The sequence below is a fragment of the Streptomyces sp. NPDC003943 genome (assembly GCF_053605265.1).
In genome coordinates this window covers 1-42,631 of record NZ_JBSGIW010000076.1, presented here as the reverse complement: position 1 = coordinate 42,631, position 42,631 = coordinate 1, and the positions used below count along the sequence as shown (strand labels likewise).

Below are 42,631 nucleotides of genomic sequence, written 5' to 3'. Positions count from 1 at the left end.
GCTCCGGCCACCGAGGCTCCGGCCGAGGCGCCGGCTGCCGAGGGCGGCCGGACCCGCCGTCGGCGCGGCCGCTCCGGCGAGGCCCGTACGGCCGAGACGCCGGTCGAGACGTCGGTAGAGACCAAGGTGGAGGCCGTCGAGGCCCCGGTCACCGAGGCCCCCGCGGCCGAGGCTCCGGCCACCGAGGGCCGTATCCGCCGCACCCGCGGCCGGTCCGCCGCCGCCAGGACCACCGAGGCCGAAGCCCCGGTCGTCGAGACGCCGGCCGCCGAGACCCCGGTCATCGAGACCTCGGTCGTCGAGGCCCCTGCTGTCGAGGCTCCGGCCGCCGAGGGCCGCACCCGCGGCCGGTCCGCCGCCAGGACCACCGAGGCCGAAGCCCCGGCCGTCGAGGCCCCCGCGGCCGAGGCGCCGGTCGTCGCGGCTCCGGTCGTCGAGGCCGAGGAGGCCCCGCGCCGTCGTCGTGGCCGTGGTGCGCCGGTGGCCGCGAAGGTCGCCGCTCCCGTGGCCGCTCCGGCCGAGGCGCCGGCGCCGCGTCGGCGCCGGGTGCGGCCGCGTGCGGCCGAGGAGACGGTGACGTTCCAGACGGTGGAGACGGCCGCGGCCGCGCTGGCCGCCGCCACGGTGCCGGCCCAGGCGACCGAGGAGCCGAAGCCGGTGCGTGCGGCTGCCGCCGCCGTGCCCGCGCAGGCCACCGCCCCGACCTCCGCTGCCGCTCCGGCCGCCGCTCCCGCCACCGCCCCGGCCGCCGCTTCGACGGCCGGCCCGCGGGCCCGGCGCCGGGCGACGCGTCCGGCCACGAACAGCGTCGCGATCGTCGTCGAGGAGCCGAAGGTCACGGTCGAGGAGCCGGTCGCCGCTCCCGTCGAGGAGCCGAAGCCGGTCCGCCGGCGGGCGACCCGCCGGGTGTCGAGCCCGGTGACGTCGACCTCCGCCGAGGCCGGCGTGGTGATCATCGCTGCCGCTCCGGTCGCCGAGCAGGTCGCCGAGCCCGTGGCGGAGCCGAAGAAGGCCGCCCCGCGCAAGCGCACCGCCGCGAAGAAGGCCGTGGCCGCCGAGCCGGTCGCCGAGGTCGTCGAGACCGCCGAGGCCGCCGCGCCCGAGGCGCCGAAGGCTCCGCGCAAGCGGGCCGCCGCCAAGAAGGCCGTCGTCGCCGAGCCGGTCGCCGAGACCGCCGAGGCCGAGGCGCCCAAGAAGGCGGCCCCGCGCAAGCGCACCACCGCCAAGAAGGCCGTGGCCGTGGCCGAGCCGGTCGCCGAGACCGTCGAGGCCACCGAGGCCCCGAAGGCCGCGCCGCGCAAGCGGGCCGCCGCCAAGAAGGCTGTCGCGGCCGTGGCGCCGGACGCGTCCGAGCCGAAGAAGACGACGACCCGTCGTCGTACGGTGAAGAAGGCGGCCGAGCCGGTCGCCGAGGTCGCCGAGGCCCCGAAGAAGGCGGCGCCGCGCAAGCGCGCCACCAAGAAGGCCGCCGCCGCACCGGAGGCGTAGTCACCCGCGTACCGCGGCCCGGTCCCTACCCGAGGGGCCGGGCCGCGGCGCGTTCTGCGGGGGCACGGCTGCGGTTACAGTCCCTGTATGAGCAAGCCCCGCTCCCTCGCGCTGCCGCCCCGCACCCGTGCCTACCGCCTCTCCACCGCACGGGGCGACTTCGCCGTGCTCGACGCCGCGCCCGCGCCCGCCGCCGTCCCGCGGCACAAGACCGTGCTGCTGCTGCCCGGCTTCACCGGCAGCAAGGAGGACTTCCTGGCGCTGCTCGGCCCGCTGGGCGAGGCCGGCTACCGCGCGGTCGCCGTCGACGGGCGCGGCCAGCACGAGACGCCGGGCCCGCGCGGCCGGGCGGCCTACCGCCGCAAGGCGCTCGCGCTCGACGTGGTGGCGCAGGCGGCGGCGCTCGGCGAGGGGCCGGTGCATCTGCTCGGGCACTCCTTCGGCGGCCTGGTGGCCCGCGCGGCGGCGGAGCTCGCGCCGGACACGTTCCTCTCGCTCACCCTGCTCGCCTCGGGCCCGACGAAGGTCGCGCGTTCCCAGCGGGTGCGGGTCCGGGCGCTGCGCACCGCGAACGCGCTGCTCTCGAAGGATCAGGTCTGGCAGGCGACCCGCTGGCTGGACAGCCGGGGCGAGGGGCCGGGCGTGACGGATCCGCCGGAGATCGTGCGCTTCCTGCGCCGCCGTTGGATGCGGACCCGGATCGCGCAGCTCGCGGGCGCGGGCCGGCTGATCCTGGGCGACCCGGACGGTACGGCGGCGCTGGGGGCGCTGCCGATGCCGCTGCACATCGCGTACGGCGACGAGGAGACGGTCTGGCCGGTGCAGGCCCTCGCGGCGGCGGCCGCCCGTACCGGCGCGCACCACACGGTGGTCGTGGGCGCGGGCCACTCCCCCAACGTCTCGCACCCGGAGGAGCTGGCGGCGCGGCTCACCGCCTTCTGGGACCTCAGCGCGCAGACGCGCGCACCCCGCACGGCCGCTGGTCGCAACGCGGCCGAAGCGTCGTCGTAACCGCGCTCTGCGAGGATCGTGGCAGAGGCTCCACCAGGCACTAGTTAGCCATCCAAAAAATTTCCTTAGCGTAGGGAATGTTTCATGGATGGGCCTCGTTGTACCCCTACGTAACGCAGTTCTCCGCCCAGGAGGATCAACTCAGACGAAGGGAGAAGCCCATGCGCTTCGAAATCCTGCGCCTCGACGACATCGACGGCACCCCCGTCGACTCCACTGTCGTGGACGCCGCCTCCGTCAACGGGATCGTGCAGCAGGCCGCCGCGATCGGCCAGCGCATCTGGATCCGGCCGGCCGACGCCTCGGCCTCGTAACCGGCACACCTCACACCCACGCACCGCGCCCCCGCACGGACTCCGCAGAACGGAATCCGTACGGGGGCGCAGTGGCGTCCGGGGCCGGTTCGGGTTCGCCGGCCCCGTTCCGCGTCAGGAACCCTGGATGATCTGGGTGACGCCGTTGACGATCTGCTGCACCGCGATGGCGGACAGCATCATGCCGGCGAGCCGGGTGACCAGGACGACGCCGCCGTCCTTGATGACCCGGATGATCAGCAGCGAGTACCGCATGGTCACCCACAGCACGATGTGCATGGCGGCGATGGCGGTCCACACCGAGACCTGCGAGGCGACGCTGTTCGCGTTCTGCACGGCGAGGATCACGGACACGATCGCACCGGGGCCGGCCAGCAGCGGCATGCCGAGGGGCACGAGGGCGACGTTGACGTCCTTGGTCTGCTTCGGCTCGTCGGTCTTGCCGGTGAGCAGGTCGAGCGCGATGAGCAGCAGGAGGAGCCCGCCCGCGATCATCAGCGCGGGGACGGAGACGTGCAGATAGGCCAGGATCTGCTGGCCGAGAATGCCGAAGACGGTGATGACGCCGAAGGCGACGGCGACGGCCTGCCAGGCCATGCGGCGCTGGACCTTGGCGGGGCGGCCGCCGGTGAGGGCGAGGAAGATCGGGGTGATCCCCGGGGGATCCATGATCACGAAGAGGGTGAGGAACAGCGAGCCGAAGACGGCGACGTCGAACACGGTGTGGCCTTGCGCGAAAGGGGTGTACAAGAGCATCCGGAACCAGGGGTTCCGTGAGAAGGGCAGGCGGAGGCCATGCCCGGGGAAGAAGTCATGCGACGCACCTCGCTCCGCCCGGCCACCGGTGGCGACGGGCGGAGCCTGTGTGCTGCGTGGGTCAGGCGCGTCCGCCGGCGCCCGGCACCGGGAAGGCGCCGGTCGCGCGGCGCGTGATCTCGCCGTAGATCTCGGGGTCGGTCATGAAGTCGCCGAGGCCGACGGTCTTGCGGCTGCCGTGGTAGTCGCTGGAGCCGGTGGTCAGCAGACCCAGCTCCTTCGCGAGGCCGCGCAGCCGCGCCCGCGTCGGCTCGTCGTGGTCCATGTGGTCCACCTCGATGCCGTCGAGGCCGGCCTCGGCGAGCCGGGCGATGGCCGACTCGGGCACGCACTCGCCGCGCTTGACGGCCAGCGGGTGGGCGAAGACGGTGACGCCGCCGGCGGCCTTGACCAGGCGGATGGCGTCGATGGGGTCCAGCTCGTGCTTCTCGACGTACGCGCGGCCGCCGTCGGCGAGCCACTCGGGCGTGAAGGCGCCGGAGACGTCGGGCACGACGCCGAGTTCCACGAGCGCCTCGGCGACGTGCGGGCGGCCGACGGAGCCGTCGCCCGCGATGCGCGCGACCTGGTCCCAGGTGACGGGGACGCCGAGCTCCTGGAGCTTGCCGACCATGGCGCGGGCGCGCGGCACGCGGTCGTCGCGGACCAGCTCGCGCTCGGCGAGCAGGGCGGGCTCCTCGGGGTCGAAGAGGTAGGCCAGCATGTGCAGGCTCACGCCGTCGTAGCGGCAGGAGAGTTCGGCACCGGTGACGAGGGTGAGCCCCTCGGGCAGGGCGGCGACCGCCTCCGCGTACCCGCGGCTGGTGTCGTGGTCGGTCAGCGCGACCACGTCGAGCCCGGCGGCGGCCGCGTTCCGGACCAGCTCGGCCGGGGTGTCCGTACCGTCCGAGGCCGTGGAGTGGGTGTGCAGATCGATGCGCACGACGCAGGACTCCAAAGGGCTCGGGGCGGACGACAGGGACGATCCAGCATAACGGGCGAATCGAACACCCGTGTACGGAACCGCGAAACCGGTCCGCCCCTTACCTCGGCCCCCGCTACGTCAGCAGCCTCGGCGTCAGCGCCCCGCACGGCAGCAGCTCGACCTCCGCACCCGCGTCCCGCAGGTCGGTGAGGACCAGCTCGTCGTACATCAGCAGACCGGACTGCTCGGGCCAGACGACGGCCCACAGCCACAGACCGCGCGCCTCACCGGCGAAGACCGCGCGGTCCTGCGGGGCGCCGGTGACGTGCCAGAGCGGGGTCGGCCGGCCGGCGGCGAGCACCTTGACCTGCGGCGGCTTGTCGATGGCCATGCCGGATCCGGGGTCGGGTCCGTCGATGCCGGCGTACCGGGCGCCGAGTCCGACGCCCAGCTCCTCGGCGACGAGCAGCAGCTCCCCGATGCCGCCGAGCGGACCGGGCCCGGAGCAGGCGACGACGGTCGCGCGGCCACCGTTGCGGTCGTCACCGGCGTACGCCACCCCGGTGAAGAGCCATCCGACCGGCAGCGGCCACGGCATCCACACCGGCACGTGGGACCGGTGCACGACGGCGCCGAGGGCCTCGACACTGGGCGGGATCACGGGCTGAAGCGGGTGCACCGAGCCATGCACATCGCACTGCCAGGAGTCGGCGAAGAGACCGGGCGCCCTGACCCGGCCACCGCACTTCGGGCAACTGGGTTCGCCCCTCATAGGGCTCAACGGTCCTACCCCAGGAGCGCCCCGTCAAGGACGATCACCGACGATCACCCGTCCGGACGGAACCGTTCACCCTCTGTCGGCCTGCTGCCATTACACGCCTTCTTCACGAACCAACCCGCCGCACGGGAACGCCCGGCAGGCCAGGTTCAGTCCAGGGTCACGGACCTGCGCAGCGGATCGCGCAGGTCCGTGCCGTTCGCCAGCCAGCGCTCCTCCAGGGCCTGCGCCCCGTGCACCCGCTTCCACGCCGCCTCGTTCTGGGTCATCGGCAGCAGCGGCAGGAAGCGGACCGGGTCCATGGGGTCGTCGAGGTCCAGGTCCTCCACCAGACCGCCCGACTCGGCGACGAGGACCGAGCTGAAGGGGGCGCCCGGCCACAGCGGCTCGCCCACGTCGAGCGAGGCGCCCGGCGCCACGACCACGCCCTCGACCTGCGGGGTGGCGGCGAACACCGCGAGCGCGCGGAGCACCTTGTCGGTGTCGGCGAGGCCGACGCGTACGGAGAGGACCAGCTCGGCGCGGGGGCCCTTGACCGGGTCGGCGAGCACGGCGGTCGGGTCGGCCATCGGCTGGGCGGACATCCCGAGGGTCGCGTAACGCACCAGGCCGGCGTCCGCGTCGACGAAGCGGAGCACCTCGATGCGGTCGGTGCCGAGGAAGGTGATCGCGGCGCGGGCGTCCGGCTCGCCGAGGGCCGTGCGGAGCCGGGCCTCGACCAGAGCGAGAATTTCTGCCATGCGGCGAGCATAAAGCGCGTATGGAACGGGCAAAGTAAGGGATTGACCCTCAGTCGGCTGATAGTCTTGGCCACTGGTCGGGTGGATTACCCGACTGCTCGTCACACGTCATCCCTCACGAGGGACCGGCCGGAGGAGGTGGGACTGCGATGGATCGAAGTCGATCGGGCAGTACCAGCCGCTCTTCCGCCGAGCCGCACCGGCCGTAACTCCAGCAACACCAGCACCAGCCGGGCGCGTTTCTCCCTCCGGTGACTCCAGGGCCGTCTCGAAGGTCCCTCCTCTCCGGCATCTCGCACGACGGAAGAGCTCCCTCTGTTGCCTGGGAGCAGCGCTCTTGCCCGAGAGCAGTGCTCTCTGCCCCGTCAGTAGCGAACGCCGTCACCGCGATCCCCCGGTGCCGCCCGCTTTGTGGACGACGTACCTCCACGTCCCCATTCCGGGCTGTGCCACGGTCGCCGACGGCCGATCCGTGAAGGAGCACGCCCATGTCGATGATCCGTGACCTGCGCGCCGCCGTCCGTCCGTCCCTGCGGCACTCCCTCCGCAAGCCCGTCGTCGCCACCCCGTACGACCCCACCCGCGACCCCGCCGCCCCCACCGCCGTCGTCGACTGCGCCGTCTACCGCGACGGCCGCCGGGTCGACGACCGCGCCTGCCTGACGCCGCGCGGCGCGATGCGCCAGGTGCGGGAGCGCGGCGGCTTCGCGTGGATCGGTCTGCACGAGCCGACCGAGGCCGAATTCGCCGGTATCGCGGCCGAGTTCGGGCTGCACCCGCTCGCCGTCGAGGACGCCGTCCACGCCCACCAGCGGCCCAAGCTGGAGCGGTACGACGACACCCTCTTCACCGTCTTCAAGACGATCCACTACGTCGAGCACGCCGAACTCACCGCAACCAGCGAGGTCGTGGAGACCGGCGAGGTGATGGTGTTCACCGGCCCCGACTTCGTCATCACCGTCCGGCACGGCGGCCAGGGCTCGCTGCGCAACCTGCGCCACCGCCTCCAGGGCGAGCCCGAGCTGCTCGCCAAGGGCCCGTCCGCGGTGCTGCACGCCATCGCCGACCACGTCGTCGACGGCTACATCGCGGTCGCGGACGCCGTCGAGCTCGACATCGACCAGATCGAGATCGACGTCTTCTCGCCGCCGGCCAAGGGCTCCACGCGCGGCGCCGACACCGGCCGGATCTACCAGCTCAAGCGCGAGGTGCTGGAGTTCAAGCGGGCCGTCACGCCGCTGATGCGCCCGATGCAGCTGCTCAGCGAGCGCCCGATGCGGCTCGTCGACCCGGACATCCAGAAGTACTTCCGGGACGTCGCCGACCACCTCGCCCGCGTCCAGGAGCAGGTCGTCGGCTTCGACGAACTGCTGAACTCGATCCTCCAGGCCAACCTGGCGCAGGCGCAGGTCGCCCAGAACGAGGACATGCGCAAGATCACCTCGTGGGCGGCGATCGTGGCCGTCCCGACGGCGGTCTGCGGCGTGTACGGGATGAACTTCGACCACATGCCGGAGCTGCACTGGAAGTACGGCTACCCGATGGTCCTCGCGGGCATCGCGGTCGCCTGTCTGGCCATCCACCGCACGCTCAAGCGCAACGGCTGGCTGTAGCACCGGCGGCGCTCGGTAGGCTGCGGGCATGACAGACGCGCTGCTCGGGTCCGCCCTCGTCGAGGAGGCCACCAAGAAGTCCGGCCTCATCTGGGTGCGGGGCGAGGCCCCGGCCGCCCGCGCGCTCTGGCACGTGTGGCACGACGGCGCCGCCCTGGTCGTCGGCGACGGCCCCGGCGAGCAGCCGCTGCCGGGCCTGGTCGACGGCGGGAGCGCCGAGGTCACCGTCCGCAGCAAGGACAAGGGCGGCCGGATCGTCGGCTGGACCGCCGCCGTGCGCGAGATCGCGCCCGGTACGGAGGAGTGGGACGCCGCCGTCGCCGAGCTCAAGGGCAAGCGGCTGAACGCGCCCGACGGCGAGGCCATGCCGGAGCGCTGGGCGCGCGAGTGCCGGGTGGTGCGGCTCGACCCGCGCGCCTCGACGACCGACCTGCCGGACGGCTCGCTCGCCGCCGTACCGCTGCCGTCGGACGCGACCACGCGGCGGGCGGTGCCGGCGGCGCTGCCGAAGCTCCTGTTCCGCCGGAAGAAGCGCCGCTGAGCAGGGGCGCCGGGGGGGCGGCTACGTACGGGGCAGCCGGTTGCCGTAGTCGACGGTCTGGCCCTTCGCGGGCGCGGCCAGCGGGAAGTCCTTGTCCCACTCGGACAGCATCACCACGCCCGCGCCGCCGCCGCGCGCGAAGCGCACCGGGTACGGGGTGCCGTCCAGGGAGACGTCGAGGGAGCCGCCGTCGCCGCTCTCGCCGCCCTTGATGTTGATCGTGCGAGTGTCGCCGATCTTGCCGTGGTCGCCCTTGACCAGGTCGCCGTGCAGCCCGATCAGCCCGTCGAGCAGCACGCCCATGTCGGTGAAGCCGCGGAGCTGCTTGTACGCGGGGTCGTTCTGCGGCACCTTCACGTACTTGTCGTCGAGCTTGTCGGCCGCTTCGGATCCGGTGTCCGAAGCGGAACCGGAACCCGAACCGGAACCAGAGCCGGAACCGGAGCCGGAGTGCGTCGACGAGTCGCTCGACGACTCCTCGTGCGACCAGAAACCGGCGTCCGCCTTCAGATAGAGCGCGTCCCCGACCCGCAGCACCTCGAAGGTGCTGTTCTTCGTCGTCACCGAGCCCGAGGCGCCGTCCTGCTTCAGGCGCATGTTCAGCTTGAACGTGCCGCCCTTGCTGACCAGCGTGCCCGAGAGACGTACCGCCTTCGCCGCGCCGGCCGCCGACCGGGCCTGCTGCTCGATGGCCGGCGCGGCCAGCTTGCCCACGCCGTTGGTGCCCTCGTCCGGGTCGGCGGCGCAGGCGGTGAGGGCCGTCGCGAGACCGATGCAGAGGGCCAGCGGCAGAGCGGCCCGGCGGATGCGCGGGGACGGGCGGAGAGCGGTCACCTGGGCGCCTCTCTGGTCGGTGTGGGGGGACGGGGCCGGCGGCGAAACCGGAGGCCGGTGGGGACGGCAGACGGCAGCGTACCCGGGCCGGATGACGCGCCTGCGGGCAGCCGCCCGCGGGCCAGCCGTACGGGCGGCCCTGACGGAGCGGCCCCGGGCGGCACCGGCTAGCCTGAAGCCGGTGAATCCGGCAAGTTCGGAGAATCCCCGACAATCGGCAAGGACAGACGGCGACCGACGGCGACCGACGGCAGAACGAATCGGATCGCGCGGCACGGAGGAGGCGCGTGGCATGGCGGCAGGCGCCCCCCGCATCTTCGTCTCCCATCTCGCCGGGGTCCCGGTCTTCGACCCCGTCGGCGACCAGGTCGGCCGGGTCAGCGACCTGGTGGCGATGCTGCGCGTGGGCCGGCGCCCGCCCCGGCTGCTCGGCATGGTCGTCGAGGTGCTCTCCCGGCGCCGCGTCTTCGTGCCCATGACCCGGATCAGCGGCCTCGCCTCGGGGCAGGTCATCACCACCGGCGTGGTCAACATGCGGCGCTTCGAGCAGCGCCCCACCGAGCGGCTCGTGCTCGGCGAGCTGCTCGACCGGCGGGTGCGGCTCGTGGAGCCCGACGGCTCGGAGGGCGAGGAGGTCACCGTCCTCGACGTCGCCATCCAGCAGCTGCCGGCCCGCCGCGACTGGGAGATCGACAAGGTCTTCGTGCGGCGCGGCAAGGGCGGGGCGCTGCGCCGCAAGGGCGAGACGCTGACCGTCGACTGGTCGGCCGTCACCGGCTTCTCCCTGGAGGAGCACGGGCAGGGCGCCGAGAACCTGGTCGCCACCTTCGAGAAGCTGCGCCCCGCCGACCTGGCCAACGTGCTGCACCACCTCTCCCCCAAGCGCCGCGCCGAGGTCGCCGCCGCCCTCGACGACGACCGGCTCGCGGACGTCCTGGAGGAGCTGCCCGAGGACGACCAGATCGAGATCCTCGGCAAGCTGAAGGAGGAGCGGGCCGCCGACGTCCTGGAGGCGATGGACCCGGACGACGCGGCCGACCTGCTCTCCGAGCTGCCGGAGGAGGACAAGGAGCGGCTGCTCACGCTGATGCAGCCGGACGAGGCGGCCGACGTGCGGCGGCTGATGTCGTACGAGGAGCGGACCGCGGGCGGTCTGATGACGACGGAGCCGATCGTGCTGCGCCCGGACGCCACGGTCGCCGACGCGCTCGCCCGGGTGCGTCTGCAGGACCTGTCGCCGGCGCTCGCCGCGCAGGTGTACGTGTGCCGGCCGCCGGACGAGACGCCGACGGGCAAGTACCTGGGCACGGTGCACTTCCAGCGGCTGCTGCGGGACCCGCCGTTCACGCTGGTCGGCGGGATGGTCGACAGCGATCTGCCGCCGCTCGGACCGGACACCCCGCTGCCGGCGGTGACCAGCTATTTCGCCGCGTACAACCTGGTCGCGGCGCCGGTGGTGGACGAGAGCGGTTCGCTGCTCGGGGCGGTGACGGTGGACGACGTCCTCGACCACCTGCTGCCGGACGACTGGCGGGAGACGGAGTTCCACGAGGAGGGGGTGCGCCGTGGCTGAGCGCGCACAGGAGCGCGAGCGGGAGCGGGAACGGGAGCGGCAGCTGCCCCGGATCCGGCTCGACCAGCCGCGCGTGCGGCGGCCCCGGTTCCTGCCCGAGTACGACCCCGAGGCCTTCGGGCGCCTGTCGGAGCGCATCGCCCGCTTCCTGGGGACGGGGCGGTTCATCGTCTGGATGACGGTGATCATCATCGCCTGGGTGGTGTGGAACATCTCCGCCCCGGACGCGCTGCGCTTCGACAACTACCCGTTCATCTTCCTGACCCTGATGCTGTCGCTGCAGGCCTCGTACGCGGCCCCGCTGATCCTGCTCGCGCAGAACCGGCAGGACGACCGGGACCGGGTCAACCTCGAACAGGACCGCAAGCAGAACGAGCGCTCGATCGCGGACACCGAGTACCTGACCCGGGAGATCGCCGCGCTGCGGATGGGCCTCGGCGAGGTCGCGACCCGGGACTGGATGCGCTCCGAGCTCCAGGACCTGCTCAAGGAGCTTGAGGAGCGGCGGGATCTATTCCCGGACGGCGGTCCGCACCGGAGTGACGTACCCGACCGTTGACAGGGCTTTCATCAGCCGGTGGTCGTCGCCGTACCATCTCTCTATGGCTACGGAAGACGCGGTGCGCGAAGCACTGTCGACGGTGAACGACCCCGAGATCAACAAACCGATCACCGAGCTCGGCATGGTGAAGTCGGTGGAGATCGGTGACGACGGCAAGGTCGCCGTGACGGTCTACCTCACCGTCTCCGGCTGCCCGATGCGCGAGACCATCACCCAGCGCGTGACGGACGCCGTCGCCCGGGTCGAGGGAGTCACCGGCGTCGACGTCTCCCTGGACGTCATGAGCGACGAACAGCGCAAGGAGCTGGCGTCGGCGCTGCGCGGCACCACCGCCGAGCGCGAGGTGCCCTTCGCCAAGCCCGGCTCGCTGACCCGGGTCTACGCGGTGGCCTCCGGCAAGGGCGGCGTCGGCAAGTCCTCGGTGACGGTCAACCTGGCGGCGGCGATGGCGGCCGACGGGCTGAAGGTCGGCGTGGTGGACGCCGACATCTACGGCCACAGCGTGCCGCGCATGCTGGGCGTGGACGGCAAGCCCACCCAGGTCGAGAACATGATCATGCCGCCGTCGGCGAACGGCGTGAAGGTCATCTCCATCGGCATGTTCACCCCCGGCAACGCGCCGGTCGTGTGGCGCGGCCCGATGCTGCACCGCGCGCTCCAGCAGTTCCTCGCCGACGTGTACTGGGGCGACCTGGACGTCCTGCTGCTCGACCTGCCCCCGGGCACCGGCGACATCGCGATCTCCGTCGCGCAGCTGGTCCCGAACGCGGAGATCCTGGTCGTCACCACCCCGCAGCAGGCGGCGGCCGAGGTCGCCGAGCGGGCCGGTTCGATCGCCGTGCAGACCCACCAGAAGATCGTCGGCGTCGTCGAGAACATGTCGGGCCTGCCGTGCCCGCACTGCGACGAGATGGTCGACGTCTTCGGCACGGGCGGCGGCCAGAAGGTCGCCGACGGCCTCTCCCGCACCACCGGCACGAGCGTCCCGGTGCTCGGCTCCATCCCGATCGACGTCCGCCTCCGCGAGGGCGGCGACGAGGGCAAGCCGGTCGTCCTGGCCGACCCCGACTCCCCGGCGGGCGCGGCCCTGCGCACCATCGCCGGCAAGCTCGGCGGCCGCCAGCGCGGCCTCTCCGGCATGAGCCTGGGCCTGACCCCGCGGAACAAGTTCTGATTCGAGCTCTACGAGCGAAGGGCGCCCCGCACGACTGCGGGGCGCCCTTCGTCGTACTCGCCGCGGTCACGCGTAGAGACTCAGGTCCTTCACCTGCGCGAACGCCAGCCCGTACGCGCTCATCCCCCGCCCGTACGCCCCGATGTGCACCCCCGGCGCCGACCCCGCAAGCACCCATCCGAACTCGGACTCGCGGTAGTGGAACGGCACCGGCACCCCGTCCACCGGCAGCGACAGGGTGGACCACTCCGGTCCTTCGAGGTCGTCGGCGAGCTCGAAGGCCGTCTCGGTCTGCTGGTCCAGCCAGTTGTCGCGCCGGGCGTGGTCGAGCTGGGCGGGCCAGGTGTGGGCCAGCAGGCCCGAGCCGGCCAGCCAGGCGGCCGACGACACCGTGGTGGCGTCCAGGACGCCCGTGCCGTCGCCGCTGCGGCGTACGGGGTTGGCGGCGACCGTCACGACGATCGCGAACCGCTCCTTCTCCGCGCCGCCCGCCTCGGACTTTATCGACGGCTCGTCACCGTGGCCCATGGAGCCGTGCTGCACGGTGCCGTCCGCCGCCGTGCCGATCTGCATCAGCCGGCGCGGCCCGGTGAACGCCTCGTCGAGCCCGTACCAGGCGAAGGGTGCGCGCAGAAAGCCGTCGGCTTCCACCCGACTCGTCGTCTTCATCTCCGCCGCCTCCTGTTTCGTCAACAGAGGGAGGATAGCCACCTATGCGGAGTGGTTCGGTGACAGGACGTCGTCAGGTGGCGTCCGAGTCGTACGGCGGGCGCTCGGGAGTGTCCGGCTTGTCCTGCTTCTTCAGCAGGTCGGGCGAGCCGTTGACCCTCGTGGGGACCGCAGGCGGAGTGGACGTCTCCCGGCCGTGCACCGCGTCCGCGACCTCGTTCATCTCCTTGCGGAGGTCGAAGGTCGAGCGCAGCTCGTTGAGGTCCTTCAGGTCGCCGTTCTCGGCGAGCTGCTTGCGGATGAAGTTCTTGGGGTTCAGGTCCTCGAACTCGAAGTCCTTGAACTCCGGGCCCAGCTCGCTGCGGATGTCCGCCTTGGCGTTGTCGGAGAACTCGCGGACCTTGCGGATGAAGCGCGAGACGTCCTGGATCACCTTCGGCAGCTTGTCCGGGCCGAAGATGAGCACGGCGAGCACCACGAGCGTCACCAGCTCGAGTGCGCCTATGTCGCTGAACACCCTGTAGCTCCTTCTCGCCGGTCCCGGGCGGCCCGCTCCACGGTACCCGCCCAAACTGTCGGGCGGGTACGGGGTGGTGTCCTCCACATGGACGCTTGGCCAGGTCCTAGGCTCCCGTTGACGAGCCCAGGGTCAAGGTCTTTGTCTGCTCTTTGCCGTCGCGGGTCAGGGTCAGCCGCAGCGTGTCCCCGGGGCGGTGGGAGCGGATCTTCACGATCAACTCCTCGCCGCTGTGCACGCGCTGGCCGTCGACCTTGGTGATGACGTCGCCGGGCCGGATGCCGGCCTTGTCGGCGGGGCCGCCGGGGGTGACGGACGAGGCGCCGCCCTTGGCCTTGTCGCCGACCCGGGCGCCGTCGCCGTTGTAGCGCATGTCGAGGCTCACACCGATGACCGGGTGGGTGGCCTTGCCGGTGTTGATCAGCTCCTCGGCGACCCGCTTGCCCTGGTTGATGGGTATCGCGAAGCCGAGGCCGATGGAGCCGGCCTGACCGCCGCCGCCCTCGCCGCCGGAGCCGTTGCCGGCCGCGCGGATGGCGCTGTTGATGCCGATGACCTCGGCGTTGGTGTCGACGAGCGGGCCGCCGGAGTTGCCCGGGTTGATCGGCGCGTCGGTCTGCAGCGCGTCGACGTAGCTGACGTCGCTGCCGTCGCCCTTCTCGCCGCCCGCGGTGATCGGGCGCTCCTTGGCGCTGATGATGCCGGAGGTGACCGTGTTGGACAGGTCGAAGGGGGCCCCGATGGCGACGACCGGGTCGCCGACGCGGACGTTCTCGGAGTTGCCGAGCGGCAGCGGCTTGAGGCCGGAGACGCCGGACACCTGGATCACGGCGAGGTCGTAGCCGGTGTCACGGCCGATGAGCTTCGCGGCGGCGGACTCGCCGTTGCTGAAGGTGACGGAGATCTCGCCGGAGGAGGCGGCCGCGTCGACGACGTGGTTGTTGGTGAGGATGTGGCCGCTGGTGTCGAGCACGAAGCCGGTGCCGGTGCCCGAGGAGCCGCTGCCGCTCACGTGGATGGTGACGACGCTGGGCAGCGCCCTGGCGGCGATCCCGGCGACGCTGTCGGGGGCGCGGCCGATGTCCTTGGCGTCGGCCTGCGGCAGCTCGACGGTGGTGAGCCCGCCGTGCCGCTCGATGTACGCGCCGACGCCGCCGCCGATGACGCCGGTGACCAGCGCGAACGCCAGCGCTCCGGCGAGCGCGAGACCGCGCCGCGGCTTCCGCGGCGGCTTGCTGCCCTCGGCCGGTACGAGGGGCTGCGCGCCCCACGGGTCGTACGCGGGCGCGGTGGGCGGCACGGGCGCCGCCACCGGCGCCGGGGGCGGCACGGGCCGCTGGACGGGCGGCGCGGGCGCCCAGGGCCCCGGCTCGCCGTACGGCGGCGTCGCGTACGGGTCGGGCGCGTGCAGGGGCGCCTGGGGCGTGGGTGCCTCGGGTGCCGTCTGCGGGGTTTCGGGTGTCTGCGGTGCCGCGGCTACGGGCGCGGGCGCGGGTGGCGCCGCTTCCGCGACGGACGCGACGGCCGGGGGCTCGGCTGCGACGGCCGGGGCCTCGGCCGCGACGACCGGGGGCTCGGGCGCGACCGCGGTCTCCGCGGGCTTCGACTCCGTCACCTCCGCCGGTGCCGACACCGGCGCCGCCAGTGTGAAGTCGCTGTCGTCCGCCGCCGGCTCAGGGGGTCCGGCGGGCGTGTCGGCGGGCGTCCTGGTGGACGTGGTCGACGGCCGGCTCCACCATGTCGGCTTCCCGTTCTTCATGCTCTCCCCGCAACAGATGACCTGTCCGCGCCGCCCGGATCGTCGGGCGGCGCGCCCCTGCCCCAGGATTCAACCAGGTCGCCGGTCAGCGGTGGGAGGGGCCGGGGGCAGGGGTGGCGGTCGGGGAGGGCGCGGGCGCGTAGGCGAGCCGCAGGGCCGGGTTCACCGAGCGGGTGAACGGGGACAGTTCGAGCCGGGCGGGGACGACCGTCGGCGCCGAGGGCGTCGGCGTCTGGTCGGCCCGGCGCGAGCCGGACGCGAAGGTCGCGGGCGCGCGCAGCGGTGTCACGTTGCTGCCGGTGCCCTGGCCGCCGCGTGCGTCGAGGGGCAGGGAGCCGCTCAGCGCGATCGCCGCGAACGAGACGGCGCTGGCCGCCGCGAAGGCGAAGCGCCGGCCGCGTCCGGAGGAGCGGTCGGCGATCCCGACCCCGTGGATGCGGAATCCGGTGTCGGGGGTGATGCGGGGCGCCGTGGCGAAGCCGTCGGCGCGGAGGCCGCCGGCGCGCAGGAGGTCGTCGAAGGGACCCCCCTGGTCATTCGGTCCCCCCGGCAGCCCCTGGAGGCGTGCCAACAGCCCCTCCGAGGGCGGAGGGGGCGCGGCGGACGCGAAGACGCTCTTCAGGCTGCGCTGGGCGTCGGCCTCGGCCTTGCACTTCGGACAGGTCGCCAGATGGGCGAGGACCCGCTCGCGGGCGTCATGGCCGAGCTCGCCGTCGACGAGCGCGGCGAGCCGGTCCCCGAGGTGGTGCTCCGCGGGGGTCGGTGACGGACTGGTGCCACTCACGCCGTTCCCGCCTCCCAGCCCACGGCGGCGAGGGCCCGCTCCGCGCGCGCCTCGGGCGAGCGGTGCTTGAGCGCCTTGCGCAGGTGGGAGCGGCCGCGGTGGATGCGGCTGCGGACGGTGCCGAGCTTCACGCCGAGGGTCGCGGCGATCTCCTCGTACGACAGTCCCTCGATGTCGCAGAGCACGACCGCGGCACGGAACTCGGGCGCGAGGGTGTCGAGGGCCTGCTGGACGTCGGCGTCGAAGTGCGTGTCGTTGAACGCCTGCTGGGGGGACGGCTCGCGGCTGGGCAGCCGCTCGGCGGCGTCGTCGGCGAGCGCGTCGAAGCGGATGCGCTGCTTGCGGCGCACCATGTCCAGGAACAGGTTCGTGGTGATGCGGTGCAGCCAGCCCTCGAAGGTGCCCGGCGTGTAGGACGACAGCGAGCGGAAGACCCGGACGAAGACCTCCTGGGTCAGGTCCTCGGCGTCGTGCTGATTGCCCGTCAGGCGGTAGGCGAGGCGGTAGACACGACCGCTGTGGGTGCTGACGATCTCCTCCCAGCTGGGCGGAGTCCACGCCTGCGAATCCGCGTCCGGAGCGAAGGTCGCGGTGGTGGGAGCGGAGTCGGCGATGCGGGAACGGTCAGCTGTGTCAGTCACGGATTTCGGCTCACCCGCCGATCCGAGAAGGCGCCGAAGCACCCTTCTCCGATCCACAGGCGCAGCCGCACCTCCCCTGTCGGCTCTGGTGGTGTCCAGTGGAGCCCCTACCATAGCCACCTCGCCCGTTAGCTCCGGATAAGAATCTTTACGCGAATTTGGGGCCGGCTCGGGCCGGCGTCCTGCTCGCTTCCTGTCCGTATGAACGCGCGGTCCCATCTGCGGGTTCCCGCGTCCAGCGGATACAGTCGACGCCTGCGTCAACTACGGGACAGCCACGGGAACAAGGAGAGGGCCATTTCCGCCAACCGGCAGACGAGCCTGGCGTTCGCCGACGCCTTTGTCGCCGAGGACGAAGCGCTGCGCTGGGCCCGTGACCGGGCCCGTGAGGCGGGGCTGCCCTCGGTGTCGCCGGGCACCGGTGCCGCGCTGCGCCTGCTGGCCGCGACGGCGGACGCGAAGGCGGTGGCGGAGATCGGTACGGGCACGGGCGTGTCCGGGATCTATCTGCTGCTCGGGATGCGTCCGGACGGGGTCCTGACCACCGTGGACATGGAGCCGGAGCGGCAGGCGCACGCGAAGGCGGCGTTCCGCGCGGCGGGTTTCGCCGGGAACCGGGCCCGGTTCATCCCGGGCCGGGCGCTGGAGGTACTGCCCCGGCTCGCGGACGGCGGATACGACCTGGTCTTCTGCGACGGCGACCGCCTGGAGCTCCTGGACTACCTCGCTGAATCGTTGCGCCTGCTCCGGCCCGGCGGTCTGGTCTGCTTCGAGGGCGTCTTCGCCGACGGCCGCACGGTCGACTCTGCGGCCCAGCCGGCCGAGGTGCAGCGGATACGGGAGCTGCTGCGGACGGTACGGGAGAGCCGGGAGCTGCTGCCGACGCTGCTGCCGGTGGGCGACGGCCTGCTGTGCGCGGTGCGCCGGGGCGCGTAGGGCCCGGCCCCGTACCGCTCGTACCGCCCCGGATTCAGGAGAACCACCCCCCGGAGGCGTACGCCCCGGAAGCGACCCCCGAAACACCGCTGCCCCGGTGCGGTGGGTACCGTACCGGGGCAGAAGCGGAAATTCGCGACAGACGCGTCCTTAGCCGACGACGTCCTTCAGGGCGTCGCCGAGCGCCTTCGCCTCGTCCGGGGTCAGCTCGACGACGAGCCGGCCGCCGCCTTCGAGCGGAACGCGCATGACGATGCCCCGCCCCTCCTTGGTCACCTCGAGCGGGCCGTCACCCGTCCGCGGCTTCATGGCCGCCATGCTCGTTCCCCTTCCTGAAACCAGCTCATCGTCAGCATCGAACACGATTGCTTCCAGGTCATTATCCCGCATCAGAGGACCCGATGACCAACATCAGGTGGCATCGCTTCCGCAACGCGCTTTCACAAAGCCGCACATTTCGCCGATCCACCTGCGATACTTCGCCGCGCCCGGTCGGCGTTCGGACGGCGATTCTTTGACGCAGCTCACATGTGCGGTGGGGGTGATCTCCGCCATGCTGAGGGGTCAGACGAAGCGAAGACGCGAAGGGAAGCCTCGATGGCCGACACGGTCCTCTACGACGTGAGCGACGGGCTCGCCACGATCACGCTCAACCGCCCCGAGGCCATGAACGCGCTCAATGTGGCGGCCAAGGTCGCCCTGCGCGACGCGGCGGAGGCGGCGGCCGCCGACCCGGCCGTCCGGGCGGTGCTGCTCACGGCGGCCGGCGACCGCGCGTTCTGCGTGGGCCAGGACCTGAAGGAACACGTCGGGCTGCTCCAGCAGGACCAGGAGGCCGGCACCACGCACACGATGAACACGGTCCGCGACCACTACAACCCGATCGTGCGAGCCCTCACCGGAATGGCCAAGCCGGTCGTCGCGGGTGTGAACGGCGTGGCCGCCGGAGCCGGCTTCGGGTTCGCGCTCGCCGCGGACTACCGCGTGGTCGCCGAGACCGCCTCCTTCAGCACCGCCTTCGCCGGCGTGGCGCTCACCGCCGACTCCGGCATGTCCTGGACGCTCCCCCGGCTCGTCGGCCACAGCCGCGCCTCCGACCTGCTGCTCTTCCCGCGCACGATCAGCGCCCAGGAGGCGTACGAGCTGGGCATCGTCAACAAGCTCGTACCGGCCGAGGCGCTCGCCGAGGAGGCCGCGAAGGTCGCCCGCAGGCTCGCCGCGGGCCCGACGGTGGCCTACGCGGCCCTGAAGGAGTCCCTCGCCTACGGCGCGGACCGCTCGCTGTCCGAGGCCCTCGACAAGGAGGACGAACTCCAGACGAAGGCCGGCGCGTCGGAGGACCACCGGATCGCGGTGCAGGCCTTCATCGCCAAGGAGAAGCCGAAGTACCTGGGGCGCTGAGCCCCGCGGGCCCGGGCCCCCGGCCCGCTAGCTCCGGCCGCGCGCGATGCAGCCGGTGACGTGGTCGTCGACCAGGCCGCACGCCTGCATCAGCGCGTACGCCGTCGTCGGGCCGATGAAGCGCAGGCCGCGCTTCTTGAGGTCCTTGGACAGGGCCGTCGACTCGTCCGTCACCGCCGGCACGTCGCCGGTCGTGAGCGGCGCCGGGCGGGTCGCCGGATCCGGCGCGTACGACCAGATCAGCGCGTCCAGCTCGCCGGGGGCCCACCCGGCGAGCACCTTGGCGTTGGCCATGGTGGCGTCGATCTTGGCGCGGTTGCGGATGATGCCCTCGTCGGCCAGGAGCCGCTCGCGGTCGGCGTCGGTGAAGCCGGCCACGTCGGCGATCCGGAAGCCGGAGAACGCCTTCCGGAAGCCCTCGCGGCGGCGCAGGATCGTGATCCAGGACAGGCCGGACTGGAACGCCTCCAGGCACAGCCGCTCGAACAGCGCGTCGTCGCCGTGGACCGGGCGGCCCCACTCCTCGTCGTGGTACGCCACGTAGTCCTCGGCCGACAGGCCCCAGGGGCAGCGCAGCCGCCCGTCCGGGCCGGCGACGGCCCGGCCCACGGTCTCGACGACGGTCTGCCCGCCTGTGGTCACGTCGCTCATGCCTCGTCCTCCTCGCCGCGCTCGCCCCGCTCGCCGCCGGACCGGGCGGTGGCGAGTGCCGCCTCCAGGTCCGCGATCCGGGAGTCCCGCTCCGCCAGCTCGGCGCCGAGCCGGTCGAGGACGTCGTCCACGTCCGTCATCCGGTAGCCACGCGCCGAGACCGGCAGCCGCAGCGCCTCGACATCGGCCTGGTCGACCGGCCGCGTCGCGGGCAGCGGGTCCACCAGCTGCTCGGGGGCCACCTCGGGCAGCACCTCGCTCTCGCCGCCGCCGACCACCGCCAGAGTGACCGCCGCGACGACCACGACCATCGTGATCAGCAGAAACCAGAACACGTGCGCGCCCTTCCCCGTCAGCTTCCCGGTCGTTCCCGCCCTTGGAAAACGTCCCGTGCCGATCGTGCCATGCGCCACCGACAGTTAGGGTCGCAGACGATGCCGGCGACCGGCCGCGAGGGAGGACATAAGGGATGCTGCGCTTGGGACGGCGGGAATTCGGACCCCACGAGCCGGTGATCATGGCGATCGTGAACCGGACTCCGGACTCCTTCTACGACCAGGGGGCCACCTTCCAGGACGAGCCGGCGCTCGCCCGGGTCGAGCAGGCCGTGGCCGAGGGCGCGGCGATCATCGACATCGGCGGGGTCAAGGCGGGCCCCGGCGAGGAGGTCACCGCCGCGGAGGAGGCCCGCCGCACGGTCGGCTTCGTCGCCGAGGTGCGGCGCCGCCACCCCGACGTCGTCATCAGCGTCGACACCTGGCGCGCGGACGTCGGCGAGGCGGTCTGCGAGGCCGGCGCGGACCTGCTGAACGACGCGTGGGGCGGGGTCGACCCGCGGCTCGCCGAGGTCGCCGCGAAGTACGGCGCGGGGCTCGTCTGCACCCACGCGGGCGGTGTCGAGCCGCGGACCCGGCCGCACCGGGTCGAGTACGAGGACGTGATGGCCGACATCCTGCGGGTGACCGTCGGCCTCGCGGAGCGCGCGCTGGCGCTCGGCGTGCGGCGCGACGGGATCATGATCGACCCCGGTCACGACTTCGGGAAGAACACCCGGCACAGCCTGGAGGCGACCCGGCGGCTCGGGGAGATGGCCGAGACGGGCTGGCCGGTCCTGGTGTCGCTGTCCAACAAGGACTTCGTGGGCGAGACGCTGGACCGGCCGGTGAAGGAGCGGGTGCTGGGCACGCTGGCGACGACGGCGGTGTCGGCGTGGCTGGGGGCGCGGGTGTACCGGGTGCACGAGGTCGCGGAGACGAAGCAGGTGCTGGACATGGTGGCGTCCATCGCGGGCCACCGGGCGCCGGCTGTGGCGCGACGCGGGCTGGCGTAAGCCGGGCGGGGGCCGGCGTAAGACGGGCGTGGGGCGGCCGACGTAGGGCGGGCGCGACGCGGGCCGGCTGGGGCGGGGCGGGGGGCGGCGTGAGGCAGGGCGGGGGCGCCACAGGCGGACGCCCCCGGCACGGCCTTCGGCCTAGCGGCCGACCTCCTTCGACACCAGCGCGACCGCCTCGTCCACGTCGTCCGTCACGTGGAAGAGCAGCAGGTCGTGCTCCGACGCCTTGCCGCCCGCGACGACCGAGTCGCGGAGCCAGTCGACGAGGCCCTTCCAGTACTCCGAGCCGAACAGGACGATCGGGAAGCGGGTGACCTTCCGGGTCTGGACGAGGGTCAGGGCCTCGAAGAGCTCGTCGAGGGTGCCGAGGCCGCCCGGGAGGACGACGAAGCCCTGCGCGTACTTCACGAACATCGTCTTGCGGACGAAGAAGTAGCGGAAGTTCACGCCGATGTCGACGTGCGGGTTGAGGCCCTGCTCGAAGGGGAGCTCGATGCCGAGGCCGACCGAGATGCCCTTGGCGTCCCTGGCGCCCTTGTTCGCCGCCTCCATGGCGCCCGGGCCGCCGCCCGTGATCACCGCGAAGCCCGCCTCGACGAGCGCGCGGCCGAGCCGTACGCCCGCCTCGTACTCGGGCGTGCCCGGCTTCGTACGGGCCGATCCGAAGACGCTGATCGCGCTCGGCAGTTCGGCGAGCGCTCCGAAGCCCTCCACGAACTCGGACTGGATGCGCATGACCCGCCAGGGGTCGGTGTGCACCCACTCCGAGTCGCCCTCGGTGTCGAGCAGACGCTGGTCGGTGGTGCCGGGCTGGACCTGGTCACGGCGCCTGACCACCGGTCCGAGACGCTGCTCCTCCAGCTTCTTCGGCTCATCGGGTACACCCATGGTCCGCTCCTTTCACCGTTCTCTGATCTTCCCGGTCAGGGTAGGACCACAGAGGTGAAGAAAAGCGAAATTACCGGAATCGCTCAGTGGAGATCCGTGAGCCACTCGCGCAGCCGCGCCTCGCAGTGGTGGATCCGGTCGACGTGCACGTGCTCGTCCCGCTTGTGCGCGAAGAACGGGTCGCCGGGGCCGTAATTGACCGCCGGGACGCCGAGCGCGCTGAAGCGGGCGACGTCGGTCCAGCCGAACTTGGGGTGGGCGGCGCCGCCGACCGCCTTCATGAAGGCCGCGGCGGCGGGGTGGGACAGGCCGGGCAGGGCGCCGGGGCTCTCGTCGTCGACGATCATCTCCGCGACGCCGCAGTCGGCGAACACCTCCTGGACGTGGGCCAGGGCCTCGGCCGGGGAGAGGTCGGGGGCGTAGCGGTAGTTGACGGTGACGACGCACTCGTCGGGGATGACGTTGGTCGCGACGCCGCCCTCGATGCCGACCGCGTTGAGGCCCTCGTGGTACTCGAGGCCGTCGATGACCGGCTTGCGCGGCTCGTACGCGGCGAGGCGGTCGAGGATGGGGGCGGCGGCGTGGATGGCGTTGGAGCCCATCCAGGAGCGCGCGGAGTGGGCGCGCTCGCCGGCCGTGCGCAGCTTGACGCGGAGGGTGCCCTGGCAGCCGCCCTCGACCTGGCCGTCGGAGGGTTCGAGGAGCACGGCGAAGTCGCCCGCGAGCCACTCCGGGTGGGCGTCGGCGATCTTGCCGAGGCCGTTGAGGTGGGCGGCGACCTCCTCGTTGTCGTAGAAGACGAAGGTGAGGTCGCGGTTGGGCGCGGGCACGGTGGCGGCGATCCGCAGCTGCACGGCGACGCCCGACTTCATGTCGGTGGTGCCGCAGCCCCACAGGATGCCGTCCTCGTCGAGGCGCGAGGGCACGTTGTCGGCGATCGGCACGGTGTCGATGTGGCCGGCGAGGAGGACCCGCTCCTCGCGGCCCAGGTTGGTGCGGGCGACGACGTTGTTGCCGTAGCGGTCGACGGTGAGGTGCGGCAGTTCGCGCAGGGCCTGCTCGATCGCGTCGGCGAGCGGCTTCTCGGTTCCGCTCACGGACGGGAAGTCGACCAGGGCCGCGGTGAGCGCGGCGCCGTCCAGCGCGAGGTCCAGCGGACGGCCTTCGGGGGTCTGGTGAGAAGCGGTGTCAGCCATGTGCCGACCCTAACCCGGCCTCCAGTACGGTGGGGCGCGTGTCCGAGCCCCGCCGTGTCCCCGCTCCCGCCCGCCGCGGCCGCGCCGCCCGGTTCGTGGCGGCGTTCTCCGTGCTCCTCGGCCTGGTCGCCTACGTGACAGTGCACTACGTCACGGGCAGCAAGGGCGCGCCGCGCTGCCGGGTCGGAACCGGGGCGAACGAGTACGAGTTCACCCCGGAGCAGGCGTCCAACGCGGCGACGATCGCCGCCGTCGGCACGAGCCGCGGCCTGCCGGAGCGCGCGGTGACGATCGCGCTCGCGACCGCGATCCAGGAGTCGGGGCTGCGCAACATCCAGCACGGCGACCGCGACTCCCTCGGGCTGTTCCAGCAGCGGCCCTCGCAGGGCTGGGGCGATCCGGAGCAGATCCTCGACCCGGTGTACTCGTCCACGAAGTTCTACGAGGGCCTGGAGAAGGTGCCGGGCTACTCGCGGCTGCCGCTGACGGTGGCGGCGCAGAAGGTCCAGCGCAGCGGCTACCCGCAGGCGTACGCGAAGCACGAGCCGGACGCCACGCTCCTCGCCGCCGCCCTGACCGGCCACGCGCCCGCCTCGCTCAGCTGCACGGCCGACACCAGGGAGGGCAGGCCGGGCGATCCCGCACGGGTCCGGGACGAGGTCGTCAGGGCCTTCGGCAAGGAGACCGCCCCCAGGCCCGCCCCGGCGGCCGGCGGCGCGGCCGGGGCGAACGCGGCGGCGCCGGCCGCCGAGCTCGCGCTGCCGGTGCGCGAGTCCCGCGGCCCGCGCGAGCAGCGCGGCTGGGAGCTGGCGCAGTGGGCGGTGGCCCGGGCCGGCGAGCTGCGCATAGCGGAGGTCGCCTACGGGGACCGGGTGTGGGTCGCGGACGACTCGTCGGGCGAGTGGGGTCCGGCGGACGGGGACGGCGTCCGGGGGACGGACGGCTCGTCGGTACGGCTGCGGCTGACGACGGGCTAACGCCCCGGGGCCGTACGGGCATCGCGGTACGGGCATCGCCGTACGAGCGTCGCGGTACGGGCATGCCACACAGGCACCCCCGTACCGGCATCCCCGTACAGGCAACCCCTGGCATCGCCGTACGGCCGAGACGGCACCGAGCAGTCGTACGGACTGTCCCTCGAAGGTGTCATGCGCCCTCGGCGGCGACAGGCCGGCCGAGCAGGCTTCCGGCCGGCTGTCATGTCACGGCAACGCCCTTGGCGCGCAAGGGGAGTGACGGTTCGGCACGCGTGGGGCAACTGAACCGTTCGTCCGGTTTCCTCCCCGCCCGACAATACGACGCATTACCCAGTCTTTGCCTTCGGCGTCCGCAACCTCCCCCGCCCCGGGGCCGGTTGTCACCGCGTACACGTCCTCTCCGTCGAAGGAGCACCATGTCCCTCCCCCTGACCCGTCGGATCGCCCAGGCCGCCCTGCTCGTCGCGGCCGGAGCAGCCCCCGTGGTCGCGGCGGCCGGCTCCGCGTGCGCCGCGGACCAGTCGCTCGCGCCGACCGGCGCCCTGACGGGTCTGACCTCCCTGGACAAGGCCGGTGCCGAGGGTGCCCTCGGCACCGCGACCGGTGTCGCGAACAAGGTCCCGGCCGCGCAGAAGCTGACCGGCGGCAACACCGCCGACGAGGCGACGAACACCGTCGGCCAGACCACGGGCGCCGTCACCGAGCAGGCCGAGGCCCCCACGGGCGGCGCGCTCGGCAAGCTGCCGACCGGCCAGCTGATGGGCGGCCTGCCGATCGGCGGCTGACCCCCGGTCGCGGCGCGGCAGACGGGAGGGCCCGGGGAGCACACGCTCCCCGGGCCCTCCCGTACGCGCGGGACCTAGCCCAGGCGCTTGACGGCGGCCTCGACCCGCTCGTCGGTCGCCGTGAAGGCCACCCGCACGAAGCGCTCGCCGGCCTCGCCGTAGAAGTCGCCGGGCGCCACCAGGATGCCCTTCTCGGCCAGGTGGGCCACGGTGTCCCAGCAGGGCTCGTCGCGGGTCGCCCACAGGTAGAGGCTGGCCTCGCTGTGCTCGATCCGGAAGCCGTGGGCCTCCAGGGCCGTGCGCAGGGCGGCGCGCCGGGCCGCGTACCGCTCGCGCTGCTCGGCCACGTGCGCGTCGTCGCCGAGCGCGGCGACGGTGGCGGCCTGGACGGGCGCGGCGGTCATCATGCCGCCGTGCTTGCGGATCTGCAGCAGCTCGCCGAGGACGGCGGCGTCACCGGCGATGAAGGCGGCGCGGTAGCCGGCCAGGTTGGAGCGCTTGGAGAGCGAGTGGACGGCGACGATCCCCTCGTACGAGCCGCCGCTGACGTCCGGGTGCAGGACGGAGACGGGGTCGGCCTCCCAGCCCAGCTCCAGGTAGCACTCGTCGGAGAAGACCAGCACGCCGTGCTCGCGCGCCCAGGCGACGATCCGGGTCAGCTCGTCCTTGCCGAGGACCTTGCCGGTCGGGTTGGACGGGGAGTTGAGCCACAGCAGCTTCAGGCCGGCCGGGTCGAGCTCGGTAGGGTCGTCGTAGACGACGGGCTCGGCGCCGCAGAGGCGGGCGCCGACCTCGTACGTCGGGTAGGCGAGCCGCGGGTAGGCGACCCGGTCCCCCGCGCCGAGGCCGAGCTGGGTCGGCAGCCAGGCCACCAGCTCCTTGGAGCCGACGACCGGCAGCACGTTCTCGTGGGCGAAGCCGACGGCGCCGAGGCGCCGCTCGCACCAGCCGGTGAGCGCGTCCCGCAGCTCCTTGGTGCCCCACACCGTGGGATAGCCCGGCGAGTCCGCGGCCGCGACCAGGGCCTCCCGGATCAGCGCGGGGACCGGGTCGACCGGCGTCCCCACGGACAGGTCCACGATGCCGTCCGGGTGGGCGGACGCGGTCGCCTTGTAGGGCTCCAGCTTGTCCCAGGGGAAGACGGGCAGACGCGAAGAGACGGGGGCGCTCACGGTGGGGCTCACTTCCTCGTACGTACGGATAACGCAACGGTCCCGTACAGCGGCGGCGACGCCGTACGGGACCGAGGGTGGATGATCGTCCGATCAGCCGTTCTGCGGCGGCAGGGCGGCGATGAAGGGGTGGTCGCGCTCGATCAGCCCGAGCTTGGAGGCACCACCGGGCGAACCGAGCTCGTCGAAGAACTCGACGTTCGCCTTGTAGTAGTCCTTCCACTCCTCCGGGGTGTCGTCCTCGTAGAAGATCGCCTCCACCGGACAGACCGGCTCACAGGCCCCACAGTCGACGCACTCGTCCGGGTGGATGTACAAGGACCGCTGGCCCTCGTAGATGCAGTCGACGGGGCACTCCTCGATGCACGCCTTGTCCTTGACGTCGACACAAGGCTGCGCGATGACGTAGGTCACGCTGTCGTTCCTCCTCGATAGGGCTGGTCTGCGCGGGAGCGCGGTGTCGTCGATGCCCGCCCCTAGTATCTCCGTTCTTGGGGACGATCCGAACAGGAGGGGCTGAGAAGCTGTGGAATTCACCGATGGCGGACGCCTCGAAGTGCGCATTACCGCCGCTGACGTGGGGAAACGTGTCTCAGTTCGGTACGTGACGGAGTCGTCCGCGCCGGGGGAGCGATTCACCGACGCGGTCGGTGTTCTCACATCATGGGACGAGGGTGTGCTGCTGATCACACGCCGGACCGGGCAGACCGTCCGGATCGCGGAATCCGCCCTCGCCGCAGGCAAGGTCGTCCCCGCCGCCCCGGCCCGCCGCCGCGGCCCCGCCGCCGGCTTCCCCGAGCTCGCCCGGGCCGCCGCGCGCGCCTGGCAGCCCCTGGAGAGCGAGCCGCTCGGCGAGTGGACGCTGCGTGCCGCGGGAGGATTCACCCGGCGGGCCAACTCGGTCCTGCCGCTCGGCGACCCCGGCATGCCGCTGGACGCCGCGCTGACCCGCGTACGGGAGTGGTACGCGGCCCGGGACCTGCCCCCGTACATCCAGACCGCGACCGGCGCGGAGGGCACCCAGGAGGTGCTCGGCGCCGAGCTGGACCGGCGCGGCTGGGTCCGCGAGGTCTCGGCGGAGCTGCGGACCGCGGCGCTCGCGCCGATCGGCGACCTCGACGCCGACGCGTCCGCGGTGGCGGAGGTCCGGCTGTCCCGCTCGGTCGACGAGCAGTGGCTGCGGCGCTACCAGCGCTTCGGCGAGCCCGGCCCGCACGTCCTGAAGGTGCTCGGCAGCGGTCCGAGCGTGTGGTTCGCGTCCGTGCCGGGCACGGGAGACATACCGGCCGCGATCGGGCGCTGCGTCGTGGACGGACGCTGGGCCGGTTTCATGGCGGTCGAGGTCGACCCGGAGCAGCGGCGGCGCGGGCTCGCGACGGCCGTCATGACCGCGCTCGCCCGCCGGGCCCTGGACGAGGGCGCCTCGGCGGCCTGGCTCCAGGTGGAGTCGGACAACGACGGCGCGCGGGCGCTGTACGACGGGATGGGCTTCACCGTGCACCACCACTACCACCACTACCGCGGGACCGGGACCGAGGCGTGACCGACGCAGGCGCCGGGGGCGAGGACGCGGGCGGATTCGACGGGACCGCCGGCGAAGCGAGCGGGCCCGACTGGCGGCGCGAGTTCGCGGAGGAGGCCAGGTCCGAGCGGCCCGACCTCGCCCGCCTCTGCCTGCTCGTCGGCGCGGTCGCCGACCCCGCGGTGACGCAGGCGGACCTGGACCTGGCCGAGATCGAACTCGACCGGCTCGCCGGGCTCGTCCCGTACGGGACCCGGGGCGCCGACGCGTGGATCGCGGCCCTCGGCGAGCTGCTCGGCCACCGGGAGGGCTTCCAGGGCGTGACCGCCGACTACCAGCGCCTGGAGTCCTCGCTCCTGCACGAGGTGCTGAGGCGGCGGCGCGGCCTGCCGATCCTGCTCTCCGTGGTGTGGCTGGAGGTCGCCCGGCGGGCCGGGGCGCCGGTGTACGGGCTCGGGCTGCCCGGCCACTTCGTCGTCGGCTTCGGCGACCCGGCCGAGCTCCACCTCGCCGACCCGTTCACGGGCGGCCGTCCCATGACCGCCACCGACGCCGAGCTCCTCGTCGCGAGCGCCACCGGCGAGGCCCTGGACCCGACGATGCTGCGGCCCGCGACGGCCCCCGCGATCGTGCTCCGCATCCTCAACAACATCCGCGCCTGGGCCGCCGCCCGCCCGGAGCGCTCCGACGTCGCCCTCTGGGCCGTCGAGCTCTCCCTCCTCCTCCCCTCCCACCCGGCCCGCCTCCGCTACGAACGGGCCGAACTCCTCGTCCAGCGGGGCGACTTCCTGACGGGCGCGGCGGAGATGGAGGCGTACGCGACGGTGATGGACGCGGTCGAGCCGAGCGCGGCGGAGACGATCAGGCAGCGGGCGAAGGCGGCGCGGGCGCGGCTGAACTGAGCCGCGCCGGGGGCTACGCCGGCGGGTTGGCCGGCGCGGAGATCCGGTAGAGGACGCAGGGGCGGAGCGGGCCCTCGGGGACGCTCGGGTCGTCGAAGTCGTCGGCGGGGTCGCGGGTCATGCCGAGGCGGCGCATCACCGCCTGGGAGCGCACGTTGCGGACGGTGGTCATCGCGATCACCTCCGGCAGCCCGAGGGTCTCGAAGGCGAACGCCAGACAGGCGCGGGCGGCCTCGGTGGCGTAACCGTGGCCCCAGGCCGCACGCTTGAGCCGCCAGCCGACGTCGACGGCCGTGAACGGCATGGCGGCGCCCACCTGGTCCAGGCCGGCCCGGCCGAGGAACTCGCCGGTCTCGCGGAGTTCGAGCGCCCACCAGCCGAAGCCGCGCGCGTCGGCCTCGGCCCGCATGCGGGCCACCGTGGCATCGCTCTGCTCACGGGTGAGCAACTCCCCCAGGTGCTCGCGGACTTCGGGGTCGGCCATCATCGCGGCCCATGGTTCGAGGTCGGAGTCCCGCCAGCGGCGGAGCAGGAGACGATCGGTTCGCAGTTCTGGCAGTCCTGGCAGTTCCGGCAGTTCTGGCATGGCGTGCAGCCAACCGAATCGCGAGCGGCCTGTCGAGCGAAATTCGGTTGACCGGGCGGCGGGTCGGGGCTGCACTGTGGCGGGCCGTCACGAGCCGGGGAGGCAGCGCCAGCAATGCGGATCCGTTCCACGACCGACCAGGACTTCGACGTCTTCGTCGACACGCTCCATGCCGCGTTCGGACGCTTCCCGGAGACGCCGGACGCGGACGGCGGCGGGGTCTGGTGGGCGGCCCTCGAAACGGACCGCTGCCTGCTCGCCACGGCGGAGGACGGCCGGCCCGTCGGCACCGCCGGCGCGTACTCCTTCGAGCTCACCCTGCCGGGCGGGACCGTCGCGCCGGCCGCCGGCGTGACCGCCGTCGGCGTCGTGCCCTCGCACCGGCGCCGGGGCGTGCTCACGGCGATGATGCGGCACCAGCTCACCGAGCTGCGGGAACGGGGCGAGTTCCTCTCCGTGCTGCTGGCCTCCGAGGCGGTGATCTACCGCAGGTTCGGCTACGGGCCGGCGACGTACACGGGGCGGCTGACCGTGCCGCGCCACCGGGCGGCCTTCGCCCAGCCCCGGGGCGGGCCGAAGGCGACGGGCCCGGTCGAGGTGCTACGGCGCGCCGAGTGCCGGGACGTCCTCGAAGAGGTCTACGACCGCTACCGCCGCGCCCAGCCCGGCGCGCTGTCCCGCCCGCACCGCTGGTGGACCCGGGGCGCGGGCCAGCCGCCCGTCGCTCCGGCGCCGCGCTACGTCGCCGTCCACCGCGACGCCGACGGCGTCCCGGACGGATACGCCAGCTACTCGCTCGACGGCGACACCCTGACCGTCGACGAGACCATCGCCACGGACGCCGCCGCCTTCACGGCCCTGGCCCGGTTCGTGCTCGGCCACGACCTGGTCGGCCGGGTCGTGTTCAAGCACGTCCCGTCCGAACACCCGCTGCGCTGGCAGCTCGCGGACTTCCGCGCCGCCGAGGCGGGCGGCGACACCGACTGGCTCTGGGTACGGCTCCTCGACGTCCCGCGCGCCCTGACGGCGCGCGGCTGGTCCACCGACGGCGAGCTCGTCCTCGACGTCGACGACCCGTTCCTCGGCGAGCGCAACCGCTACCTGCTCACCGTCCGCGACGGCAAGCCCGACTGCACCCCGACGGACCGCGCCCCCGACCTCTCCCTGGACGTGAGCGACCTGGCCTCCATCTACCTCGGCGGCACGACCCCGAGCACCCTCGCCCAAGCCGGCCACCTCCACGCCCACCACCCGGCCGCGATCCCCCTGACGGACGCCCTGTTCCGCACGGACCGCCGCCCGCACTGCCTGCACTGGTTCTGACGGCGGGGCTGGCAGGGATCCGGCGCGGTCGGAGTGGGCCGCGCCGTACCGACACGCCCCTGCGTCCCTTCGCGTGCCGTTCGGGGGCTCGGGCGCGTCCGGCTCCCGGGGGTGGGCTCGGCCGGGCCACTGTGTGGGCAGCACACGCGCAGCACACACAGCGAAAGGGCCCCCATGGCAACCCCACACGCCCCCGGCAGCTTCGTCGCCCACACCGGGACCGACGTCTACGGTCCCGGCAAGGTCATCGGCGTGGACGGACAGCACCGGCGGGTGCGGTTCGTGCGCTTCGTCGCGACGGTCAGGGCGGGGGATCTGCGCGCCGCGACCGTGAGCGAGACGCGGGAGGTCGAGGAGTGGCTGCGGGCGAGGAAGCGGCGGTACGGCGGCGAGTGGTGACGGCGGGCCGGCCGCGATACGCGTGGAGCCTCCACCCGGCCGGGTGGAGGCTCCACGTGACAGCAGGTGGCCGTCAGCCGTTGCCCGAGAGGTCGATCGACTTCGTGCGCTCGGCCTTGGTCTTGCCGCGCAGCGCGTCGCGCATGACGAAGGCGACGTCGTCGGCGGAGACCTGGTGCTTGGTGCCGTCGCCCTTGGTGATCATGACGCCGTCGAAGACGCCGTCGAGGAGCTCGTCGATCGCCTTCTTGTCGTAGACCTCGACCAGGCGGCCGTCGACGGCCTTCATGGAGAGGATCTTCGGCAGCGAGCGGTTCGGGCCGAAGTCGATCTTCTTGCCGCCGGCCTCGATGGTGATGATGCCGGACATGGCGGGCCGGGCGAACTCCTCCATGGCCCGGTCCAGCTCGGCCTTGGTGACGGTCGGCCGGCGGGTGACGACGGGAAGCTCGACGGTCTTGGTGAGACCGGTCTGGACCTGGGCGCGGTAGGCGTCCTTGACCGAGATCATGGCGCGCTGGACGTCGATGCCCTTGCCCGCCTTGCCCTCGACCGGGGTGACCTTGCCCGGGGAGAAGAGGATGGTGCCCTCGGTGACCGAGCCGGAGCTGCCGGAGAGGTCGGTGAGGGCGACGGCCAGCTTCTCCTCGTCGATCGGGAAGACCGGCTGGGCGACGCGCTCGCCGCCGAAGAGGGAGCCGATGACGGAGACCGGGTTGTAGTCGCTGCCGGAGGCGGCGCGCACGGTCTCCTGGGTGTCCAGGGCGAGGCCGGCCTTGTCCGGGGCCAGTTCGACCTTCTTGCCGTCGACGCTGAGCTGGAGCGGGGCGCTGGCGCGCTTGCCGAGCGCCGCGTCGAGCTTGGCGACGGCCTCGTCCTTCGTGCCGCCGCCCACGTCGACGCCGAGCACGGTGGTGCCCTTGGGGACGTCGGAGTGGTTGAGGAGCAGTCCGGCGCCGTAGGCCACGCCGGCGAGGCCGATGACGCCGACGCAGGCGAGGACGAGCTTGGAGCGCTTCTTCACGGGCTTGGCCGTGGACGCCGGGGTCGGGCGCGGGGCGGCCGGCGCCGGGGCCGGCGTCTCGTCGCGCTCGGGGATACGGGGCGTCAGGTCCGGGCCGTCGGGCCGGCCGAAGGGCACGCCGCTGTTCAGCGTGGCGCCGGAGACGTTGCCGCCGCCACCGGTCAGCGGGCCGGTGACCGGGCCCGGGACGGGCGCCGGGGGCTGCGGGGTGAGGACCGCGGTGTCGTCGGACAGCCGGGGCGCGCCGTCGGCGTACGTCTGACCGGCGTCGAGCTGACCGACACCGGGCAGACCCCCGCCGGGCTGACCCGCGCCAAGCTGACCCGCGCCCGGCTGACCCGCACCGGGACGGCCGCCCTGGGGGCCCTGCGGCCGGCCGCCCGGCCGACCGCCCTGCGGCTGGCCGCCGCGCGGCCGGCCCGGGGCCGCGACCATGCTGCTGCCGCCCGTGACGGGGCCGGTGGTCGGGCCGGCGGGGGCCGCGGGGCCGCCGAGGACCGGGGTGCCGGCGGCCGGGGTGTGGCCCGGGCCGTCGTCGTACAGCGGGTTGGCGGGCGCGCCGGCCATCGGGTCGATGACGGGGCTGCCGTGGGCGGGCGTCTGGTTGGGGCCGCCGGTCGGCAGGGTGACGATCGGCATGCTCTGGGTGGTGCCGGCGCCGGACGGGACGCCGTCGGAGGCGGAGCCGGTGAAGCCGGGGGCGCCGGTGGACGCCGAGGGGCCCGCGCCGAGGGCACGGGGACCCGCGGGGGCCGCCGGGGCGGGCGCGGGCTTCGGCGCGGGCGCGGCAGGCGCGGGCGCTGCCGGGGAGGACTTGCGCGGGGCGAACCAGTCGCTGGCCGGCTTCTCCTCCACCGCGGCCTGCGCGGCCGGCTCCGGCTCGGGGGCCGGCTCCGGGCGGGCGGGCTCGGGCTCGGGCCGTGCGCCGGAGGCGATGCGCTCGACTTCGGCGGCGCGCGCGGCCGCGGCGGCCCGGTCGTCGACGGGGGCACCGCCCTCGCCGACCGGCTTGCGGACGACGACGGGCGGGATCGGCCGCGAACCCGGGATGTTGATCCGGATCCGGGTGGTCAGCGTGGTTTCCGTCTTGGGCTCCTCCGGCAGCGCGCCGGCGGCGTCCTCGGCACCCTCCTGGCCCGGGCGGAACCCGTACGGCGGAGTGCCCGAGGGGTACGCGGCCCCGCCGCGCCCCTGGGCGCCGGAGGACGAACGGTCTGTCTCTCGACCAGTTTCACGACTCAAAGCAGGATCTCCCGGTTGACTCCGCCGCCCGCTCTTGCTGACGCTCGTGGTGATCCGGGCGGTCGGCGGCGCGCACCACCATACTGGCCGCCGCCGATCCGCACCCGACCCGGCGTGGATCCGCCATGGGCAATCCGGCCGAAGTCAAGACACTCCCCCGTCATTTCGGCCACGACCAACTCGGCCTTTTCGCAGGGGTGGTCGCAGGGCGGTCACACGGTCGGCGGGGCCAGCCGGCTCATGGTGGCGCACATCACAGCGACGGCCATGCCGCCGAGCAGGAACACCATCTCGCCGAGCCCGCCGCCGAACAGGCCGTCGCCTTCCGGGCGTCCGAAGCTGAGCAGCACGATGGCGACCAGCCAGCCGGCACCCGCCGCGGCGACGCCGAGCTGGTTGCCGGTGGCGCGCCGGCCGGCGTAGAAGAGGGCGGCGGTGGCGAGCAGGGCGAGGAGCAACCCGGCGGGGAACCAGGCGGCTTGGACGAGCGAGCCGGCGGCGCCGACGAGGGCGCCGACGACGAACAGGCCCACGTACCAGGCATATCGGGCGCCCGCGCTGATGCCGCTCACTCGCCCGCTCCGGCCTCGGTGAGCCCGGCGAGCCCCGCGAGCCCGGCGAACAGATCGGTCTCGCGTTCGCCCGCGGGCGCGCCCGACTCGCCGCGCACCAGCTCGTAGTACTCGGTGGTCTGGATGGGCTGGCCCAGGTTGTTGGAGAGGGCGAAGAAGGGGCCGTCGACCGCGATCTGGGTGGCGTGGACGGCCATGGCGGCCGTCTTGCGGGCCGTGTGCGCGGTGCCGCCGGCGATCTCCGTGGTGACCCGGGACGGGTCGACGACACCGGGCAGGTCGTCGATCTCGGCCTCGGCCGGGAAGACGGAGCCCTCGGCGCTCAGCCGGGCGAAGCCGGCCTCGGCGACCGGGCGCGGGATCCGGTTCCAGTAGATCTTGGCGATGGTGTGGGCGGGGCCGAGGTCCGGGCGGTACGCGGGGTCGGCGGCCAGCTCGGCGGCGCGGGTGGCGACCCGGTGGGCCTGGATGTGGTCGGGGTGGCCGTAGCCGCCGTCGGGGTCGTAGGTGACGAGGACCTGCGGGCGGGTCTCGCGGACGATCTCGACGAGGTACGGGGCGGCCGCGTCGACGTCGGTGTTCCAGAAGGCGCCCGGGCGGTGGTTCTGCTCCGCGCCCATCATCCCGGAGTCGCGGAAGCGTCCGGGGCCGCCGAGGAAGCGGTGGTCGGTGACGCCCAGCTCCTTCATGGCGGCGGCGAGTTCGCCGGCGCGGTACTCGCCGAGCCGGTCCTCGCGGTCGGGCGCGAGGTGGGCGAGCTCGGGCGGGATGACCTCGCCCTCCTCGCCCAGGGTGCAGGTCACCAGGGTCACGAGGGCGCCCTCGGCCGCGTACCTGGCCATGGTGGCGCCGTTGTTGATCGACTCGTCGTCCGGGTGCGCGTGCACGAGGAGCAGACGACGGGCTGGGAGATCCGTCATGGCCCCACCCTACGAGGCGGGACCACGCGGAAGCCCACAGGTCAGAACTTGAGGCCGCCGATCATGCTCGCCACGTTCGTCGTGAGCGTGCTGATCGAGGGGGCGATGGAGGAGCTGGCCAGGTAGAAGCCCAGGAGCGCGCAGACCGCCGCGTGCCCGGCCTTGAGCCCGGATTTCCGGATCAGCAGGAAGACGACGATCGCCAGCAGCACCACCACCGAGATCGAGAGTGCCACGGCGGTTCACCTCCACACTTCTTCGGTCGGACGTTCGGTTGGCCGTTCGATTGGCATGTGCCCGATGGATGCTTACCCACCTAGCGCTACGGATCATAACTATCCGTGCCATCGCATCGATCGGTGTACGGGGGCATGAGGGGGCGCACGGACGCTAGTTTCGGTCACATGACTTCGTCTCAGGAACAGATCTCGTTTCCTCGTCAGTACGCCAGGACACAGCGGTTCACCCTGGGCGCACCGCGCGCGTTCAGCGTGTCGCCGGACGGTGAGCGGGTGGTGTTCGTGCGCTCCGGTTCGGGGACGGACCGGACGCACGGGCTGTGGGTGCTCGACCTGAAGGAGGGCGCGGAGCGGCTCGCGGCGGACCCGGAGGCGCTGCTCGCGGGCGCGGCCGAGGAGTTGTCGCCGGAGGAGCGGGCGCGCCGGGAGCGCGTCCGGGAGGGCTCCGCGGGCGTCGTGGGCTACGCGGTGGACGGAGCCGTGGAGTTGGCCGCGTTCGCGCTGTCGGGGCGGCTCTTCGTGGCCGAGCTGCGGGCGGGCACGGCCCGCGAACTGCCGGCGCCGGGCCCGGTGATCGACCCGCGGCCGTCGCCGGACGGGCGCTTCGTGGCGTACGCGGCGGGCGGGGCGCTGCGGGTGACCGGGGCGGACGGAACGGGTGACCGGGCGCTCGCGGAGCCGGATCCGGCGACGGAGGCGGACGGCGTCACGTACGGGCTCGCGGAGTTCGCGGCCTCGGAGGAGATGGCCCGCACGCGGGGCTTCTGGTGGGCGCCGGACTCGGACCGGCTCCTGGTCGCGCGGGTGGACGAGCGGCCGGTGAAGCGCTGGTGGATCGCGGATCCGGCGCATCCGGCGCGGGAGCCGCAGCGGGTGGCCTACCCGGCGGCGGGGACGCCGAACGCGGAGGTGCGGCTCTTCGTCGTGGATCTGTCCGGAAACCGCACCGAGGTCTTGTGGGACCGGGCCGCCTTCCCGTATCTGGGCCGGGTCCACTGGTCGTCGGAGGGTGCTCCGCTGCTGCTCGTGCAGGCGCGGGACCAGCGGACGCAGGCGTACCTGTCGGTCGACCCGGAGTCGGGGGCGACGACGGCGGTGCGCGTGGACGAGGATCCGGCATGGCTGGAACTTTTCGGCGGAGTGCCGGCCTGGACGGCGGACGGGCGGCTCGTGCGGATCACGGACGAGGGCGGGGTACGCGCGCTCGCGGTGGGCGACCGGGTCCTGACGGATGCCCGGCTGCACGTACGGGCGGTGCTCGACGTCGGTGCGGAAGATGTCCTGATCTCGGCGGCTGCGGGAGAGGCGGCCGGGGCGGACGGTGCTTCGGAGACGGGTGAGATCCATGTGTACCGGGTGAGTGACCAGGGCGTGGAGCGGGTCTCCGAGGCCCCCGGCGTGCACGCGGCCGTGCGGTCCGGCGCGGTCATGGTGCTGTCCTCCGCCCGGCCGGACGCCCCGGGGAGCGTGGCGCGGGTGCTGCGGGACGGCAAGCAGCAGGCCGAGGTCGTCTCCTACGCGCAGCGGCCGGTGCTCGCGGCGCGGGCGCGGCTTGTCGAGGCGGGCGAGCGGCGGATCCCGTGCGCGGTGCTGCTGCCCTCGTGGTGGTCGGCGGGCGACGGGCCGCTGCCGGTGCTCATGGATCCGTACGGCGGTCCGCACGGGCAGCGGGTGCTCGCCGCGCACAACGCGTATCTGACCTCGCAGTGGTTCGCCGAGCAGGGCTTCGCGGTGGTCGTGGCGGACGGGCGGGGCATGCCGGGCCGCTCCCCCGCCTGGGAGAAGGCGGTCCGCGACCGGCTCACGCTGGCGCTCGACGACCAGGTGGCGGCCCTTGAGGCGCTCGCCGCCGACTTCCCGCTGGACCTGGGGCGGGTGGGCATTCGCGGCTGGTCCTTCGGCGGTTATCTCGCGGGGCTCGCGGCGCTGCGGCGGCCGGACGTGTTCCACGCGGCCGTGGTGGGCGCGCCGGTGGCGGACTGGCGGCTCTACGACACCCACTACACCGAACGCTATCTGGGCCTGCCCGACGAGCAGGAGTCCGTCTACGCGGCGAACTCCCTGGTCACGGACGCCGGTCTGGTCGACGCGCGGGAGCCGGCCCGGCCGATGATGATCGTGCACGGCCTCGCCGACGACAACGTGGTGGCCGCGCACACCCTCCGGCTCTCCTCGGCGCTGCTCGCGGCCGGCCGGCCGCACGAGGTGCTGCCGCTCTCGGGCGTGACGCACATGACGCCGCAGGAGCAGGTGGCGGAGAACCTGCTGCTGCTCCAGGTGGACTTCCTCAAGCGGTCGCTGGGTCTCGGCTGAGTGGTCACCAGCCGGGCGGGCGGTGCGCGGGCGGGGCCGGCGGGAGGGCGGCGACGGGGCGGTACGGGACCCGGCGGGGCTGCCAGGAACGGCCGAGAAGCACGAGCACCGCGAGCCCGGCGAGCAGCGCGTAGCCGGCGGTGAGGTCGTACAGGCGGGCGTAGAGGTCCGGTTCCGGCACGAGCGGTGAGCGGCCGGACCGCAGCGCCGCGGCGACCCCGCCGGCTCCGCAGCCGGCCAGCAGCAGCCCGCCGAGCAGGCCGAGCGGCCGGGTGTGCCGGGCCCGCGCGAAGGCGCTGCCGGCGGCGGCGAGGAGCAGCAGGACGAGGACGGCGTCGAGCCAGCCGGGCGGTACGGCGAGGGAGGGCAGGAGCAGGGCGGGGGCGCCGGTGTAGCGGCTGATCGTGTACTCGGGCGGCAGGAGCGCGGCCCAGCGCGCCTCCCAGGCCGCCCACATGAGCCCGCCGCCCGCGCACAGGATCCCGGCGGCGACGGCGGGTCCGGTACGGGGCCGGGCGGGCGCCCCGGCAGCCCCGGCGGCCGCGTCGGCGCCGCCCGCGCCGTCCCGGCCGCCGCCCGCGACCTCCCGGCCGGCGGCCGCGGTGACGGCGAGTCCGGTGGCGAGCCCGAGGCTGAGCAGCGTGGTGACGAGCGCCTCCACCCCGGAGGCCCACAGTCCGGGCAGTCGCAGCGCGAGGGTGGTGATGCCGGTGACGGCGAGCGCGGGCCCGGCGAGCGGGGAGCGCAGGGCGGTGACGGCGGTGACGACGTACGCGACGAGCAGGAGCGGGTCGACGAACGAGGTCGCCGTGGTGCCGTGCACCCGGACGGTGTGGTCGCCCGCCCAGTACCAGAGGAGTTCGGGGGTCGGGCCGAAGGTCGCGAGGTCGCGCAGCAGCCAGACGACGAGGACGAGCGCGAGCGCGCCGCACAGGGCGGCGCCGGTGAGACGTGCCGTACGTGTCACAGTCACGAGGCCGATACTCACGGTTGCCGACGGCCGAAACAAGGAGTTCCGCAAAGCGGCGGGCATATGCGTCACGTCGGTGCGGGCGGGGTGGTCAACCGGGGCGACATGGCGCGCCCCGGTTGACCGAACGGCACCCGCACGGCCGTACTGGATACAGGATCCTGAGTCCGTATATCGGATCCAATTCCACCGAGTTGCCTCCGCGTTAAGGCGCTTCGGGTTCCTCCGGCGGCACCACCGTCTTCTCCTCCGCGAAGTGGCACGCCGAGTCGTGCTTCGCCGGGCTGTCCGTCAGCCGGAACTCCGCCGGCACCGCCAGCAGCGGGACCTCCAGGGCACACCGCTCCCGCGCCTTCCAGCACCTCGTGCGGAAGCGGCAGCCGGACGGGATGTTGGCCGGCGAGGGGACGTCGCCGGCCAGGAGGATGCGCTCGCGGTGCTCGCGCGCGTCCGGGTCGGGCACCGGGACCGCCGACAGCAGCGCCTGCGTGTAGGGATGCGTCGGGTGGTCGTAGATCTCCGCGTCGGATCCGATCTCCATGATCCGGCCCAGATACATCACCCCGACCCGGTCGGAGATGTGCCGCACGATCGACAGGTCGTGCGCGATGAAGACGTACGACAGCTTGAACTCGTCCTGCAGCCGCGCCAGGAGGTTCACCACCTGCGCCTGCACCGAGACGTCGAGCGCCGACACCGGCTCGTCCGCGACGATGATCTCGGGCTGCAGCGCCAGCCCCCGCGCGATGCCGATGCGCTGGCGCTGGCCGCCGGAGAACTGGTGCGGATAGCGGTTGATGTACTCGGGGTTGAGGCCCACGACGTCGAGCAGGTCCTGCACCTTGCGGCGGCGCGAGCCCTTGGGCGCGACCTCCGGGTGGATCTCGTACGGCTCGCCGATGATGTCGCCGACCGTCATGCGCGGGTTCAGCGAGGTGTACGGGTCCTGGAACACCATCTGGATGTTCCGGCGCACGGCCTTCAGCGCCCGGGACGACAGCTTGGTGATGTCCTCGCCCTTGTACGAGATCGAGCCGGAGGTCGGCGTCTCCAGGTTGACCAGCATCTTCGCGACCGTCGACTTGCCGCAGCCGGACTCGCCGACGATGCCGAGGGTCTCGCCGGTCATGAGGTCGAAGTCGACGCCGTCGACCGCGCGGACCTCGCCGACCTGCTTCTTGAAGAGGATGCCCTGGGTCAGCGGATAGTGCTTGACCAGGTCGCGGACCTGGAGAATCGCCTCAGCCATGGAGGCACTCCTTCCAGAAGTGGCAGGCGCTGGCGCGGGGCACGGGCGATTCGGTGACGTCGTACAGCGGCGGCACGTCGGTGCGGCACACGTCCTGGGCGAGCGGGCAGCGCGGATGGAAGGCGCAGCCCGGCGGGATCTTCAGCAGGTTGGGCGGCAGGCCCTTGATCGCGTAGAGCTCCTGGCCCTTCTGGTCCAGGCGCGGGATCGATTCGAGCAGTCCCCTGGTGTAGGGGTGGGCGGGAGCCTTGTAGATCTCGTGGACGGGGGCCTGTTCGACGATCCGGCCCGCGTACATCACGGCGATCTTGTCCGCGACGTCGGCGACGACGCCGAGATCGTGGGTGATCAGGATCAGACCCATGTTGTACTCGCGCTGCAGCTCCGCGAGCAGGTCCATGACCTGGGCCTGCACCGTCACGTCGAGCGCCGTGGTGGGCTCGTCCGCGATGATCAGGTCCGGCTCCAGGGCGAGCGCCATGGCGATCATGATGCGCTGGCGCATGCCGCCGGAGAACTGGTGCGGGTACTGCCCGACGCGCTCCTTGGCGGCGGGGATGCGCACCCGGTCCATCAGCTCGACGGCCTTGGCGCGGGCGTCCTTCTTCGACATCCCCTTGTGGACCCGGAACATCTCGCCGAGCTGTTCGCCGACGCTGAGCACCGGGTTGAGGGAGGACAGCGCGTCCTGGAAGATCATCGCCATCCTGGCGCCGCGGATCTTCCGCCGGTCGTCCTCCTTGAGCTTCAGCAGGTCCTGGTCCTGGAAGAGGATCTCGCCGCCGCTGATCTTCCCGGGGGGCATGTCGAGGATGCCCATGATCGCCTGCGCGGTCACGGACTTGCCGGAGCCGGACTCGCCGAGCACGGCGAGCGTCTCGCCGGCGTCGACGGAGTAGTTGACGCCGTTGACCGCCTTGGCCACTCCCTCCCGGGTGTGGAACTCCACGTGCAGGTCGCGCACTTCGAGCAGCATGGTCGGCTACCTCAGCTTGGGGTCGAGGGCGTCGCGCACCGCGTCGCCGAGCATGATGAAGGCGAGCACCGTGATGGCGAGCGCGCCGGCCGGCCAGAGCAGCATGTGCGGCGCGTTGCGGACGTACTGGCTCGCCGACGAGATGTCGATGCCCCAGGAGACGGTCGGCGGCTTCAGGCCGACGCCGAGGTACGACAGGGTCGCCTCCAGGGCGATGTAGGTGCCGAGCGCGATGGTCGCGACGACGATCACGGGGGCGACCGCGTTGGGCGTGATGTGGCGCAGCAGCATCCGGGAGTTGGAGGCGCCGAGGGCCCGGGCGGCCTGGACGTAGTCGTTCTGTCTGGCGGTGATGACGGAGCCGCGGGCGATGCGGGAGACCTGCGGCCAGCCGAGCAGCACCATGAAGCCGATGACGGGCCAGACGGTGGAGCTGGTCACCACGGACAGCAGGACGAGACCGCCGAGGACGACGGGGATGGCGAAGAAGACGTCGGTGAGCCGGGAGAGGATCCCGTCCCAGGTGCCGCCGAAGAAGCCGGCGAGGCCGCCGAGGACGCTGCCGAGGACCGCGACGCCCAGGGTGGCGAGGACGCCGACGGTGACGGAGGTGCGGGCGCCGTAGACGACCCTGGTGTAGACGTCGCAGCCCTGGCCGTTGAACCCGAAGGGGTGGCCGGGCTGGGACCCCTCCTGGGCCTTGGAGAGGTCGCAGTCGAGCGGGTCTCCGGAGGCGATGAGCGAGGGCCAGATGGCGATCACGACCAGGAAGAGGATGACCAGGGCGGAGATGATGAAGACGGGGTTGCGGCGCAGGTCGCGCCAGGCGTCGGACCACAGGGAGCGGGGCTTCCTGTCGGGTTCGGCGTCGGGGCCTTCGAGGTTCTTCTCCAGGGTCTCCGCGTCCGCGGTGCCGAAGTCGGCCGCCCCCCCTGCACCGGTCGAGGCCACGGCGCGTCCTTCCTCCCCGTACGACTCCAGTGGCTCGAACGACTCAAGCGGCTCAGGCATAGCGAATCCTCGGGTCGAGTACGGCGTACAGGAGGTCGACCAGCAGGTTGGCCAGCAGGAACACCAGGACGAGGACGGTCACGAAGCCGACGACGGTCTGGGTGTTCTGGCGGACGATGCCCTGGTAGAGCTGGTAGCCGACGCCGTGGATGTTGAAGATCCGTTCGGTGACGATGGCGCCGCCCATGAGGGCGCCGATGTCGGCGCCGATGAAGGTCACCACGGGGATGAGGCTGTTGCGCAGCAGGTGGCGGGTGATGACCCGGCGCCGCGGCAGGCCCTTGGCGACGGCGGTGCGGACGTAGTCGGCGCGCTTGTTCTCGGCGATCGAGGTCCGGGTGAGCCGGGTGACGTACGCGAGCGAGACGGAGGCGAGGACGAGTCCGGGCACGATGAGTTCGTTGAAGGGCGCCTCGGGCGACACCGCCGGTGAGATCCAGCCCCACTTCACCCCGAGGAGGTACTGGACGAGCAGGCCGGTGACGAAGGTGGGGACGGACAGGACGACCAGGGTCAGCAGCAGGACGCTGGTGTCGACGGGGCGGCCGCGCTTGAGGCCGGTGATGACGCCGAGGGTGATGCCGATGACGATCTCGAAGAAGATGGCGACGACGGTCAGCCGGATGGTGACCGGGAAGGCGCTGGACATCAGCTCGGTGACGGGCTGTCCGTTGAACGCGGTGCCGAAGTCGCCGGTGAAGACGTTGCCCATGTAGGTCAGGTATTGCTGCCAGACGGGCTTGTCGAGGCCGAACTCCTTCTTCAGCTGGGCGGTGGTCGCCGGGTCGCACTGGCGCTCGCCGCACAGGCCGGCGATGGGGTCGCCCATCACGTTCACCATCAGGAAGATCAGCAGCGTGGCGCCGATGAAGACCGGGATCATCTGCAGCAGCCGCCGGATCACGTATCGACCCACGGGGGCCTCCAGGAGTGAGGAAATCCGGGACGGGCGGGCGGGAGAAGCGGTACGGCCCGGCGCGGGAGGGGGTCCGCGGGCCGGGCCGTGGTCCGTCGGCCTGCCAGGGCGTCACTTGACCTTGATCTGGTCGTAGACCGGGACGCTGAACGGGTTGAGCAGCACGTTCTCCACCCGGTCCGAGTAGCCGGCGCTGCCGTTCTGGTACCAGAGCGGGATGGCGCCCATGTCGTTCTTGAGGACCCCTTCCGCCTGCTGGAACAGCCCGACGGCCTTCGTGGTGTCGGTCTCGGCGTTGGCCTGGTTGACCAGGTTGTCGAACTGGGGGTTGGAGTACTTGCCGTCGTTGGACGAGGCGTTGGTGTAGTACAGCGGCTGGAGGAAGTTCTGGATGAGCGGGTAGTCCATCT

The 42,631-nt window shown here is 73.0% G+C and carries 44 protein-coding genes and 2 pseudogenes; 18 read left to right on the top strand and 28 right to left on the bottom strand.

The genetic code is table 11. The features are described 5' to 3' along the window. The 3 genes and pseudogenes from ACWEV0_RS26955 to ACWEV0_RS26945 form a co-directional block, all read left to right on the top strand. Positions 1–1,488: pseudogene (locus tag ACWEV0_RS26955) on the top strand (DEAD/DEAH box helicase); the annotation flags it as partial. An 87-nt stretch (positions 1,489–1,575) separates the two neighbouring features. Continuing rightward, a complete protein-coding gene (locus tag ACWEV0_RS26950) occupies positions 1,576–2,499 on the top strand; it encodes an alpha/beta fold hydrolase (RefSeq protein ID WP_453152083.1) in 924 nt (307 codons plus the stop codon). Positions 2,500–2,660: 161 nt separating this feature from the next. Next, the gene (locus ACWEV0_RS26945) at positions 2,661–2,813 is read left to right on the top strand and encodes a hypothetical protein (RefSeq protein WP_389208197.1); all 153 of its coding nucleotides are present in this window, start codon (positions 2,661–2,663) and stop codon (positions 2,811–2,813) included. Between the two features lie 114 nt (positions 2,814–2,927). On the opposite strand, the gene ACWEV0_RS26940 is transcribed toward ACWEV0_RS26945, so the two are convergent. The 4 genes from ACWEV0_RS26940 to ACWEV0_RS26925 all read right to left on the bottom strand — a co-directional run bounded on the left by ACWEV0_RS26940 (position 2,928) and on the right by ACWEV0_RS26925 (position 6,051). Next, positions 2,928–3,533, bottom strand: a complete 606-nt coding sequence (locus tag ACWEV0_RS26940; protein WP_453152082.1) for a MarC family protein — start codon at positions 3,531–3,533, stop codon at positions 2,928–2,930. A 157-nt stretch (positions 3,534–3,690) separates the two neighbouring features. Further along, positions 3,691–4,551, bottom strand: a complete 861-nt coding sequence (locus ACWEV0_RS26935) for a PHP domain-containing protein (protein WP_453152080.1) — start codon at positions 4,549–4,551, stop codon at positions 3,691–3,693. A gap of 115 nt (positions 4,552–4,666) precedes the next feature. Then, positions 4,667–5,305 carry a DUF6758 family protein gene (locus ACWEV0_RS26930; RefSeq protein WP_403792409.1) on the bottom strand — a complete coding sequence of 213 codons (639 nt, stop codon included), beginning with the start codon at positions 5,303–5,305 and terminating at the stop codon, positions 4,667–4,669. A gap of 155 nt (positions 5,306–5,460) precedes the next feature. Next, a complete protein-coding gene (locus ACWEV0_RS26925; RefSeq protein WP_453152078.1) occupies positions 5,461–6,051 on the bottom strand; it encodes a suppressor of fused domain protein in 591 nt (196 codons plus the stop codon). Between the two features lie 488 nt (positions 6,052–6,539). Here ACWEV0_RS26925 and ACWEV0_RS26920 point away from each other — a divergent pair, with 488 nt between their 5' ends. Both ACWEV0_RS26920 and ACWEV0_RS26915 read left to right on the top strand, forming a co-directional pair. Beyond that, a complete protein-coding gene (locus ACWEV0_RS26920) occupies positions 6,540–7,664 on the top strand; it encodes a magnesium and cobalt transport protein CorA (RefSeq protein WP_453152077.1) in 1,125 nt (374 codons plus the stop codon). Positions 7,665–7,692: 28 nt separating this feature from the next. Continuing rightward, positions 7,693–8,205, top strand: coding sequence for a hypothetical protein (locus ACWEV0_RS26915; RefSeq protein WP_453152076.1), 513 nt, complete (start codon positions 7,693–7,695; stop codon positions 8,203–8,205). A gap of 21 nt (positions 8,206–8,226) precedes the next feature. Here ACWEV0_RS26915 and ACWEV0_RS26910 read toward each other — a convergent pair whose 3' ends face one another. Beyond that, entirely contained in the window at positions 8,227–9,039 is an 813-nt protein-coding gene (locus tag ACWEV0_RS26910; RefSeq protein WP_453152075.1) for a hypothetical protein, read from the bottom strand. Between the two features lie 292 nt (positions 9,040–9,331). Here ACWEV0_RS26910 and ACWEV0_RS26905 point away from each other — a divergent pair, with 292 nt between their 5' ends. From ACWEV0_RS26905 to ACWEV0_RS26895, 3 genes are read left to right on the top strand one after another with little or no spacing between them, the layout of a single operon-like run. Further along, positions 9,332–10,612, top strand: coding sequence for a magnesium transporter MgtE N-terminal domain-containing protein (locus ACWEV0_RS26905; RefSeq protein ID WP_453152074.1), 1,281 nt, complete (start codon positions 9,332–9,334; stop codon positions 10,610–10,612). Beyond that, positions 10,605–11,171, top strand: a complete 567-nt coding sequence (locus ACWEV0_RS26900) for a DUF1003 domain-containing protein (RefSeq protein ID WP_453152073.1) — start codon at positions 10,605–10,607, stop codon at positions 11,169–11,171. Before ACWEV0_RS26905 ends, ACWEV0_RS26900 begins: the two co-directional genes overlap by 8 nt. Positions 11,172–11,214: 43 nt before the next feature. Further along, positions 11,215–12,348, top strand: a complete 1,134-nt coding sequence (locus ACWEV0_RS26895; protein WP_453152072.1) for an Mrp/NBP35 family ATP-binding protein — start codon at positions 11,215–11,217, stop codon at positions 12,346–12,348. 66 nt (positions 12,349–12,414) lie between these two features. On the opposite strand, the gene ACWEV0_RS26890 is transcribed toward ACWEV0_RS26895, so the two are convergent. The 5 genes from ACWEV0_RS26890 to sigE form a co-directional block, all read right to left on the bottom strand. After that, the gene (locus tag ACWEV0_RS26890; RefSeq protein WP_453152086.1) at positions 12,415–13,017 is read right to left on the bottom strand and encodes a hypothetical protein; all 603 of its coding nucleotides are present in this window, start codon (positions 13,015–13,017) and stop codon (positions 12,415–12,417) included. 73 nt (positions 13,018–13,090) lie between these two features. Then, the gene (locus ACWEV0_RS26885; RefSeq protein WP_453152071.1) at positions 13,091–13,534 is read right to left on the bottom strand and encodes a sec-independent translocase; all 444 of its coding nucleotides are present in this window, start codon (positions 13,532–13,534) and stop codon (positions 13,091–13,093) included. 106 nt (positions 13,535–13,640) lie between these two features. Then, the gene (locus tag ACWEV0_RS26880; protein WP_453152070.1) at positions 13,641–15,293 is read right to left on the bottom strand and encodes a S1C family serine protease; all 1,653 of its coding nucleotides are present in this window, start codon (positions 15,291–15,293) and stop codon (positions 13,641–13,643) included. An 85-nt stretch (positions 15,294–15,378) separates the two neighbouring features. Beyond that, the gene (locus tag ACWEV0_RS26875; protein ID WP_453152069.1) at positions 15,379–16,077 is read right to left on the bottom strand and encodes an anti-sigma factor family protein; all 699 of its coding nucleotides are present in this window, start codon (positions 16,075–16,077) and stop codon (positions 15,379–15,381) included. Then, positions 16,074–16,832: an RNA polymerase sigma factor SigE gene (gene sigE, locus ACWEV0_RS26870; RefSeq protein ID WP_453152068.1), complete on the bottom strand. Its 759-nt coding sequence runs from the start codon at positions 16,830–16,832 to the stop codon at positions 16,074–16,076. The genes ACWEV0_RS26875 and sigE overlap by 4 nt, the downstream gene beginning before the upstream one ends. 141 nt (positions 16,833–16,973) lie before the next feature. Between sigE and ACWEV0_RS26865 the strand changes: the two genes are divergently transcribed. Beyond that, the gene (locus ACWEV0_RS26865) at positions 16,974–17,654 is read left to right on the top strand and encodes an O-methyltransferase (RefSeq protein ID WP_453152085.1); all 681 of its coding nucleotides are present in this window, start codon (positions 16,974–16,976) and stop codon (positions 17,652–17,654) included. Between the two features lie 150 nt (positions 17,655–17,804). Here ACWEV0_RS26865 and ACWEV0_RS26860 read toward each other — a convergent pair whose 3' ends face one another. Continuing rightward, complete coding sequence (locus tag ACWEV0_RS26860; RefSeq protein ID WP_205628308.1) at positions 17,805–17,972, bottom strand: DUF3117 domain-containing protein; 168 nt, start codon at positions 17,970–17,972, stop codon at positions 17,805–17,807. 279 nt (positions 17,973–18,251) lie between these two features. On the opposite strand from ACWEV0_RS26860, the gene chcB reads away from it, so the two are divergent. Further along, positions 18,252–19,055 (top strand): 2-cyclohexenylcarbonyl CoA isomerase, encoded by an 804-nt coding sequence (chcB, locus tag ACWEV0_RS26855; RefSeq protein WP_453152067.1) that lies wholly within the window; start codon positions 18,252–18,254, stop codon positions 19,053–19,055. A 27-nt stretch (positions 19,056–19,082) separates the two neighbouring features. On the opposite strand, the gene ACWEV0_RS26850 is transcribed toward chcB, so the two are convergent. Beyond that, positions 19,083–19,706: a DNA-3-methyladenine glycosylase I gene (locus ACWEV0_RS26850; protein WP_453152066.1), complete on the bottom strand. Its 624-nt coding sequence runs from the start codon at positions 19,704–19,706 to the stop codon at positions 19,083–19,085. Then, complete coding sequence (locus tag ACWEV0_RS26845) at positions 19,703–20,041, bottom strand: DivIVA domain-containing protein (RefSeq protein ID WP_453152065.1); 339 nt, start codon at positions 20,039–20,041, stop codon at positions 19,703–19,705. The genes ACWEV0_RS26850 and ACWEV0_RS26845 overlap by 4 nt, the downstream gene beginning before the upstream one ends. 134 nt (positions 20,042–20,175) lie before the next feature. Here ACWEV0_RS26845 and folP point away from each other — a divergent pair, with 134 nt between their 5' ends. Further along, positions 20,176–21,036 carry a dihydropteroate synthase gene (gene folP, locus ACWEV0_RS26840; protein WP_453152064.1) on the top strand — a complete coding sequence of 287 codons (861 nt, stop codon included), beginning with the start codon at positions 20,176–20,178 and terminating at the stop codon, positions 21,034–21,036. Positions 21,037–21,177: 141 nt separating this feature from the next. On the opposite strand, the gene ACWEV0_RS26835 is transcribed toward folP, so the two are convergent. Continuing rightward, positions 21,178–21,927 carry an LOG family protein gene (locus tag ACWEV0_RS26835; RefSeq protein WP_453152062.1) on the bottom strand — a complete coding sequence of 250 codons (750 nt, stop codon included), beginning with the start codon at positions 21,925–21,927 and terminating at the stop codon, positions 21,178–21,180. Positions 21,928–22,010: 83 nt separating this feature from the next. Beyond that, positions 22,011–23,123 (bottom strand): succinyl-diaminopimelate desuccinylase, encoded by a 1,113-nt coding sequence (gene dapE / locus ACWEV0_RS26830; protein ID WP_453152061.1) that lies wholly within the window; start codon positions 23,121–23,123, stop codon positions 22,011–22,013. A gap of 29 nt (positions 23,124–23,152) precedes the next feature. Between dapE and ACWEV0_RS26825 the strand changes: the two genes are divergently transcribed. After that, positions 23,153–24,100, top strand: coding sequence for a hypothetical protein (locus ACWEV0_RS26825; protein WP_453152060.1), 948 nt, complete (start codon positions 23,153–23,155; stop codon positions 24,098–24,100). A 416-nt stretch (positions 24,101–24,516) separates the two neighbouring features. Further along, on the top strand, positions 24,517–24,885 hold the full coding sequence (locus ACWEV0_RS26820) for an ATP-binding protein (RefSeq protein WP_453152059.1): 369 nt from the start codon (positions 24,517–24,519) through the stop codon (positions 24,883–24,885). 74 nt (positions 24,886–24,959) lie between these two features. On the opposite strand, the gene ACWEV0_RS26815 is transcribed toward ACWEV0_RS26820, so the two are convergent. Together ACWEV0_RS26815 and fdxA are read right to left on the bottom strand one after the other, a co-directional pair. Further along, positions 24,960–26,069: a bifunctional succinyldiaminopimelate transaminase/glutamate-prephenate aminotransferase gene (locus tag ACWEV0_RS26815; RefSeq protein WP_453152058.1), complete on the bottom strand. Its 1,110-nt coding sequence runs from the start codon at positions 26,067–26,069 to the stop codon at positions 24,960–24,962. 81 nt (positions 26,070–26,150) lie between these two features. Beyond that, a complete protein-coding gene (gene fdxA, locus ACWEV0_RS26810; RefSeq protein WP_010474859.1) occupies positions 26,151–26,471 on the bottom strand; it encodes a ferredoxin in 321 nt (106 codons plus the stop codon). 112 nt (positions 26,472–26,583) lie between these two features. Here fdxA and ACWEV0_RS26805 point away from each other — a divergent pair, with 112 nt between their 5' ends. Both ACWEV0_RS26805 and ACWEV0_RS26800 read left to right on the top strand, forming a co-directional pair. Then, entirely contained in the window at positions 26,584–27,600 is a 1,017-nt protein-coding gene (locus ACWEV0_RS26805; protein WP_453152056.1) for a GNAT family N-acetyltransferase, read from the top strand. Continuing rightward, on the top strand, positions 27,597–28,481 hold the full coding sequence (locus tag ACWEV0_RS26800; protein ID WP_453152055.1) for a transglutaminase family protein: 885 nt from the start codon (positions 27,597–27,599) through the stop codon (positions 28,479–28,481). Before ACWEV0_RS26805 ends, ACWEV0_RS26800 begins: the two co-directional genes overlap by 4 nt. Before the next feature lie 13 nt (positions 28,482–28,494). Here the strand turns inward: ACWEV0_RS26800 and ACWEV0_RS26795 are convergent, their stop codons facing one another. Beyond that, a complete protein-coding gene (locus ACWEV0_RS26795) occupies positions 28,495–29,067 on the bottom strand; it encodes a GNAT family N-acetyltransferase (RefSeq protein ID WP_453152054.1) in 573 nt (190 codons plus the stop codon). Positions 29,068–29,181: 114 nt separating this feature from the next. On the opposite strand from ACWEV0_RS26795, the gene ACWEV0_RS26790 reads away from it, so the two are divergent. Both ACWEV0_RS26790 and ACWEV0_RS26785 read left to right on the top strand, forming a co-directional pair. Continuing rightward, positions 29,182–30,390, top strand: a complete 1,209-nt coding sequence (locus ACWEV0_RS26790) for a GNAT family N-acetyltransferase (protein WP_453152053.1) — start codon at positions 29,182–29,184, stop codon at positions 30,388–30,390. A 174-nt stretch (positions 30,391–30,564) separates the two neighbouring features. Further along, complete coding sequence (locus tag ACWEV0_RS26785; RefSeq protein ID WP_451606707.1) at positions 30,565–30,789, top strand: hypothetical protein; 225 nt, start codon at positions 30,565–30,567, stop codon at positions 30,787–30,789. Positions 30,790–30,862: 73 nt separating this feature from the next. Here ACWEV0_RS26785 and ACWEV0_RS26780 read toward each other — a convergent pair whose 3' ends face one another. The 4 genes from ACWEV0_RS26780 to ACWEV0_RS26765 form a co-directional block, all read right to left on the bottom strand. Next, positions 30,863–33,055: a hypothetical protein gene (locus ACWEV0_RS26780; RefSeq protein ID WP_453152052.1), complete on the bottom strand. Its 2,193-nt coding sequence runs from the start codon at positions 33,053–33,055 to the stop codon at positions 30,863–30,865. A 212-nt stretch (positions 33,056–33,267) separates the two neighbouring features. Continuing rightward, positions 33,268–33,627: a DUF6113 family protein gene (locus ACWEV0_RS26775; RefSeq protein ID WP_453152051.1), complete on the bottom strand. Its 360-nt coding sequence runs from the start codon at positions 33,625–33,627 to the stop codon at positions 33,268–33,270. Further along, positions 33,624–34,547 carry an N-acetyl-1-D-myo-inositol-2-amino-2-deoxy-alpha-D-glucopyranoside deacetylase gene (mshB, locus tag ACWEV0_RS26770; protein WP_453152050.1) on the bottom strand — a complete coding sequence of 308 codons (924 nt, stop codon included), beginning with the start codon at positions 34,545–34,547 and terminating at the stop codon, positions 33,624–33,626. The genes ACWEV0_RS26775 and mshB overlap by 4 nt, the downstream gene beginning before the upstream one ends. Positions 34,548–34,588: 41 nt before the next feature. Continuing rightward, complete coding sequence (locus ACWEV0_RS26765) at positions 34,589–34,783, bottom strand: hypothetical protein (RefSeq protein WP_345485825.1); 195 nt, start codon at positions 34,781–34,783, stop codon at positions 34,589–34,591. A 168-nt stretch (positions 34,784–34,951) separates the two neighbouring features. Between ACWEV0_RS26765 and ACWEV0_RS26760 the strand changes: the two genes are divergently transcribed. Next, a complete protein-coding gene (locus tag ACWEV0_RS26760; RefSeq protein ID WP_453152049.1) occupies positions 34,952–37,099 on the top strand; it encodes a prolyl oligopeptidase family serine peptidase in 2,148 nt (715 codons plus the stop codon). Between the two features lie 4 nt (positions 37,100–37,103). Here ACWEV0_RS26760 and ACWEV0_RS26755 read toward each other — a convergent pair whose 3' ends face one another. The 6 genes and pseudogenes from ACWEV0_RS26755 to ACWEV0_RS26730 form a co-directional block, all read right to left on the bottom strand. Further along, on the bottom strand, positions 37,104–38,072 hold the full coding sequence (locus ACWEV0_RS26755; RefSeq protein ID WP_453152048.1) for a hypothetical protein: 969 nt from the start codon (positions 38,070–38,072) through the stop codon (positions 37,104–37,106). Positions 38,073–38,274: 202 nt separating this feature from the next. Next, a complete protein-coding gene (locus ACWEV0_RS26750) occupies positions 38,275–39,318 on the bottom strand; it encodes an ABC transporter ATP-binding protein (protein WP_453152046.1) in 1,044 nt (347 codons plus the stop codon). Beyond that, positions 39,311–40,294: an ABC transporter ATP-binding protein gene (locus ACWEV0_RS26745; RefSeq protein WP_453152045.1), complete on the bottom strand. Its 984-nt coding sequence runs from the start codon at positions 40,292–40,294 to the stop codon at positions 39,311–39,313. Before ACWEV0_RS26745 ends, ACWEV0_RS26750 begins: the two co-directional genes overlap by 8 nt. A gap of 6 nt (positions 40,295–40,300) precedes the next feature. Further along, positions 40,301–41,305, bottom strand: a complete 1,005-nt coding sequence (locus tag ACWEV0_RS26740) for an ABC transporter permease (RefSeq protein WP_453152044.1) — start codon at positions 41,303–41,305, stop codon at positions 40,301–40,303. Beyond that, the gene (locus tag ACWEV0_RS26735) at positions 41,298–42,221 is read right to left on the bottom strand and encodes an ABC transporter permease (RefSeq protein ID WP_453152043.1); all 924 of its coding nucleotides are present in this window, start codon (positions 42,219–42,221) and stop codon (positions 41,298–41,300) included. The genes ACWEV0_RS26740 and ACWEV0_RS26735 overlap by 8 nt, the downstream gene beginning before the upstream one ends. 111 nt (positions 42,222–42,332) lie before the next feature. Further along, positions 42,333–42,631: pseudogene (locus ACWEV0_RS26730) on the bottom strand (ABC transporter substrate-binding protein); the annotation flags it as partial.

Bases quoted from the DNA above. Each gene is read 5' to 3' on its own strand.
- ACWEV0_RS26880 (WP_453152070.1), bottom strand. From the start codon at position 15,293: ATGAAGAACGGGAAGCCGACATGGTGGAGCCGGCCGTCGACCACGTCC.
- ACWEV0_RS26785 (WP_451606707.1), top strand. From the start codon at position 30,565: ATGGCAACCCCACACGCCCCCGGCAGCTTCGTCGCCCACACCGGGACC.
- ACWEV0_RS26745 (WP_453152045.1), bottom strand. From the start codon at position 40,294: ATGCTGCTCGAAGTGCGCGACCTGCACGTGGAGTTCCACACCCGGGAG.
- folP (WP_453152064.1), top strand. From the start codon at position 20,176: ATGCTGCGCTTGGGACGGCGGGAATTCGGACCCCACGAGCCGGTGATC.
- ACWEV0_RS26905 (WP_453152074.1), top strand. From the start codon at position 9,332: ATGGCGGCAGGCGCCCCCCGCATCTTCGTCTCCCATCTCGCCGGGGTC.
- mshB (WP_453152050.1), bottom strand. From the start codon at position 34,547: ATGACGGATCTCCCAGCCCGTCGTCTGCTCCTCGTGCACGCGCACCCG.
- ACWEV0_RS26790 (WP_453152053.1), top strand. From the start codon at position 29,182: ATGCGGATCCGTTCCACGACCGACCAGGACTTCGACGTCTTCGTCGAC.
- ACWEV0_RS26950 (WP_453152083.1), top strand. From the start codon at position 1,576: ATGAGCAAGCCCCGCTCCCTCGCGCTGCCGCCCCGCACCCGTGCCTAC.
- ACWEV0_RS26750 (WP_453152046.1), bottom strand. From the start codon at position 39,318: ATGGCTGAGGCGATTCTCCAGGTCCGCGACCTGGTCAAGCACTATCCG.
- ACWEV0_RS26835 (WP_453152062.1), bottom strand. From the start codon at position 21,927: ATGGGTGTACCCGATGAGCCGAAGAAGCTGGAGGAGCAGCGTCTCGGA.
- ACWEV0_RS26820 (WP_453152059.1), top strand. From the start codon at position 24,517: ATGTCCCTCCCCCTGACCCGTCGGATCGCCCAGGCCGCCCTGCTCGTC.
- chcB (WP_453152067.1), top strand. From the start codon at position 18,252: ATGGCCGACACGGTCCTCTACGACGTGAGCGACGGGCTCGCCACGATC.
- ACWEV0_RS26860 (WP_205628308.1), bottom strand. From the start codon at position 17,972: ATGGCGGCCATGAAGCCGCGGACGGGTGACGGCCCGCTCGAGGTGACC.
- dapE (WP_453152061.1), bottom strand. From the start codon at position 23,123: ATGGCTGACACCGCTTCTCACCAGACCCCCGAAGGCCGTCCGCTGGAC.
- ACWEV0_RS26795 (WP_453152054.1), bottom strand. From the start codon at position 29,067: ATGCCAGAACTGCCGGAACTGCCAGGACTGCCAGAACTGCGAACCGAT.
- ACWEV0_RS26890 (WP_453152086.1), bottom strand. From the start codon at position 13,017: ATGAAGACGACGAGTCGGGTGGAAGCCGACGGCTTTCTGCGCGCACCC.
- ACWEV0_RS26915 (WP_453152076.1), top strand. From the start codon at position 7,693: ATGACAGACGCGCTGCTCGGGTCCGCCCTCGTCGAGGAGGCCACCAAG.
- ACWEV0_RS26925 (WP_453152078.1), bottom strand. From the start codon at position 6,051: ATGGCAGAAATTCTCGCTCTGGTCGAGGCCCGGCTCCGCACGGCCCTC.
- ACWEV0_RS26850 (WP_453152066.1), bottom strand. From the start codon at position 19,706: ATGAGCGACGTGACCACAGGCGGGCAGACCGTCGTCGAGACCGTGGGC.
- ACWEV0_RS26895 (WP_453152072.1), top strand. From the start codon at position 11,215: ATGGCTACGGAAGACGCGGTGCGCGAAGCACTGTCGACGGTGAACGAC.
- ACWEV0_RS26920 (WP_453152077.1), top strand. From the start codon at position 6,540: ATGTCGATGATCCGTGACCTGCGCGCCGCCGTCCGTCCGTCCCTGCGG.
- ACWEV0_RS26760 (WP_453152049.1), top strand. From the start codon at position 34,952: ATGACTTCGTCTCAGGAACAGATCTCGTTTCCTCGTCAGTACGCCAGG.
- ACWEV0_RS26930 (WP_403792409.1), bottom strand. From the start codon at position 5,305: ATGAGGGGCGAACCCAGTTGCCCGAAGTGCGGTGGCCGGGTCAGGGCG.
- ACWEV0_RS26740 (WP_453152044.1), bottom strand. From the start codon at position 41,305: ATGCCTGAGCCGCTTGAGTCGTTCGAGCCACTGGAGTCGTACGGGGAG.
- ACWEV0_RS26945 (WP_389208197.1), top strand. From the start codon at position 2,661: ATGCGCTTCGAAATCCTGCGCCTCGACGACATCGACGGCACCCCCGTC.
- sigE (WP_453152068.1), bottom strand. From the start codon at position 16,832: ATGGTAGGGGCTCCACTGGACACCACCAGAGCCGACAGGGGAGGTGCG.